The following is a 57,671-nucleotide window of genomic DNA, read 5'->3' as shown; positions in this document are numbered from 1 at the left end:
GCACTGCTCGCCGGCGTGCTCTTCTATCAGAAAATTCTGAGAGGGCAGATTCTGGAAAAAGACGTTGATCAGGATGCGATTGACGACTGCATTCAGCATCATCTGCCGCCGGTTCTGAGCTACCTGGAAGAACAAGTGCCGGCTGAAGGTTATATTACGACCCGTTTTTCGATGGCCGAAATTACGCTCTGGAGTATTTTCCGCAGTGGCTGGATGGCTGGCTTAAGATTGCAACCTCACTATCCCAAACTGGCCATGTATCTGGAAGGTATTGAGCAAGAGCCCTGGGTCTCGAGTCTGGTGACGCAGGAAGATCATGAACTGAGTGGGTTTTACTGTGACCCTGTGCCTTTCACTGTGCCCAGGCAGTGATAACCGCCGACGAGCGCACCAGCCTTTACAGGGTCACAGGTATCAGTTTTGCTGCAAAGAGAAACGGGCAATATCTGCCACAGGGGTTTCACTGTCTTCTATGGCAAAATCACGCTTGAGCTCAGATTTAGACTTAAACCGAATCTCACCGCCGGCTGCCACTGTCATATGCTCGGCCTCGGTATTATGACGAGACTGATACAGCATCACGGCCTGCATGGTGGACTCTTTCTGAGTCTCGGTTAACGGGGTGCCATCAGCCCATTTACCCGTTTCTGCCGCCGCCAGTAACTTTTGGTACACCTCTGGGGTCATGGCAGCCAGAATCTGTTGTACATCCATCCCATCTACTCCTCTTATGCCCGATTATTTCAGGCCACTTGCAATGGTAGGCTACGATAATGACCTGAGTTTGCCAGTCAAGTAGCGTCTTGGTTTTAGTTTTCTTTTGTTTTCGTGATCACACTGCAGCAATGTCACATTATTCTTTCTCTCAGGTCAGTTTCTGCCGATAGGTATTAAGGTATTCTTGATTGTAGTGAACCCACCTATGAGTAACGCACCGCACATGACTTCTTCTGGCAAAAAAACACGCAACATTTTGTTTTTTTTATCTGCTGTCGCCTTTCTGCCAGCCTGCCAGGGTGAGTTTAAAACAACCGACAGTCTTTGCGCGGCACATCCCGAGCTGTGTGAAGGACTGAATAACAATGACGGTCAGTGCCGTATCCAGCGGACAGATCTCATTTGGCAACGCTATAAACAGCTGAAAACGCCGACCGACATTGAAAAACTGCATACCCTTGAGTTCACCCGCAGCTACCAGTATTGCCTGGAGTATGCCGCAGAAATTGAGCCAACCCGCTATAAAGAACGTAAATCAGTACGGACTGCTGCGCTCATTCACAGTTATGAGGTCATTGAACAGCTGAGCGAAGAGCTGGCTGACTCCAAAGAACCCGAAGTCATTTATGACCGCTGGAGCCAGGGCGAGCACCAGGCTAAGGAAGAATTTCTGAAATTAGAGGGGACAGGCCAGCTTCAGACACCTGAATTACAGCTGGCACTGGCCTCTTTTTATACTGGTATTGATAAAGCCAAAACCCGTCAGCTTCTGTTAAGAGCTCTGGAGCTTTATCATGGCAAGGTCAAAGTGAAACCAGACATTATTCTGACCCTGGCGACACAGGCCCACCAGGAAAACAACAAAACTGAAGCCTATTTATGGTCAAGAGTGGGTAGCCTGATGGGACTGCCCGTTGCCAATTCTGAGACCTTATCGCGCCTGTATCCAATGCCGCAACAAGATAAAAGTCATCTGGATTCCTTAGCAGACAGCATCATCCAGAGCATCAGTGCCGGCCATTTTAACCGTGTCTATGTAGAAAAAAATCTGACCGCCCTGCCAAGTCAGCAGCCCGACCAGCCACAGTCCTGACAACGCCATCACGGGCAGCACTGCCGTTACTCCACTTCACTAAATTGCAGTGAGACCGAATTGACGCAGTACCGCTGCCCGGTAGAAACCGGCCCGTCATCAAATACATGCCCTAAATGGCTGTCACACTCAGCACAGCGAATTTCCGTTCGCTTCATCCCATGACTGGTATCGCTTAAATATCGAATTGAATCAGAATGAACAGGTGCATCAAAACTCGGCCAGCCACATCCCGAATCGTATTTTTGCTCAGAATGAAATAAGGCAATTTGACAACAAGTGCAGTGATATATTCCTGTTTTCTTATTATGCAATAACGTGCCTGAGAACGGGGCTTCTGTGCCGCCTTCCCGACAGACATAATATTGTTCATCTGATAACAGTTCTTTCCAGTAAGAATTTGTTTTAAAAGCCATTTACCTGCCTGTAAACACAGTTTTCCAAACCCGTACGACTTAAAATTTGCCAATTTTTGCATATATGGCACATACTTTTTCTCGAAAGGTTTTTACATCGAATCAGTGCATTTAAGCATATTCCCCTGTATTTCGGGTACTGAATTAAAACTGAGCTACATCGTTGATTACTTTGCCAGCATTTATAGGTGAACTATTCATCTTTCGGCCAGGATTGTAATAAAAATCCGAAACTTTTTTGATTAAAGACAATTTGAGGTCTGTTTTTGCTTGCAGACCAGCGTTAGATTATGTAATTTTACTACCAGTTATCTTTCATTAGAAATTAAGTTGTGGAGCAACATAATGACTATCAAAGTAGGTATTAACGGTTTTGGCCGCATCGGTCGTTTCGTTTTCCGTGCTTCTGTAGAACGTGATGATATTGAAGTTGTCGGTATCAACGACCTGATCGACGTCGAGTACATGGCTTACATGCTGAAGTACGATTCAACTCACGGCCGTTTCAAAGGCACAGTTGAAGTTAAAGACGGTAACCTGATCGTTAACGGCAAGACTGTACGTGTTACCGCTGAACGCGATCCAGCAAGTCTGAACTGGGGTGCAATCGGTGTTGATGTTGTTGCAGAAGCAACGGGTATCTTCCTGACTGACGAGACTGCACGTAAGCACATCGAAGCCGGTGCGAAGAAAGTGGTTCTGACTGGTCCGTCTAAAGACGACACTCCTATGTTCGTAATGGGTGTGAACCACGAAACTTACCAGGGTCAGGAAATCGTTTCTAACGCGTCTTGTACTACTAACTGTCTGGCACCTATCGCTAAGGTTCTGAACGACAAGTGGGGCATCAAAGACGGTCTGATGACGACTGTTCACGCAACAACTGCGACTCAGAAAACGGTTGACGGTCCTTCTGCGAAAGACTGGCGCGGTGGCCGTGGTGCTTCTCAGAACATCATCCCATCTTCAACAGGTGCTGCTAAAGCTGTAGGTAAAGTGATTCCTGAGCTGAACGGCAAACTGACTGGTATGGCATTCCGCGTTCCAACTGCAGACGTTTCTGTTGTTGACCTGACTGTTAACCTGGAAAAACCTGCTACTTACGAAGAAATCAAAGCTGAAATGAAGCGTGCTTCTGAAGCTGAGATGTCTGGCGTACTGGGTTACACAGAAGATGCCGTTGTTTCTCAGGACTTCATCGGTGAAGTACGTACTTCTGTATTCGACGCTGACGCAGGTATCGCTCTGACCGATACTTTCGTTAAGGTTGTTTCCTGGTATGACAACGAGATCGGTTACTCTAATAAAGTACTGGATCTGGTTGCTCACATCTCTAAGTAATACTTAGACGATGATTGAAAAGGCGGCTGATGGCCGCCTTTTTGCTATCTGTCATCCCGGATAGAGTCTCGACGGGCAGAAGTGTCGCCCGCTCCTTCATTGGCTTTTAAAGGAATCACTATGGACTTACGTCAACTCCCGACCTCAACAGTGCTTTCAGAACATATCAGCCTGTGCCGTCTTGATGGTGTGGATATCATTCGAATTCTTCACCCTGAATGCCAGGCAGCGATCTCATTATTTGGTGGTCATCTGCTCAGTTTCCAGCCTCGGGGACACAAAGATCTGATTTGGATGAGTGAAGCCGCCGACTTCTCGGGGAAGTCAGCTATTCGTGGCGGCATTCCAGTTTGCTGGCCATGGTTCGGTAAAGTGGCCAGTCCATCGCACGGTTTTGCGCGTTCCAGTGTATGGGAGCTGGAAAGTTTCAACGATCAGAAAAGCCATGTCACTGTCACGCTCACCCTGCATGACTCCCCCACGTCGCGGGCTATTTGGCCCTACCGCTTCCACAACCGGCTCCACTTTGAGTTCGATAAAACCCTCAAAGTCCAGCTGACCAGCACCAATACCGACCAGCGCCCCTGGCGTATGTCCGGCGCGCTTCATACCTATCTGGCCGTTGGAGACATAATGCAAACGAAGTTGTCCGGGTTGGGTAATGAATACCTCGACGGTCTGGCCGATCAGCAGCGGCTTCCGACCAATGGTATCTTACAATTCGATGACGCCGTCGACAGAGTTTACAGCCGGGCTGAAGACACGATTTATCTGGATGATCCTGCTCTGTTTCGCCGTCTGCGCATGCATAACCATGGCCATGACAGCGCCGTGGTCTGGAACCCATGGCAGTCAGGTGCGGCAGGCATGGCTGACATGACACCGGAGGGTTACACCACTATGCTGTGTGTGGAATCAGCGCTAGCGGGTCAGGGTATTGTGCTGGAACCCGGCCAATCGCACCATCTCAGCACAGAAATCGGCGCCGAGTAACTGCCAGGCTCAGGAAAACCTGAGCCTGATTTGCCCGCTGATTCAGCCTCTGATCTCAGGCCTGCTCTGATCTCAGGCCTGCATGGTAATGTCCGCTTCAATCAGCACCCAGCCGTTACCATCCGGATCATTGAAAGTCGCGAAACGCCCTCCCATTAAGGTCACAATCTCTGACAGACTGACACCCCGGTTGGTGAGCTCATCGTATGTCGAGGTAATATCGTCAGTATGTACCACCAACCCCTGGACAGAACCTGCCCGCATTCCCCCAAATGGCATTACCAGACTAATGGTCGTCTCTGCGCCCTTAGGTGCCAGCTGTATCCAACGTTTATGGCTATCTGCCTTGTGATCCCTGATCAGCTCAAATCCCAGTGCATCTCGGTAAAATAAAAGAGCCTGGCTTTGGTCCGATACAGGAATCGACACAGTATCAACCCGCGAAATCGGCATGTATCTCCTCCCCCTCAAGCTACACTTTTCTAGCTTAAATCAGAGCTGTTGATTTAGCTCAAAAAATAAGCACACCGTTTGATGGCGTACTCCGACTCTGAACCGGTTTCCCAATGCTGAGACATGGCAGATAGCTGACTGCCTTCGGTGCCTACCCCTAAAAAAACCATCTTCCGCTGACTTTCCCATTACCCGCATCATTTAACGCCAACCCGCACAGCCGATACCAGATTTCACACCAGTTCCTACCGTTTGCCCGCTTCAACTCACTTCCCTGAAATAACGCCGCTTCAGGCTGGATCCCGGCCCAATTGAAGTGGCGTTTTTTTGAACAAGATGGCTTGCAGATCCCTGTTGATAGGAGGATAGTACCTCTATGGATAGGTTGTTTTTTGCCCACCCTAGTTTGATGTGTCAGCTAAATTTTTCAGCAAAACCAACCACTCACTAAAGCAAATTAATTAGTTAGGTCTAGTCTTAGTTATGAGGGATGTGAAAGATTATTGATTTCGTCCTTTCTAAATGATTGAAGAACGATTCAGGGGGCATACCATGAGTATTTTTGACCACTATCGTCATCGCTATGAAGAAGCCAAGGATGAAGAGCTTTCATTGCAAGAATTCCTTGAGATTTGCCGTAACGATCGCAGTGCTTACGTAAACGCCGCAGAACGTCTTCTGATGGCCATTGGTGAACCGGAAATGGTAGATACCGCGAAAGACCCGCGTCTGAGCCGGATCTTTTCCAACCGTGTCATGTCGCGCTATCCAACGTTTGAAGACTTCTATGGCATGGAAGAGGCCATTGAACAGATTGTTTCTTACCTGAAACATGCCGCTCAGGGCCTGGAAGAACGTAAACAAATCCTCTATCTGCTGGGTCCGGTAGGTGGCGGTAAATCCTCACTGGCTGAAAAATTAAAAAGTCTGATGCAAAAAGTGCCCATTTATGTGCTGACTGCTAACGGTGAACGCAGTCCGGTAAATGATCACCCATTCTGCCTGTTCGACCCGCTTGAAGACGGCGAAATTCTGAATAAAGAATTTGGCATCCCTCATCGCTATCTGAATAACATCATGTCGCCATGGGCAGCGAAACGTTTGAAAGAATTCGGTGGTGATATCACCAAATTCAAAGTGGTAAAAGTGCGTCCATCCATTCTGCATCAGGTGGGTATCGCGAAAACAGAACCTGGTGATGAGAACAATCAGGATATTTCGTCCCTGGTGGGTAAAGTGGATATCCGTCAGCTTGAGCATTTTGCCCAGGACGACCCGGATGCTTACAGCTACTCCGGTGCGCTGTGTAAAGCCAATCAGGGTATGATGGAATTCGTGGAGATGTTCAAAGCACCGCTGAAAGTGCTGCACCCATTGCTGACCGCCACCCAGGAAGGCAACTATAACGGTACAGAAGGTCTGTCCGCCCTGCCTTTCGATGGCATTATTCTGGCTCACTCCAACGAATCAGAATGGCAGACATTCCGAAACAACAAAAATAACGAGGCGTTTCTCGACCGTGTTTACATAGTCAAAGTGCCTTATTGCCTGCGTGTATCGGAAGAAATCAAGATTTACGAAAAACTGCTGATGAACAGTGAACTGGCTAACTCGCCATGTTCTCCGAGTACGCTGGATATCCTGGCCCGCTTCTCAGTGCTGTCGCGCCTGAAAGAGCCGGAGAACTCAAGCATGTACTCAAAAATGCGGGTGTATGACGGTGAAACCCTCAAAGACACGGATCCAAAGGCCAAGTCTTATCAGGAATACCGCGATTACGCCGGTGTGGATGAAGGCATGTCCGGCCTGTCGACCCGCTTCGCGTTCAAAATCCTGTCCCGGGTGTTCAACTTCGATCATTCTGAAGTCGCCGCGAACCCGGTTCATCTGTTCTATGTTCTGGAACAGCAGATCGAACGTGAACAGTTCCCGCAGGAAAATGCCGAGAAATACCTGGAGCACCTGAAAGGCTATCTGATTCCCAAATATGTCGAATTCATCGGCAAGGAAATTCAGACCGCTTATCTGGAGTCCTATTCTGAGTACGGCCAGAACATTTTCGACCGCTATGTCAGTTATGCGGACTTCTGGATTCAGGATCAGGAATATCGCGATCCGGAGACAGGTCAACTGTTCGACCGCGCTGCATTGAACAACGAGCTTGAGAAAATCGAGAAGCCTGCCGGTATCAGTAATCCGAAAGACTTCCGTAACGAGATCGTTAACTTTGTATTGCGTGCACGTGCCAGCAATGCCGGTAAAAATCCAAACTGGACCAGCTACGAGAAACTGCGCACGGTTATTGAGAAGAAAATGTTCTCCAATACCGAAGAGCTGCTGCCGGTTATCTCGTTCAATGCCAAAACCTCTACGGAGGAGCAGAAGAAGCACGACGATTTTGTCGCCCGTATGATGGAAAAAGGCTATACCCGCAAGCAAGTACGTCTGTTGTCTGAATGGTATCTGCGCGTACGTAAATCATCGTAATTGATGGATGATGATCAAGGGGGAGGGCTTATGGCGCACTTTATCGACCGCAGGCTCAACGGCAAAAATAAGAGCACAGTGAACCGGCAGCGTTTTTTACGTCGGCACAAGCAACAGATCAAAGATTCTATTGCGGATGCCGTCAATAAACGCTCCATCACTGACGTGGAAAGCGGAGAAAGCATTACTATCCCTTCCCGCGACATACGTGAACCCTCGTTCCATCAGGGACGAGGTGGGCAGCGAGAAATCGTCCACCCTGGTAACGATCAGTTCAGCCCTGGCGACCGCATCGAGCGGCCCCAGGGGGGAGCCGGTTCCGGTGGTGCCGGCGAAGGCCAGGCCAGCCCTGATGGCGAGGGACAGGATGACTTTGTCTTTCAAATCTCCAAAGACGAGTATCTGGATCTGTTGTTTGAAGATCTTGAACTCCCGAATCTGAAGAAAAATCAGTTCAACAAACTGGTTGAGTGGAAAACCTTCCGCTCAGGGTTTAAATCTACCGGGGTGCCGGCCAATATCGCCATTGTCCGGTCCCTGCGGAATTCACTCGCCCGTCGTACCGCGATGACGGCAGCAAAACGTCGCCAGTTACGAGAGCTGGAACTTGAACTCGACAGACTACAAAACACAGAACCGGCACAGCCGTTTGATGAGCAGCGTGTGAAAGAAGAAATCCAGACACTGCGCGATCGCATCAGCAAAGTGCCATTTATCGATACCTTTGACCTGAGATACAAAAACTACGAACGTCGCCCTATGCCCAGTAGCCAGGCAGTGATGTTTTGTCTGATGGACGTATCAGGTTCCATGGATCAGGCCACCAAGGATATGGCGAAACGCTTCTATATCCTGCTTTACCTGTTCCTGACACGCACCTATAAAAATGTGGAGGTGGTCTTTATTCGCCACCATACACAAGCCAAGGAAGTGGACGAACACGAGTTTTTCTATTCCCAGGAAACCGGGGGCACCATAGTATCCAGCGCATTGCGGCTGATGGATGAAATCATTAAGAAGCGGTACTCCCCTTCAGAATGGAACATCTATGCCGCGCAGGCTTCAGATGGCGACAACTGGGCGGATGATTCCCCTGGCTGCCGTGAGTTGCTCGACAAGCATATTCTGCCGGTTTCGCGTTATTACTCATACATTGAGATCACCCGCCGGGCTCATCAGACGCTGTGGCGTGAATATGAGTCCCTGCTGGGCAACCATGAAAACTTTGCCATGCAGAACATTCGCAGCGTAGAAGACATCTTCCCGGTATTCCGAGAACTGTTCAAAAAACAAGTCCATTAATCCTAAGGCGCAGGGCGACTTAAAAACTCGCCCATCTGCAATCTACACTTAAGGGACAGCGCTGATTATTGGCCGACGCGCATCAGGGGAGTGGGTTATGGAAACAGAGATCAAACAAAAGGCACTCAGTGATGGTCCAGACTGGACATTTGAACTGCTTGATCAATACCACATGGAAATCAAGCGGGTGGCCAACCATTACCGGTTAGACGCCTACCCCAACCAAATAGAGATCATTACTGCCGAACAAATGATGGATGCCTATTCCAGCATCGGCATGCCAATTAACTACAATCACTGGTCATTCGGAAAGCGCTTTATTGAAACCGAGCGTGGCTACAAGCATGGCCAGATGGGACTGGCGTATGAAATAGTGATCAACTCAGATCCCTGTATCGCCTACCTGATGGAAGAGAACACTATCACCATGCAGGCCCTGGTCATGGCCCATGCCAGCTACGGCCATAATTCATTCTTTAAAGGCAACTACCTGTTCAAAACCTGGACGGATGCCAGCTCAATTATTGATTACCTGCTGTTTGCTAAGAAATACATCTCTGAATGCGAGGAAAAATACGGTGATGTGGAGGTCGAAAAATTACTCGACTCCTGCCATGCACTGATGAACTATGGCGTCGATCGCTACAAGCGGCCGCAAAAAATCTCGCTGGTTGAAGAAACCGCCCGTCAGAAAGCACGGGAAGACTACCTGCAAACGCAAGTGAATGCTCTGTGGCGCACGATTCCCGCGCAAGCGGAAAAGGATTTCCATGACGAAGAAATCCGTTTTCCTGCCGATCCCCAGGAGAACATTCTGTACTTCATTGAAAAACATGCCCCGCTCCTTGAGCCCTGGCAGAGAGAAATTGTGCGGATTGTGCGCAAGATCAGCCAATATTTTTATCCGCAGAAACAGACCCAGGTCATGAATGAAGGCTGGGCGACGTTCTGGCACTACACCATTCTGAACCACCTCTATGATGAAGGGCTGGTGACTGATCGCTTTATGCTTGAGTTTCTGCACAGTCACACCAATGTGATTGCACAGCCAACCTACAACAGTCCGTACTACAGCGGCATCAACCCTTATGCCCTCGGGTTTGCCATGTTCCAGGACATACGCCGGATCTGTGAACACCCCACCGAGGAAGATAAATACTGGTTTCCTGATATTGCCGGTAAAGACTGGCTGGATACTGTGCATTTTGCGATGGAGAACTTTAAAGACGAAAGTTTCATCAGCCAGTTTTTATCACCCAAACTGATCCGTGATTTTAAATTCTTTGCCGTGGATGACGATGACAGAAACAACTATGTGGAAGTCAATGCTATTCACAATGAAGAAGGGTATAGAGCCATTCGGGAAAAACTGTCGTCACAGTACAATCTGAGTAACAACGAGCCGAACTTGCAGGTATGGAACGTGGCATTGCGTGGTGACAGGTCACTCACGCTGAGGTACGTGCCGCATAACCGGATACCTTTGTCAGACAGTTATAACGAGGTGCTGAAACATCTACACCGTCTGTGGGGGTTTGATGTCATTCTCGAAGAAGAACTGAGTGACGGCAGAAGCCATATTCTGTCGACCTGCCCTAACAGAAGCAGCAGCTACTCGTCAGAGCTCTGAATTAAAATCTTGCGCAAAAAAAGAGAGGCATTACGCCTCTCTTTTTCATTCACATTGAGGTGAAAAGCCGATTACTGCTCTTCTTCGTGCAGATAACGTGCAATTTCGATACGGTGACTGTACCAGATAGCTCCACTGTCGCGACCGTATTTTCGAATACGATCTGCTACCAGCTCTGACTGATGATTATCACAGTACGACTTCAGATCGCGATAATATGCCAACGCCAGTTCACACGCTTCACGGTTCATGAAGTAATATCCACCCACTCGGGTGTAAATCTTACGCAGACCATTAATCGTCAGTACATACAGAATGTTACCTGAGTGGGTAGCCATTCCCTGGAACATGCGGTAATCAAAATAATTGAAGGCACGGGCACGGCAAATCTGCTCACACAGCTCCGGCTGTTCCTTACCGTATTTATCCACAATTTTTCTGACTTCCAGTAGCAGCTCAGGCTTTGCCTCACAGCTTTCCACGAAAGACTCGAAGCTGCTCGCAGCCAGGAGAGATTCACAGGAATGGATAACATAATCCAGCAACTGGCTGACTTTTTCGCTGTTAGATTTCACCGCATAGCGCATGTAAACGGTGCTGATATCGGTACGGGCAGCCAGCAGATCTTCCAGAACGCGCTGAACATCCTGGCCATCCAGTGTAATAAGGGTATCCAGGATGCTCAGTCCTGAAGTATCCATATAATTATTTACCCGGGTCGGCTTACCGTGCTGAATGGTCAACCATCCATCACGTGCCAAACGCTGCAGCACTTCCCGTAAAGTTGTACGTGTCACACCAATCAGCTCTGATAATTCACGCTCTGCAGGTAAGATTGAGCCCTGCGGAAAGTGATTATTCCAGATACTCTCAATGATGTATTTCTCAGCAAATGTTGCTGGGCTATCAGCCTTTATAACCATCAGTTAGTATTCCAAACTTGCTTCTTGCTTATCTTTTATAAACTCATCATACCACTAGTTATCGCTGAGTAGAAACCTTGCCTCCGGGAGTTTTGAAGTAAGTTAACAAAGGTGCAATATCCTGCAATCAAACCCTCATCCCAACTTATTGTTCTGGCAGATATATTTATAATTATTTCTGATACAATCCCTAAGTCGTAGTCCACGGTTTGGAATTACGCCCTATTTTTGTGTTACGAAATATTAACACCTTAACAAACAATTCATACAATCGGTTAAAATTGCGACCCGTAATAAGGGGAGTCAGCAATGACAATTCCCCGGAAAGGAAGCGATTTGTCATCAAAATCTCAGGACTTTCAATGACTCGGAAACATTCTGAGCCAGGGCTGAGGTACGCCTGTTGTTTTGGTGACGCCCATAAATAACACAGAGATCAAAAAAATGGCTATCACGCTAGGGAACGCGTTTATTAAGAATTTTCTGGGTAAAGCGCCCGACTGGTATAAACTCACGATCATTGCCTTCTTGGTGATCAACCCCATCGTTTTTTTCTTCATCGACCCTTTTGTCGCTGGCTGGCTACTGGTTGTTGAGTTTATCTTCACTCTGGCAATGGCACTGAAATGCTACCCGCTCCAGCCCGGTGGTCTGCTGGCCATTGAGGCTGTCGCCATCGGCATGACGACGCCTGAACTGGTCAAGCATGAACTGGTCGCCAATATTGAAGTCTTGCTGCTGCTTATCTTCATGGTGGCGGGCATTTACTTTATGAAGCAACTGCTGCTGTTCATTTTCACCAAGATATTGATAGGCATCCGCTCAAAAATTCTGCTGTCACTGTCTTTCTGTGTCATGGCAGCCTTTCTGTCGGCATTTTTGGATGCCCTGACTGTGATAGCCGTTGTGATCAGTGTGACCACAGGTTTCTACAGCATCTACCATAAAGTCGCCTCCGGTCAGGAGCCACACGCGTCTCACGACCACACTTCCGATCATGCCATTCAGGAGCTGAGCCGCGACGATCTGGAAAACTACCGGGCCTTCCTGCGCAGCCTGCTGATGCATGCGGGCGTGGGTACCGCACTGGGTGGCGTCATGACTATGGTCGGCGAACCGCAAAACCTGATCATTGCCAATCAGGCGGGCTGGCAGTTTGGCGAATTCTTCCTGCGCATGGCGCCTGTGACCGTGCCGGTTTTCTTTTGCGGCCTTATCACTTGTGCTCTGGTCGAAAAGTTTGGTTTGTGCGGCTACGGCGCCAAGCTTCCTGAAAACGTACGCAACATTCTGATCGACTACGATAACGAAGAACGTAAGCGTCGTACCAATCTGGATATCGCTAAACTCTGGGTTCAAGTCATCATAGCCGTCTGGCTGATTGCCGGTCTGGCCCTGCATTTGGCTGCTGTCGGCCTGATTGGTCTGACCGTGATCATCCTGGCTACCGCGTTTACCGGTATCATTGAAGAGCACTCTCTGGGTAAAGCCTTTGAAGAAGCTCTGCCATTTACTGCTCTGCTGGCGGTTTTCTTCTCAGTCGTGGCAGTGATCATTGAACAAAAACTGTTCAGCCCTATTATTACCGCCGTACTGGAAATGGATGGCAGCGCGCAAATGGGGATGTTCTACATTGCCAACGGACTGTTATCCATGGTGTCGGATAACGTTTTTGTCGGTACTGTCTATATCAATGAAGTGAAATCAGCGCTGATCGACGGCATGATTGACCGCGAACGCTTCGACATGCTGGCCGTGGCCATCAACACAGGCACCAACCTGCCATCGGTTGCAACACCAAACGGTCAGGCTGCTTTCCTGTTTGCACTGACATCGGCATTGGCACCGCTGATCCGACTGTCATACGGACGCATGGTCTATATGGCACTGCCATATACACTGGTCCTGTCGCTGGTTGGCCTTGCAGGTATTGAGCTGACGCTGCTCCCTATGACGGAGTGGTTCTATCAAAACGGTTGGTTGTCCGCCGCCAGCGAAGCCATTCCACAATTGGCACCGGTAACTGGACACTAACGGGAATTTCTGGTTCTCTAGGTTGTCATAGCTTAAGCAAAGCACTGAGTAAGAAGGGGTTGTCGACTTTTGCGTTTACAACCCCTTCGCTGTATCTGACCGAGAGAATTTCATGCAGATGTTAAAAACCTTCAGCCAACGCCGTCTGTCGTGGCTACTGTTGTTACTTTTCGCCGTCTTCTTCGAAGGCTGTGCCCTGTTTTTCCAGCACGCGATGAATCTGGCGCCCTGTGTCATGTGTATCTATGAGCGCATTGCGATGTTTGGGATTGGTATTGCGGCTCTGGTTGGCCTGATCGCGCCTGAGGTGAGTGTTGTTCGCTGGTCCGGTCTGGCGTTATGGGGATACAGCGCCTGGCGTGGTCTGTCTCTGGCGCAAGAACATGTCGGCTATCAGTTTAATCCCTCCCCATTTGCCACCTGCGATCTGTTTGTCAAACTGCCTGACTGGGCGCCACTGAATCAATGGGCGCCCTGGCTATTCGAAGCGTACGGCGATTGCAGTAAAGTGGTATGGCAATTTCTGGGACAATCCATGCCGCAATGGCTGGTCATCATTTTCGCGGCTAACCTGATTGTCTGGGCTGTCATCGTGCTATCTCAGTTTGTTAAATCCACCTCAAGCCGATACTGACAACACAGGAGGCGCTATGCCTCCTGTTTTCTGTCACTGATTTCGGCCACAACACTGCTTAAACTTTTTCCCGCTGCCGCACGGACAAGGGTCATTGCGGCCAACCCCTTTATAAGGGTTGATCGACTGCGCTGAGCTGCCACCCTGCTGCAACTCATCAGCGGCCATCACTACCTCTGAAATCATAAAAGGCAGATTGGCATACAATGCACTGGGTTCTGGCATACCACCGACGCCGTCATCTGCCATTTGAGTCAGCGTACCGGCCTCATCAAGAATCAACATGCAGGTCGTCAACAAGGCCGACAGCATTCTGCCGGTGCCATCGGAAATGGTTTTATTTTCCCAGTGCACTGCCACATGCGGCCAAACGGCCAGAAAGCCTTCGGCAAAATGCCCCATGGCCTCTGATACCCCCTGCGCTTCCTGCCACTGCAGATCCACAGGAAGGCTGTATTCGCCCGATTTAATGGCCAGGTATTGGTGCTCAAAATGGGCCAGTATGCTGGCCCTGTCTTGCTGGCTGATGGTCACTGGCTCATCTTCTGTCAGGCCGCCGTTAACCAGCGCGGGCAACCAGTTATCCGGCTCCATTGCAGCTGGGTTAGCATTTGCAGCAAGTAAGGCGCCTTCAATAAAGGCCGGCGGCATGCCTGCCCAGTCATCAGAGAGCGTGATCAATGTGGTCATGATGTTTTCCTGTTTGTTGTTACCGGCGAGTATAACGCAAACGGAAAAGGCCGCAAATGTGACGATTTGTTGTTGAAATTTCACTCAAAACAGCGCAAAAATGGCCTTAACGCTAACAGCTGTGGATAACAAAGATGCAAAGAGAGGTCAGCGCTATTATTGCAGGAGCTACCGGCCTGGTGGGCAACGAGCTTCTGCACCTGCTGCTCGGTAACGGCACCATGGAAAAGGTATACGCCCTGACCCGTGTCGCATTGCCGTATCGCAGTAAAAACCTGGTGCAGATAGTGCATCCTGAATTACGTATCACAGAATGGGAAGATAGCGATCCCGTCCCTGAGCTTGGCTTTATTTGCCTGGGCACCACCAAAAAGTCTGCCGGCAGCAAAGCCGGACTTGAAGCCGTGGATGTCGAGCTGGTCAAATCAGTGGCGCGCAGTATGTTACAGCTGGGCGTACAACACCTGGTTGTCATCTCCAGTCTGGGCGCCACGCCCTACTCCCCTTCTTTTTATCTGCGTTGCAAAGCGAAAATGGAGCAGGCACTGAGTGACATGGGCTTCAGCCACTGCATTTTCGTGCGTCCGGGGCCGCTGAGCGGTGAGCGCTCGGAGTCACGGCAAGATGAAGTGCTGCTGCAAAAGGGTCTGGAACTCGCGCAGCCTTTGCTCATCGGCCCGCTTTCACACCTGGTCCCCATTCCGGCCGAGGACGTTGCCCTGACCATGCTGAATCTGGCAATCAAGGCGTTAGAGCTACCGCCCACCGCTGCAGAAATTCACAGCGGCAATGCACTAAGACGACACGCTGCAGATACCCAACGCCCTCAGGCCTGACAGACAACTGAGCAAAAGGTGACAAGCCCGCCTAACCACACTACAATCTCGCCTCTTTATTTGAACAGCAGTAATCTGAGGCTATGAGACTGATACTTGGCCCGATGGAAGGTGTGCTTGACCACCTGATGCGGGAAATGCTCACTGAAATCAATGACTACGATCTGTGCGTGACTGAATTTGTCCGCGTGATCGACCAGCGCCTGCCCAAAAGTGTCTTCTATCGTCTGTGCCCGGAATTACTGCAAGGTGGAAAAACCCTGTCTGGCACACCTGTTCGTGTTCAGTTACTCGGGCAAGATCCGGACTGGATGGCCGAAAACGCCCATCTCGCGGCTTCGCTGGGTTCTCCCGGTATTGATATCAATTTTGGCTGCCCGGCGAAGTCAGTCAATAAAAGCCGGGGAGGCGCGGTATTGCTGCAAGAACCCGAGCTGATGTATCAGATTGTCAAGGCCGTCCGCGATGCGGTTGACCCGCGAGTGCCTGTCTCGGCCAAAGTCCGTTTAGGCTGGGATGATCCGGGTCGCTGCTTTGAGATCACCGATGCGGTTTCGCAGGCCAAAGCAGATGAAATCACCATTCATGCCCGCACCAAAACCGATGGCTATAAAGCTGAGGCGATAAAGTGGGATTACATACGCCAGGTAAAACAGACAGCACAGCTTTCAATCGTAGCGAACGGTGAAGTCTGGAACTATGCCGACGGACAAGAGTGTATGGAGACCACGCAGGCCGATGCTCTGATGGTGTGTCGCGGTGCGCTCAACCTGCCTAACCTGGGCAATGTGGTTAAATATAATCACCCCCACATGGGATGGGAGACGGTGCTGGATCTGCTGCTGAAATATTCCGGTTACGAGATCAAAGGGGATAAAGGCCTGTATTACCCAAACCGTGTCAAACAGTGGTTTGCTTACCTTCGCCACGAATACCCGCAAGCCAAAGCCCTGTTTGCCGATGTCCGCCGCCATAATAAGGCCGACCCTATTGTCGAAGTGCTGCAATCTGCAAAAGCGCAATTGTTACGGCAAGCCAGCTAGTTGCGGCGTAACTGACACAAAAACGTCATAAACAACACTTAGGCTTGAAACATCAAGAGCCTTGAATAAGTGGGACTTACAATGAAAGTGTTGTTTATCAGCCGTCACAATACTTGCCGAAGTATCCTGGCGGAAGCTGTCGCCAAACGTTTTTTACCTGCTCATTTTCACATCGCCAGTGCAGGCTCCGACCCTGAAGGTGAGCTGCCTGCGATAATGCAGACTTACCTCAGCGCAATGGGCCTGAATCCGGCCGATTACCGAAGCAAGTCGTGGGAAGAGTTTTCACGGTTCCATCCTGATATTGTGATTTCTGTCGGCGATAGCCAGCATGGCGAACCTTGTCCCGACTGGCTGGCAGACGGCATACGGGTGAGCTGGGATTTACCCAATCCCTTGACGCTCAGCCAAGACCCTAATGAGCAGGAAAAAGCCTGTGAGCAAACCGTACTGCTGCTGAAACATCACATCGATACACTGAGCACACTAGCGATAGACAGTCTCAGTGCGGAAGAGATAAAGACAAAGCTCAGCCAAATTGCCTTGTAGTGCGCCCGAATCTCATTTCAGCCAGCTAAGCCGGCTTCAAGCTGCGGGCAGCGGACACTAGCGATTGGGGTGATTCAGGATATGATCTTCCCAGTCAATCACATCAATTTCATACACGACTGTATTGCGGACCGACTGATTTGCCGCATGCATGGCGTCTTTGGAGCCGGTAATTAGCGGGTGCCACTCAGGCAAGGACTGACCTTCGGCCAGCAGGCGATAGGCACAGGTGTCCGGCAGCCAGCTGAACTCATCAATGCGCTCACGGGTAAGCTTGAGGCACTCTTCTCCCGACTCAAACCGATTGGCATAGTCTTTACATGAACAGGTTTGGTCATCGAGCAAACTGCAGGCAACATTGGTGTAATAAATCTCATCGGTGTCATCGTCGATGAGTTTATGCAGGCAACACTTACCGCAGCCGTCACACAGCGATTCCCACTCTGTATCTGTCATTGCTGTCAGGTCTTTCTCTTGCCAAAATGCTGCCATCACTGTGCCCCAATATCATGCGTTATTCGCCCTCTTATTGTAGGGATAAGAGGAAACAAGGCGGTGTTATAGCTGTCTGCCCGGCAAAGTGCAAGCCTCAGTCCGGATTTCCCTCTCTCAGGCAGGTATACAACAGCCGCAAAGCTTGATTCCCGATACTATGGGTGATAGTTTGCGCCACCAGCGTGAGCGGCCAGTGATACTGGCCGGAATCACGAACGTGTTCACGGACGTGTACACGAAGCGTCACTGTTGAATAAGACTGCCAGATAAGTATAGAAGGTTGGAATGGATTGTCGTTTAGGCTGCGGAGCCTGTTGTATTGCCCCGAGTATTTCTTCCCCCATTCCGGGTATGCCTGATGGCAAACCTGCCGGGGTGCGCTGTATTCAGCTAAACGACAATAATCTGTGCAAGCTTTTTGGCAAGCCGGAAAGACCGGCAGTATGCCATCACTTCAAACCCTGTCCGGATCTCTGCAGCACCACCAATCAGCAGGCGCTGTTCAACCTGACAGAGCTGGAGCAGATCTCAGACGTTCACTTTGCCGGATAATATTCGCAAGGCTGATTTGGCATGCTCTAATGCCTGATGGCCCGAACTGGTCAGATAGCCGCCATCGGGCTGAGTGACGAGCCCTTTATCATACAAACGCTGTGCAGCAGAGATCATCTCAGAACTCGCTTCATGATTAACCTTGATCCCCTCCATATCACTGTGCATCGGGAACTTAACCAGCAGATTCAATTCTTGTACTAACTCTGGTGTCAGGGGCATAGCGACCTCTCCTCTTAAGAACTTATCTCCAAGCATAGTGAGAGAAACCTAAAATCGCTGCGGTTTAGATCAAAACAACAGTAATTATCTGAAAAAAAAGAAAACCGCTTACCCCTGTTCGGGATAAGCGGTTTATGAAACGCTGAGTTTCTAAGGGTCTTTGTACCCTGTCTGTCAGGCTTGAATACCGACAATCAGCCAAGGCGCATTCGGTACGCTCAGATCACGCTCCAAATGCCAGATATCAGAGATATCTTCTTCTACCCCTTCATGGCTATCTTTGTAGCGCCCTGCAAACTTCACGCTCAGGTGAGCGGTATTGGCATTGTAATCAGCACGAACCAGCTCTGCATCAACGTACATCACCTCGGTGTGCTGCTCGCCATCCAGCTTGTCACGCTCTGCTTTTAAGTCTTCAAACAGTGCCGGGCTGACATACTCACGGATGGTTTCCAGCTCATTGTGATTCCAGGCACCTTGCAGTGTGCGGTAATGCTCACGTGCACCTTGCAAAAAGGCATTCATATCAAAGCCAGGAGGCAGATTGAACGGTACATCACTGTCAGTTGCACGATACTCAGGCTGTGCCGTCGCCGCGCCGGTAAATGCATCCGCTTGCTGACGGTGCTGTGCCTGAGGTGAGTCGCCGGCATACGCCTGCTGATGCCCCATTGCCGTCGGCTTGGCTTTGCGCATGCCTTTGAGGAACTTGAAGATCAGAAAAGCGATCAGGCCAAAAATCAGGATATCCATAAACTGAATACCTTCAAAAGCCCCACCGAAGAATGCTGCCAGCAGTCCACCGGCAAGTAATCCGCCCAGCAGTCCGCCCATCAAGCCTTTTTTGCCGGCTGATGCCGTTGGGTTCTGTTTACTGATCGTATCTGTTTGCTGCGGTTGCTGTTTTTGCGCCGGAGCTGTTTTATAGCTCTTGCCCAATGATTTACTGCCGCCAAACTTTTTCGCTTCTGCGTGCGGAGCAGTGAAAGACACAGCCACCAGTAACGCGAACATGGTTATATAGCGTTTCATCAATCCTTTACCTTTGCCTATAAAATGCAATCCTTATGCATCCTAGCTGGGGGGATGGTAAAGTCAATCAGGTCCGACGGCCAAATTGTTACCAAATTTAGCAGGCTCGCCGGTTATGCTCCCTGCAAACCGTTACACTTATCAGCATCAAGCTGACATCACTTCATTGTCAACTATGCGATCTTCTACGGCTAAGCTAATGAAATGGCTTGTTACTTCGTGTACATCCCACCTAGTATTAGGCAGGACCTGTTTATCTCAATTCGCATACAGTGAGGCAATCACCATGCATGAAGCGACGCATCAGAACACACACAGTAAACTGATAGGTTATTTGCTTTGGATTTTTGGCTTTACCGGTGCCCACCGCTTTTATTACGGCAAACCTGTGACCGGCACGCTGTGGTTCTTCACTCTGGGTCTGTTGGGCATTGGCTGGCTGATCGATCTGTTCCTGATCCCCGGCATGGACAAAGAAGCGGATCTTCGTTTTCAAAGTGGTGAACTGGACTATAACATTGCCTGGCTGCTGCTCACTTTTCTGGGTGTCTTCGGCGTGCACCGTATGTATATGGGAAAATGGATCAGCGGACTCTTGTATTTACTGACGTTTGGCTTTTTCCTGATTGGTGTTTTGATTGATTTCTGGACCCTGAATGAGCAGGTGTCGGTCAAAAATGCCGAACGCCGATAATACCGGTAAATAAGAGACAATCTTGACCCGGAAGTTTTGTTGCCCATAGAATATTGAACATTGTTCTATATTCTATACTTTTTATAGCACACCCAGCCTGTGCTAAGGCAGTCAGCAAACTGTCCGGCCTTTTATTTGTGCTTAGCGCACCATGTAGGGAAGATCATGGCAAGACGAAACGATCACACGCGGGAAGAGCTCATCAGCATGACACTTGAGCAAGTCAAAAAGTTTCTCAGCGAGCACCCCCATCACGAACTCAGCTTACGTAAAGTCGCCGCAATGATTGGCTATGTGCCCAGCACCTTAGTCAATGTGTTTGGCAACTATAACCTGCTGTTACTCCATGCTGTAGCCCAAACCATGGATGAACTGTTTGCGGAAGCTGAAAAACAGTTGCAGCAGTCAGAGTCTACAACTGACGCACTGCGCAAACTTGCCTACTGCTATCTCAATTTTGCGGTGGATAATCCTTACCGCTGGCAGCTGATTTTCCAGCACACCATGAATGGCGAGGAACTGCCTGAGTGGCAGAATGAACGCATCAACAACATGATTAACATGCTGGAAAGCCTTATCCGCCAGCTCATCCCCGACCAATCCGAAACCGCGGTGATGGAAGCCAGTCGCGTCCTGTGGGCTGGCGTGCATGGCATTACCCTGCTGACCGTTGACGATAAGCTGTTCACCTCAACGCCCGTTGACGGAAAAGCGCTGATCGACAACCTGCTGGACACTTACCTGAAAAATTGGCAGGTATGAAGGAGCCCAGCCAGATGAGTCATTCACAATCCGCTTTACTGACCCAACGCCGTTTTCTCCCTTACTTTATTACCCAGGCGCTGGGTGCGTTTAACGACAACATTTATAAAAATGTTCTGCTCATTCTGATCGCTTTTGCGGCGCCGGGCACTTTGCCCTTTGAGTCCGATTTCATTATCAACCTGGCCGCCGGTATCTTTATTTTACCGTTCTTTTTGTTCTCGGCGTCTGCCGGTGTGCTGGCAGATTCCTATGACAAAGCCAGCATCATGCGAAAAGTGAAAATGGCTGAAATCATCATCATGGCCATGGCAGCCGTGGCTTTTGTGGCAGAGAATTATACCGCCTTACTGCTGCTGCTGTTTCTGATGGGCTCGCAATCTGCCTTCTTTGGCCCGGCCAAGTATGCCTTACTGCCACAGCACCTGAAAAAGGAAGAGCTGGTTTCCGGCAACGCGTTGGTTGAAACAGGGACATTCCTGGCCATACTGATCGGTACCCTGCTTGCGGGGATCATTGCCGATCAGCAAGCAGCGAGAACCATAGCGGCAGTGGCTGTGGTGTCGTTCGCCGTGTTAGGCTATGCCAGCTCGCGTTATATCCCTGCAGCCAAGCCCTGCGGGGCTGGTCAGCGGTTTCGCTGGCAGCCAATCAGACAAACCCGCAAAACGCTGTCTATTGCTGCGAAAGATAAAGTGGTGTTGCAATGCGTGCTGGGGATCAGCTGGTTCTGGTTTCTGGGGGCAAGTTATCTGACCCAGTTTCCCAACTTTGCCAAGTTATACCTTGGCGGTAATGCCGCTTCGGTTTCAGTCCTGCTGACCCTGTTTTCCATCGGTATTGCTATCGGCTCACTGCTGTGCGACCGCCTGTCTGGCCATCGCATCGAGCCGGGCATCGTTCCGCTGGGCTCACTCGGCATCACGCTGTTTGGTGCAGACCTGATGTTCGCGACCCCGGATATCACGCCGGTGTCAGACTCACTGTGGGCCTTTCTGACCCAACCGGATCTGATTCGGGTGTTCTTCTCACTGACCATGCTGGGTGTGTCTGGTGGTATCTATATCGTGCCACTGTATGCCATGATGCAAAACCGCGCCGAGCCGTCGGAGCGGGCGCAGGTGATTGCTGCGAACAATATCTGGAATGCCATTTTCATGGTCGTCAGCTCAGTGACAGCGATCGTTTTCCTGTCAGTGCTGTCTTTGTCGATACCGCAGTTCTTCCTCTCCCTGGCGGTTCTCAATCTGCTGGTGCTGGGGTATATCTATCTGCAGGCGCCCGATTTTTTTTGGCGATTTCTCATCTGGATTGTCAGTCACACCTTGTACCGGGTAAGCCACCAGCAGTTGGAGAACATCCCCAAACAAGGCGGGGCTTTAATTGTCTGCAACCATGTCAGCTATATGGATGCCCTGCTGCTGGCCGGTGCCTGTCCTCGTCCGATCCGCTTCATCATGGACGAGGACATCTTCAAGCTGCCACTGATTAAAACCTTCTGCAGCGCCTGCAAAGTCATACCGATTGCCGCAAAAGACAGGCGATCCATTCAAAAAGCTTTCGAGGAAGTGGAATACTATCTGTCTCAAGGCGAACTGGTGTGTATCTTCCCTGAAGGCAAACTCACCCATGACGGGGAAGTCGGACCTTTCATGCGGGGCGTGGACCTGATTCTGAAACGCTCCCCTGCGCCTGTCATTCCAATGGCGCTGCAAGGCCTGTGGGGCAGCTACTTCAGCCGTGAAGGCGGTAAAGCCTTGCTGAAATGGCCAAAACGTTTCTGGTCGCGCGTGACTATTGTTGCCGGGACCCCGGTTAATGCGCAATCGGCCAATAGCGCGGCTTTACGTGAAACCGTTATTGCCCTGCGAGGCGAATCTCGCTAATACGCTGACAAAACGGAAAGTGCGTGGTTTTGCGCTTTCCGTTTTTATCCTGCTTTAAAAATTTATGCAGAATAATCTACCGATATATAAATCAATATCAATCATTAAAACCAGTCATTATCCAGTGAAGCCGAGAGATCATCGGCTTCACACCCCACAGACCACTTTTCACTCTTTTAGTTTATTATTCTGATAAACTTTAAAATTACGCCCCTTCACATAATTTTTTCCTGCAAACCCTTTATCAAAAGGTGGCATTTAGTGTAATTTGTGGGAAATGTTCACTTTTTCGCAGGATGACCACATGCACAACATCGGGATGTCTACCAAGCTCAACAATGTTTGTTATGACATAAGGGGACCCGTTCTTAAACATGCCAAGCGCATGGAAGAAGAAGGCCACAAAATTCTTAAGCTCAACATTGGCAACCCCGCCCCATTCGGTTTTGATGCGCCGGATGAGATCCTGGTGGACGTGATCCGCAATCTGCCAACCTCACAGGGTTACTGCGATTCGAAAGGCATTTACTCGGCGCGTAAAGCCGTGGTCCAGCATTACCAGAAACGCGGTCTGCTGGATTTGGATGTCGAAGACGTGTATATCGGCAATGGCGTATCCGAACTGATCGTCATGGCGATGCAGGCACTGCTGGATAACACGGATGAAATTCTGGTTCCTGCACCCGATTACCCGCTGTGGACGGCGGCTATCTCCTTGTCTGGCGGCAATCCGGTGCACTATATCTGTGATGAAGAATCAGACTGGTATCCGGACCTTGACGACATTCGCAGTAAAATCACCCCGAAAACGCGCGGGATTGTGTTGATCAACCCGAACAATCCGACCGGTGCTGTCTACAGCCGTGACTTTTTGCTGGAAGTGATTGAAATCGCCCGTCAGCACAAACTGATTATCTTTGCCGACGAAATTTACGACAAAATTCTCTATGACGGCGCCCAGCACACTTCTATTGCACCACTGGCGGAAGACGTGTTCTGTGTCACCTTCAATGGCTTGTCTAAGTCTTACCGTGTCTGCGGCTTCCGCGCTGGCTGGATGTTACTCTCAGGGCCACGCCACGTCGCCAAACGCTACATCGAAGGCCTGGATATGCTGGCCTCAATGCGCCTGTGTGCCAACGTGCCGATGCAGCATGCGGTACAGACAGCCTTAGGCGGCTACCAGAGCATTAACGAGCTTATCCTGCCTGGCGGTCGCTTGTTAGAGCAAAGAAACAAGGCCTACGACATGATTACGCAAATTCCCGGCGTGTCATGCGTGAAACCTAAAGGTGCCTTGTACCTATTCCCTAAACTGGATCAGAAGAAGTTCAACATTGTCGATGATCAGAAAATGGCACTGGACTTCCTGCAGCAAGAGAAAGTACTGATAGTCCACGGCACAGGTTTTAACTGGAAAAAGCCGGATCACTTCCGCATAGTGACATTACCCAGGGTTGATGACCTGGAAATGGCCATCGGTCGTTTGGAGCGATTTCTTCACGGTTACCGCCAATAACTGGTTATCGCCAATAAATAGTTACCGCCAATAACTGGTTATTGGCAATAAACCCTTCAGTATGTATCGCAAAGCCCCGGTTCTCGGGGCTTTTGTTGTTTCCTAGGCTGCAAAAAATCTGTTAGGTTTAAATAGCAGTCTGATCAATGTGGAAACATCATGAAAACCAGCCATTTTTTTGCTCATCTCGCTCGTATGAAACTGATTCAGCGCTGGCCGCTTATGCGCTGCGTGGCAACTGAGAATGTCTCAGAACACAGCCTTCAGGTGGCTTTTGTGGCCCACGCTCTGGCATTGATCAAAAACCGCCACTTCGGTGGGCAGCTAAACCCTGAACGTATCGCCCTGCTGGCCATGTTTCATGATGCCAGTGAAGTGCTGACAGGCGACATGCCAACACCGATCAAATACTTCAACCCGACTATTGCAGAAGAGTACAAAAAGATTGAACTGGCCGCCGAGCAAAGGCTGCTTTCTATGCTCCCCGACGAGTTTCAGGCCGACTACGCCCCTTTGCTGGTCAGTGATGCCATCGACCAGCAGGACTACCACATAGTCAAGCAGGCCGATACCTTGTGTGCTTACCTGAAATGTCTGGAAGAGCTCAGTGCCGGCAATCACGAATTCACACAGGCCAAGAAACGTCTCGAAGAAACGCTGGAAGAGCGAAAGACACAGGAAATGAGCTATTTCCTGAAAACCTTCGCCACCAGTTTCAACCTAACTTTGGATGAGATCAGTTAATGCCCTTACCCAGTGACCCAAGCACCGCTCTGTGGCAAGCAAGAAAGAGTCAGGAGCACAAGGAAAGACGCGATGATCACCGTACTGCCTATCAGCGTGATCGCGCCAGAATTCTTCATTCAGCGGCCTTTCGCCGCTTACAGGCCAAAACCCAGGTCCATGGCGCCGGTCACCACGACTTTTACCGCACCCGACTGACCCACTCGCTGGAAGCTTCCCAAATCGGCACCGGCATAGTGGCCCAGCTGAAAATCAAGCAGCCCGAATTTCGCTCGCTCTTACCCTCAAACAGCCTGATGGAAAGCCTGTGTCTGGCGCATGACATAGGGCATCCGCCGTTTGGTCATGGTGGTGAGGTAGCGCTCAATTATATGATGCGTGATCATGGTGGCTTTGAAGGCAATGCGCAAACTTTCAGAATTGTCACATTACTTGAGCCCTATACCGAAAAGTTTGGTATGAATTTGTCGCGCCGCACTTTGCTCGGGCTGCTGAAATACCCGGCTTTTATCCGCGATACAAGAGCCACAGAGCAGCCTCCTGAAGTCAGCGCCTTCCGCCATTTGCGTGCCAAAGACTGGCAGCCGGCCAAAGGCATTTACCGCGACGACAAGGAGACCTTTGAGTGGGTGCTGTCTGGCCTGCCTGAGCACGACAGGGAACTGTTCGGTATGATGCGCAGCGAGCGGCACTCCCCCACTCAGCACCTCAAAACACGCTTTAAGTCTCTGGACTGCTCCATCATGGAGCTTGCCGACGACATTGCGTATGGCGTGCACGATTTGGAAGATGCCATCGTCATGGGCATAGTGACACAGAAACAATGGGAAGAGGCTGCGGCCAGCCAGTTACTGCACTGTGGGGAACCCTGGCTGGCCACTCGGACGGAGTGGCTGAGCCAGCAGCTGTTTGCCGATCACCATCAGCGCAAAGATGCGATTGGCGCTTTAGTGAATGCCCTTATCACAGCGATTGAGATCGGCCCGACAACCGCTGAAAGTGCCCCGGCATTCAGCGAACCACTGCTAAAATGGAACGCCTACCTGTCGGCGCCGATGGAAAATGCCCTGACAGTACTGAAGCAATTTGTCAGCGAGTACGTGGTCCATAAACCGGAAATTCAGCTGCTTGAGTACAAAGGGCAGCAGATTATCATGGAAATGTTCGAGGCTTTCACCTCAGATCCCGAGCGGTTGCTGCCGGCCAGTACCCGAGATCGCTGGCGCACAGCCATCCATCATAGTGACAATGAACAGCGGATCATTGCCGATTACATAGCAGGGATGACTGACGGGTTCGCCCAACGTCTTTACAGTAACCTGTTTCAGCCTGCCAGCGAATGGAAAATAGGGCCTATCGTTTAAGGCTGCTTGCCATAATGCCGTTCGAACAGTCCGGGCGGCATCTGGCTGATCTGAAAATCAATCATCTTTTCAAACGCCGTCACTAATGGCAAAAAACACCGGCTTTCGCCTTCAAGCTGACTCAAGGCGTGAAAGGCGGCTTCAACGGTTGATAATCCTGATTGTTTGGGCGATTTTCGAATCCGGTAGTTCCCCGCAGGTACATCATCAAGGCACACGCACGGTAAGGCTTGCAGGTTAGCTGACAAGCGCCACATTTTATACGCCTTCTTCCAAGTACCATCCAGCAGTATTAATGTCGTCAGAGGGGACGGCGAATTCGCTGCAGCCCGGCGGGAAAGCGGCACAGCCTGCTCGTGCGGATAGAGTACCGCAGCATGGCGATCAGGATCAGCCAGCAGGTTATTGATTTCCTCGTGCCGGCTGAAATCTTCACCTACCCATAAACGCGCGTTTGGCAGTGATAGAGTCAGAATACGGGCCGTACCAAGCGGCCGGCTGACCTCAGACGGGTGTTGCAATATCCAGAGTTCAGTTCTAGCATCAATTTTTTCAATCCATTGGCAAATGCAGGCATTGCCTGCTTTACCGCAATCTACACAGTATCGGCTCATTGAGGTGCCCTTGTTATCACGATCTCTGCTCCTGTCCCTGCTGGCAATCTGTCTGTTTTGTGTCGCGGCACAGCTTGCACCGCTGCACGCTCTGCTGGAATGGCAGCGACCATTTATTGAAGCCGGGCAATGGTGGCGGATCCTAACAGGAAATTTCACCCATACCAATTGGGCCCATCTCGGCATGAATGTGTCAGGTCTGCTGATAATCAGTTATCTGTTCCGGTTTTATCTGACTGCTGGGCGCTTCGGGCTGCTATTAGCCTCGTTAAGCCTGATTGTAGGTCTGTCCCTGTTTCTTACCAAGCTGGACGGTTACTCAGGGTTGTCCGGCCTGTTACATGGGATTTTCATTTGGGGAGCCTGTCAGGATATCCGCACCCAACGTGCAGGGGGACGGTTAATGCTGATAGCCGGTATCTTAAAAATCAGCTGGGATTTGTATAGCGGAGGGTCCGCTGAAACCGCATCCATGATTCATGCACAGATTGCAGTAGAAGCGCATCTTGCAGGGGCTGTCGGCGGCTTCCTGTTAGCCATGCTGCCACCGGCTTTCCGGTTATCAGCATCGCCTGTTAAATAATGCAGGTTGCAAGGGGCGCATGGCACCCCTTACAAGATAGTGGCGTTTCAGTCTTCAGCTCATCAGAGCTGAATGCGATCGCGGTTTTTGTCTACAGTAGAGGCGCCAATGCCTTTGACCTTACTCAGATCCTCGATAGTGGCAAATTTCCCATTCTGCTCCCGGTATTCAATAATGTTCTGAGCTTTATCCGGACCAACGCCTAATAGCAGCTTATCCAGTTCCTCAGCATTGGCACTATTGATATTAATTGTTATTTCAATCCCTTCATGCTTATCGGCCGCATCCACCACTCCAGGTAAGACAACGCTCGATGCCAGCAAAATTAATGCAAATGTGTTTTTCATTTTTTCTCCTTCGTGTTAATTCAGCACAAGGATAATCATTTTTAATCACACAATAATGCTCGCCAGAATATGACAAGATAAAAAAACGACGGGCCGCACAAAGCGGCCCGTCTATTATAAATATCAATTACATTTAGTTTGCAGATGCATCCAATACCGGATAGGTCACTTCTGCATCGGCGCGCAGCACATCAAGTAAAGCGGCCACATCCTGCTGAGCATTCATCTGAGCAACCTGCTCGGCCAGTTGCCCATTCACGCTGGCCGAGTCAATCTCAGGCTCAATCACTTTATCCAGCGCAATCACAACAACATTGCCCTGCTGGTCATGAGTCACACCGTAGACCGACTTACCCGCTTCAGGTTTTGCCATCGCAAATGCTTCTTGTGCAATCACAGGATCGCTGCCACGACGACTGATAGTCTGAGGTTCAGAGAAGCTCAGTTCATGCTGCTCCAAAATGGCGTTATCACCATCACGCAATGCAGCAAGAATCTCATCAGCCTGCTTCTCAGCCGCTTCTTCACCACGCTGGGCTGCCATGATCTCATGCACCTGATCAGCAACCTCTTCAAAGGGTAGCAGTTGCTCAGGGCGAGACTCATCAACACGCACAACGATAATATGCTCTGAACCCAATTCAATGACTTCAGAATTCAAACCATCTTCACGTACTTCCGCACTGCTTAACGCCTGGACAACAGCAGGTGAAGCCAACACGCCCTGGGCATTGTTGAGTGCGAAGAAGTCAGTCTTCTGTACTTTAGCGTTGACCGCTTTAGCCGCATCATCCAGCGAATCCGGCATCTCGAAAGCAGATTCCGCCAGTTTGGTCTGCAGCTGATAAAACGCTTCAGCCGCTTTTTGCTCACGCAGATCCGCTAACAGGTCACTGCGAACCTCGGCAAGAGGCTTGGCCGTAGGCGCTTTGACCGCTTCCAGCTGAATGATGTGATAGCCAAATGAAGATTTCACTACGCCAGACAGATCGCCTTGGTTTTCCAGAGCAAAAGCCGCTTCTTCAAACGCAGGGTCCATCACACCACGCTCAAACCAGTCCAGCTCACCACCCTGTTTCGCACTAAAAGTGTCATCCGATTTCGACTTTGCCAGCTCGGAAAAATCCGCACCCTGGTTCAGCTCGGCAAGAATCGCCTCCGCCTTTGACTGGGCCTCAGCATCGTCACCCTGAATCAGAATGTGGCGAACATGGCGCTGTTCAGGCGTCGAAAACTTAGCCAGATTATCCTGATAATACGCATCGAGCTCATCATCACTGACATCCATGGTATTTTTCAGCGTATCGCCAGACAGCTCAATATAAGCAACTTTCACTTGCTCCGGACGTGTAAAGGCTTCCGGATGCTGCTCATAGTAATCTTTGCTGTCGCTTTCTGAGATCTCAACAGTTGCCTTAAACGTATCAAGGTTCAGGGTCAGACTGCGCACTTCACGCTGTTGTTGCTCCAGCTGCTGCAACTGAGTCAATTCATTGCTCAGCGCAAAATCACTGCCCTGAATAGCGCTCAGCAGCTGCTGACGCAGCATGTCGGTACGCATGTACTCGGCAAATTGATCAGGCGTGAAACGCGAGCGGCGAAGCAAAGAAGCATACACTTCGTTGTCAAACTTACCGTCACGCTGAAACTCAGGCATTGAACGGATAGCTTGCTTCACCTGATCATCACTGATACGTAAGCCCAGCTCGTTAGCACGTTGCTCAATCAGCGCATCGTTCACCAAACGATCTAACACACTGCGACGAAACTGCTGAACATAGCCAGGGTCACCCATCAGCGTAGAGAAATACTCTCCCAGCTGCGACTGCATACGGTTACGTTCGTTCTGGTATGCCTGCTCGAACTGATTCTGGCTGATTTCCTCGCCGTCAATCTTTGCCGCTACAGGCTGATTAGAATTTGCCAGATAACTGCCTACACCGGCAAAGACAAAAGAAAATATGATTAGGGAGAGAATAATCTTCACCCAAATGCTGCTAACGCCTTCGCGCATCCGCTCCATCATAACGTGCCGTATCTCCTAGTTGTTCGAGCTGGCAATAATTGTTGATTACGACTCTGAAGAATCACAATCTGTTCACCCTGATACAATGTAAAAAAAGCGCATCAGATATGATGCGCTCTCGTGTTACGCAATAATGCCACTATATGACAAGAAGCGTAAGGTTTTGTTCATTTCAACTTACTGGCAAAGCCAGAATCAGTTGACAGAATCTTTCAGCGCTTTACCTGGTTTGAAACCTGGTACACGTGCTGCTGCGATTTGGATTTCTTCACCAGTTTGTGGGTTACGGCCGGTACGGGCAGCGCGCTCACGAACAGAGAATGTACCAAAACCAACCAGCGCAACCTGGTCACCTTCCTTCAGAGACTCAGAAACTGCCTCAATGAAAGCGTCCAGCGCACGGCCAGCAGATGCTTTAGAAATATCAGCACCTTCGGCGATTTTATCAACCAATTGAGTTTTGTTCACGATTTCTTCCCCTCTATGAACATTGTCTTCCTGACAACAGCATAATCTATGTTTACGCTGTGACGACAAAGGACAATCAAAAACTTGTATCAGGTCTAATTTATCAGCTCATTGTGACACTGAACAGGCTGTAAGCCTTGTTATTATTGAGCTTACAGCAAATTAGACCCCACTTATAGCCAGACAGAAAAAGGCTGACAAGCGATTTCCATCGCAGTCAGCCCCTTACATCTGTTAATTTTGCTGCATATCACTGTTTTGAGCGTTTACCAGCTCGATCCCAGTCGGATTATTTTCCAGGGCGATGCGTAACACATCATCAATCCAGCGAACCGGGCGGACTTCCAAATCAGCAATAACGTTGTCCGGGATCTCTTCCAGATCACGTTCATTCTCTTTCGGAATCAGCACAGTTTTAATGCCGCCACGGTGTGCTGCCAGCAGTTTTTCTTTTAAACCACCGATAGGCAGAACTTCACCACGCAGGGTAATCTCACCTGTCATCGCGACATCGCTGCGCACAGGGTTCCCTGTCAGACTCGACACCAGTGCCGTACACATTGCAATACCCGCACTTGGGCCGTCTTTAGGCGTCGCCCCTTCAGGAACATGAACATGGATATCACGCTTCTCATAGAAGTCGTTATTAATACCCAGTTTCTCTGCACGCGTACGCACCACAGTCATTGCTGCCTGGATAGACTCCTGCATCACATCGCCGAGAGACCCGGTGTAAGACAGCTTGCCTTTGCCCGGCATAGACTCAGTTTCAATGGTCAGCAAATCGCCGCCCACCTCGGTCCACGCCAGCCCGGTGACTTGTCCAATACGGTTGCTTTCTTCTGCTTTTCCGTAGTCAAAGCGCTGCACTCCCAGATACTGCTTCAGGTTCGCCTGATTAATGGTGACCTTCTTCACTTCCGGGTTCAGCAGGATCTCTTTCACCGCTTTACGGCACAGCTTGGAAATTTCACGCTCGAGATTACGCACGCCAGCTTCACGGGTGTAGTAGCGGATAATGCCGATGATGGCAGAATCTTCTATCTCCACTTCGCCTTTTTTCAGGCCGTTACGCTGAATCTGTTTTTCCAGCAAGTGGCGTTTGGCGATATTAAGTTTTTCGTCCTCGGTATAACCAGACAGACGAATCACTTCCATACGGTCCAGTAACGGGCCAGGAATATTCATTGAGTTCGATGTCGCCACAAACATCACGTCGGACAAATCGTAATCCACTTCCAGATAATGGTCGTTAAACGCATTGTTCTGTTCCGGATCCAGGACTTCCAGCAAGGCTGAGGCAGGATCGCCACGCATGTCGGAAGACATCTTGTCGATCTCATCCAGCAGGAACAGTGGATTTTTCACGCCAACTTTGGCCATTTTCTGGATCAGCTTGCCCGGCATTGAGCCGATGTAAGTCCGGCGGTGACCACGGATTTCCGCTTCATCACGCACCCCACCCAGCGCCATACGCACGTATTTACGGCCAGTGGCTGCAGCAATCGACTGCCCCAGAGACGTTTTGCCGACACCAGGAGGGCCAACCAGACACAGGATCGGGCCTTTCAGCTTATTGATACGGCTCTGGACGGCTAAGTACTCAAGAATGCGGTCTTTGACGCGTTCCAGACCATAGTGATCGGCGTTGAGGATCTCTTCCGCTTTAGCCAGATCTTTTTTGACCTTGGTACGCTTGTGCCAGGGCACACTCAGCATCCAGTCAATATAACCACGAACCACAGTCGCTTCAGCTGACATCGGCGACATCATTTTCAGCTTTTGCAATTCCTGCTCAGTTTTTTCACGCGCTTCGGCTGGCATCTTCGACTCGTCGATTTTTTTCTTCAACGATTCGAATTCATCCGGCGCATCGTCCAGCTCACCCAATTCTTTCTGGATGGCTTTCATCTGCTCATTCAGATAGTACTCGCGCTGGCTCTTTTCCATCTGTTTCTTGACGCGGCCACGGATACGTTTCTCGACCTGCAGCAGATCAATTTCAGATTCCATCATGGCCATCAGGAACTCAAGACGTTCCGTGATATCCACGATTTCGAGCACTTTCTGCTTATCTGCCAATTTCAGTGGCATGTGCGCAGCAATGGTATCAGCAAGGCGAGCGGCCTCATCAATACCATTCAGTGACGTTAACACTTCAGGCGGGATCTTTTTGTTCAGCTTGATAAAGCCTTCAAACTGATTGATCGCAGTGCGAACCAGCACTTCCTGCTCGCGTTCGTCCATTTCCGGCGTGACCAGAAATTCCGCTTCCGCACTGAAAAATTCGTCGTCAGTCAACTTCTTAACGTTTGCACGCTGCTGACCTTCTACCAACACCTTCACTGTGCCATCAGGCAATTTCAGGAGCTGCAGTATGGTCGCCACTGTGCCGACATCATAGAGATCGTCAACGGTTGGTTCGTCAGTTGCCGCTTCTTTTTGGGCAACCAACAAAATTTGTTTATCGTTATCCATTGCGGTTTCAAGGCAACGAATGGATTTATCCCGGCCTACAAACAATGGAATAACCATATGAGGGTAGACCACCACGTCACGCAGTGGCAGAACGGGAATGGCAAGGCGTTCCGAACGCTCCAGGTTCATATTGTTCTCTCTTTCCGTTCAGTCTCTTTTAGTGAGTATATGGGGGCAGACTGACAAGATTCAACGGTCGATTTGCCAGAAAATCAAAAAGGAGGCCAAAGCCTCCTTTATTTACTCAAACTGTACGTTTTGCAACCACTTACTCGCCGCCTGCAACTTGATTTTCAGTGTTTTCATAAATCAGCAAAGGTTCAGATTCCCCTTTAATGACTGATTCATCAATCACTACTTTACTCACGCCTTCGGCAGAAGGTAGCTCATACATGGTATCCAGCAGCACCGCCTCTACGATAGAGCGAAGGCCACGTGCACCGGTTTTACGTTCCATGGCTTTACGGGCAATTGCCTGCAGCGCATCGTCACGAAATTCCAGTTCAACGTTTTCCAGCTCCAGTAATGCAGCATACTGTTTTGTCAGCGCATTTTTCGGTTCACGCAGAATCTGCACCAGAGCAGATTCATCCAGCTCACTCAAAATCGCAGTGACTGGCAGACGACCGATAAACTCAGGGATCAAGCCGTATTTCACCAGATCTTCCGGTTCGACTTTCTCGAACAAATCGCTGAGTGTGTTGCGCTGGTCTTTAGAGCGGACTTCCGCACCAAAACCAATACCTGAACTGGTTGCCACACGCTGCTCTACCACTTTATCCAGGCCTGCAAACGCACCACCACAAATAAAGAGTATTTTCGATGTATCAACCTGCAGGAACTCCTGCTGAGGATGTTTACGACCGCCCTGTGGAGGCACAGAGGCAACCGTACCCTCGATCAATTTCAGCAGCGCCTGCTGCACACCTTCGCCTGACACGTCACGGGTAATTGATGGGTTGTCAGATTTACGGGAAATCTTGTCAATCTCATCAATATAAACGATTCCGCGCTCAGCTTTGGCGACATCGTAATCACATTTCTGCAGCAACTTCTGGATGATGTTTTCTACATCTTCACCGACATAACCGGCTTCGGTCAGGGTCGTTGCATCCGCCATAGTGAAAGGTACATCCAGCATACGCGCCAGCGTTTCTGCAAGCAGTGTTTTACCACTACCCGTCGGACCTATCAGCAGGATGTTACTTTTACCCAACTCGACACCATCACTTGTGGTGTCGCCATTCCGCAAACGCTTGTAATGGTTGTAGACAGCTACAGCCAGTACTTTCTTCGCGTGATCCTGGCCGATGACATAATCATCTAAGTGCGTGCGGATCTCCCTTGGCGTTGGCAGTTCATTACCATCGCGCTTTGGCATAACTTCTTTGATTTCTTCGCGAATGATGTCGTTACACAGATCGACGCACTCATCGCAAATATACACAGAAGGGCCAGCAATCAGCTTGCGAACTTCATGCTGACTTTTACCGCAGAAAGAGCAGTACAGCAGTTTTCCACTACCACTCTCTTTTCGCTTATCTGTCATTCGCTAACCTCATATTGGGTTTCACCCATCCTTGCCTTGTTTTGAGTGTATAACATCTCTCGTCACTTTGCTGTCACCTTGCGCCTTCAGAGCACTGTGCACCATAATGACAGGTTAGTCACGCTTATTCAAAACGGCATCGACCAGTCCATACTCCGCAGCCTGCTCAGCAGACATGAAGTTGTCACGGTCTGTATCTTTTTCAACGATTTCCAATGGTTGGCCAGTATGATCAGCCAGCAGATTGTTCAATCGCTTCTTAATTGTCAGAATTTCCTGAGCATGAATCTGAATATCAGAAGCCTGTCCCTGGAAACCGCCTAATGGTTGATGAATCATTACACGGGAATTAGGCAGACAAAAACGTTTACCTTTCGCTCCACCTGCCAGCAGGAATGCACCCATTGAACATGCTTGTCCCATACAGAAGGTACTCACATCCGGTTTGATGTGTTGCATAGTGTCATAGATAGACATACCTGCAGTGACTGAGCCACCAGGAGAGTTAATATACAGGAAAATATCTTTGTCAGGGTTCTCTGACTCCAGGAACAACAGCTGTGCCACAACCAGGTTCGCCATCTGATCTTCAACCTGGCCGGTCAGGAAGATCACACGCTCCTTCAATAGTCGGGAATAGATGTCGTAGGAACGCTCGCCACGAGAGGTCTGCTCGACCACCATAGGAACCAGCGCATTCATAATTGGCGACATGGCGTTATTATCTTGGTAGCTCATAACCTTATTTCCCCAAAAAAATTAATGGCCCGAATGATTGACTCATACGGACCATTGTTAGCAGAAGATTTGAAATGAAGTCAAATCTTTACAGTCATTTCAGTCAATTAAGCTGCTGGTTGCTGATTCATCAGCTCATTGAAGCTTACTTGTTTTTCTGAAACCTGTGCTTTAGCCAGTAGAGCATCAATCGCTTGTTCTTCCAGAGCAACATTACGCATGTTGTTCATCAGTTGCTCATTCTTTTCGTAGTATGCAACAACTTCCGTTGGATCTTCATAAGCAGATGCCATTTCAGTGATCAGCGCCTTAACTCGCTCGTCATCCGCTTTCAGTTCTTCAGCCTTGATCACTTCACCCAGCAGCAGACCAACCACTACACGACGCTTAGCCTGCTCTTCGAACAGCTCACGTGGCAGCTCTGGTGCATTATCCGCATTACCGCCGAAACGCTGAACAGCTTGCTGACGCAGAGCGTTAACTTCCTGGTCAATCAGGGCAGAAGGAACAGCAATGTCGTTTTGCTCAATCAGACCATTCAGAACCTGATCCTTGATACGGCCTTTAACCGCTTGCTTGAGCTCGCGCTCCATGTTCTTGCGCACTTCAGCTTTCAGGCCGTCAACAGAACCGTCTTCAACACCAAACTTCTTCACAAATTCTTCGTTCAGCTCTGGCAGCTCCTGAGCTTCTACTTTGTGCAGTTTGATAGCGAACACAGCCGCTTTACCTTTCAGGTTCTCGGCGTGATAGTCTTCAGGGAAAGTGACTTCAATGTTGAACTCTTCACCCGCTTTCTTACCAACGATACCTTCTTCGAAGCCCGGAATCATACGGCCCTGGCCCATTGCCAGAGGGAAAGCTTCTGCTTTACCGCCGTCGAATTCTTCACCGTCAATAGAGCCAGTGAAATCGATAGTAACACGGCTATTTGCGTCAGCAGCGGCATCGACTTCTGCCCAGTTAGCTTGCTGCTTGCGCAGCGTTTCCAGCATCTGAGCAACGTCTTCTTCTTTCACTTCAGCCGCTGGCTTCTCGATAGCAATCTTGTCCAGACCTGTCAGTTCAATTTCAGGGAACACTTCGAAGGTGGCTTTGAAAACCAGATCTTTACCTTCAGCCATGTCGACTGGCGTGAACGTTGGTGCGCCGGCTGGGTTAATTTTCTCTTTAACGATAGCTTCAATGTAGTGACGCTGCATCACTTCACCCAGCACGTCCTGGCGTACAGATGCGCCGAACATACGTGCAACCATCTTGATTGGTGCTTTACCAGGACGGAAACCGTCAAAACGACGGGTTTTGGCAATTTTCCGCAGTTGAGCAGTTACTGCATCTTCGATGTTTGCAGCAGGTACAGTAATCGTAATTTGGCGTTCTAGGCCTTCAGTGGTTTCAACGGTAACTTGCATTTTCTTAAACCTCAAAACTGACTCAGGTTGACTGAGTTATCTTGCCCGTCAGATCTCTGCTGACGCTGGCATCCTTTCGTGTTACGGCTTGAACACCATAACGCCTGAATTCGGTCAATTTCTGTATCACTAGCCAATGCCACTGAAACAAAAATTAAAGCGCGGTATTATAACGACCCAGCCCTCTTTCGTCGAGGCATCTGGTGTCACACCAAGTGTAAACCTTCGGACAAGATAGGGGCTGAATTCGCATTTTCAAGAGAAAACACGAAAAAATTGCAGTTTAGCCTCGCTTTTTTGTTCAAATGTCGATTCAGTGCAGGAATTTTAATCAATGCTACACGCTGCTTCGCGCACTGCAACCTAAGATGAAAAATGACTAAGCGGGTAAAAAAAGAGGAGTACAAGGGAGAAAAGTGGCGCGCCCTGCAGGATTCGAACCTGCGACCACATGCTTAGAAGGCACGTGCTCTATCCAACTGAGCTAAGGGCGCATTGTCTGAGAGTTAACAACCAGGTGCGTTAACTAACGGGGGTGAATTATACGTCGCTTGAGATCAAGGTCAACGATAAAACGTTAAAATACCTCGCCAAATGCACCAAGCGGTTAAACTTACGGCAAACATCCCCCTTTGTTGTCTCAGCGAGGCGCATCCTTTCTCCAGGGTGCCAGGCGCTTATTGTTTGAAAGTCTTTAGATTGCAGCATTTTAGCCAGCGATCACCTCTTTATTAACGCAGGGATTTTATCTGAAGACCGCAAAAAGCAAACGTTTGCGCTATAGATTTCCCCCTTTATCTCTGCGACAATAAGCCTGCTCAGTTCATTTCTGTACGAAGGAAAATCATGGCCGCTCAAATCATTGATGGAAAACTTATCTCACAAACTGTCAGACAAGAAGTTGCTGCACGTGTTAAGGCTCGCACTGACGCGGGGTTACGTGCACCTGGGTTAGCCGTCATTCTGGTAGGTCAAGATCCTGCCTCACAGATTTATGTCGGCAGCAAGCGCAAAGCTTGTGAAGAAGTGGGCTTTCTTTCCCGCTCGTTCGACCTTCCTGCTGATACTGCAGAAGTCGAACTGCTGGCGCTGATTGATGAACTGAATGCGGATCAGTCCATAGACGGGATACTGGTACAGCTGCCTCTGCCTGCAGGCATTGATTCTACCAAAGTGCTTGAACATATTAATCCCGAGAAAGATGTCGACGGCTTCCATCCTTATAACGTCGGCCGTCTGTGCCAGCGCATCCCTAAGCTGCGTTCATGCACCCCAAAGGGGATTATCACTCTGCTGGAGCGTTATAACATCCAGGCACGTGGCAAACATGCGGTTATTGTAGGGGCTTCTAATATCGTTGGCCGTCCTATGACCCTTGAACTGCTGCTGGCCGGCGCTACGACCACGACGTGCCACCGATTCACCCAGGATCTGGAAAGCCATGTTCGTCAGGCCGATATCCTGGTTGTCGCGGTAGGAAAGCCTAACTTTATTCCGGGTAGCTGGATTAAAGAAGGCGCGACTATCATAGATGTCGGTATCAATCGCCTGGACAACGGCACCCTAGTGGGTGATGTGGAATACGATGTCGCGCGCCAAAAGGCCAAACACATTACTCCCGTCCCTGGTGGTGTTGGCCCAATGACGGTTGCCACACTGATCGAAAATACCCTGCTGGCCTGCGAACAATTCCACGAAAGCTAACAGGTATTAGGTTATTCCAAAGACAAAAAGCGAGGTAATCAACCTCGCTTTTTGTTATTCATCAGTACCGGCCTGCTTTTGTAACCCGCAATAACCCGCGTTATTTTTGCAGCGTTTTCAGATAAGCCGCGAAATCTTTCCCGAGCACAGGGTGGCGTAAGCCGTATTCGACGAATGCCTGCATATAACCCAGCTTACTGCCGCAATCATGACTCTTACCTGTCATGTGGAACGCATTAACCTGCTGCTTTTCCATCAGCATATCAATGGCGTCTGTCAGCTGAATTTCATCCCCTGCACCAATCGGAGTCTTGGCAATAATTTCCCAGATTTCGGCAGGCAGGATATAACGTCCCACGATAGCCAGGTTAGACGGTGCCTGATCAACCGCAGGTTTCTCAACAACCTTGGCCATAGCAGCTGAATTGCCTGGCGCAATTTGCTCGCCATTCACATCAGCCACACCATAGTTAGACACTTCCGACATTGGCACCGGCTCTACCATGACCTGACTAACGCCTGTTTCATTGAACAGCCTGACCATAGCAGCCATGTTCTCACTGCGCAAATCGCTGGCGGCATCATCCAGAATCACATCTGGCAGGACGACGGCAAACGGCTCATTGCCGACCAGAGGACGGGCACAAAGCACCGCATGGCCCAAGCCTTTTGCCTGGCCCTGACGCACATGCATTATGGTCACATCACTTGGGCAGATATTTTGTACTTCGTCCAGCAACTGACGCTTAACCCGCTTCTCCAGCGTCGCTTCCAGCTCAAAAGAAGTATCAAAGTGGTTTTCAATAGAATTTTTGGACGAATGGGTAACCAGCACGATTTCTTTAATACCGGCCGCAACACATTCATTCACAACATATTGAATCAGAGGTTTATCCACAATAGGCAGCATCTCTTTGGGAATGGCCTTGGTGGCTGGTAACATCCTGGTCCCTAAACCGGCTACCGGAATGACCGCTTTACGAACTGGGGAAGACTTTTGCATTGCTTTTTCCATGTACGTTGTCATTGTCAGTCGCAATATAACAAACTTGCCTTTATGCAGCGAGAGATCTGAGCAATAAGCGTGAGCTGGTGTCCTCGACGGCAAAAAGACAAGTTGCACAGACAGACATGACGGAGTGGTTAAGCCGTGGCCAGGTTATCCACGGCGGACGATATCGGCGTTATCTATACTGATTTTTACCGGTTTGCCGAGCAGGTTTATCAACATGAATGAGCGCTTTTCACCGTCAGGTTCCTGATAGATGGCTTCAAGGCCCTTGAACTGGCCTTGTTTGAGCTCGAGGCACTCGCCGGGTTTGGGCAGGTTAGACAACAGGCTTCGGTGTTCTTCGCAATTTTCATTCGTCATTAACTCAAGCAGCAATTCAGGCTGAACTTTTTGCGGGTATGCCCCCTGACGGATAAAGTCAGCCACACCGCGCGTCGAACGGACTGTGGTATAGCTGACATATTCAGGATCAAAACAGACAAACATATAATTAGGGAACAGTGGTTCATTCACAGTGACGCGTTTTCCGCGCACCACTTTCTCGACGAGTACCTGAGGGTAATAGCACTCCACGCCCTGACGATCCAGATTGACCACGGCCCGCTCCTGCTCGCTTCGCTTGCAATAAAGTAGGTACCAATCTTTCATATCGTCTCTGCCCGGAAAATGTCTGTCTGAAAGTGATTATATGGTGGGAGGTATAAACCTCAATAGTTTCCCTGTACATTGACGCTAAGCGTTTACTTTTCCAACGTTTTCCCGTTTATTCCTGAAGATGATGATTTATTGATTACCCGCTAAACTTTCGTTTTTGCTTTCACTGCCTGATGGATTTCGTGCTCTTTCATGGCGTCCAGTCGCTGAATCGTAATACTGAAATTGGCGGCGCCAATTTTGCTCAATGACAAACGTGCGCCAGAATGCGGCAGAACATAGGAAGAGGTGAGGTTTTTTCGTGCCCCGTCTCCCAGACTGGTACCAGCCGGTATTATCATTTCTCCATCACTGGTTCTCAGCATCGCTTCCGATCCGGTTGACACCACCACCAGGCTTCTGTCACACGCATCAAAAATACCAAACAACCCCTTGATAGGCACAGCGTACCCCGACTGCTTCATCCCGTTTTCAATGGTTTGCAGCATACTGGAAATGTCATTTTCGCTTGCCATACGTTTGCGCAGATAGTCATTGAACAATGCCCGTATCAGCAGCACAGTGGCCGCCCCCTGCCGCCCTCCTGACTCGGCATCAAGCAGATAGAAAGCCAGACGACCGTCCATCAACCAAGTGTAGTCGAGCAACACAGGTTGCACATCGGCAGACTGCAAAACACAATAGCTCATCTGCCAGTCTCCCTGACGGGACAAGGTGTCCGGCATCAGCCCCACCAGCAGCTCGCGTGCAATCTCCGGGTTTGATTCCAGCTCATTGATATGCCACTGCAGTTCTTCATCTACCGTCGAGTCATGCTGCAATAGCTGGCTGGAAAAGTCTGTGTATTCGGTTGTGTTTTCCTGGGCTTTGAGTACCGACATCAGTGCAGCTTTCAGCACCATGATGTTATCCAGCGGTTTGACCAGAAAATCTTTGACGCCATGCCTGAGCGCGGCTGCGACATCGGCCATTTCACCGGTACCGGAAATGACAATGACAGGAATCATAGGGTAATGCAGTGAAACTTCTTCAACAAACTCCATGCCTGTCAATACAGGCATAGCCAGATCGCACAAAAGCACATCAGGGATACCGTCGCGCAGGGCCCGCAGTCCCTGCAAACCGTCTTCAGCTTCCCTGACCTCGCATCCTTGCGATAGCAAAAAGCCTGTTATCATCCGGCGAAACACCGGATCGTCCTCCACAATGAGGATATCTTTACCTTCTAGCAACGATTGTGCCCTCCATGAAACAAGGGGCCAAGAGCACAGAATAATATTCTGCTGAACAGGCACATCCTTCTAATCGAATCTGTGCGAAGCTGGGTAGTCGCGATGAATGTTCTCATTTAGGATAGGCGTAAAACCGCGCTACGTCAGGGCGTCTGCCTGTTCATGAACTTTAGTTTTAGTATTCTGTAAGCCAGTTCAAAATCTTGCCCATTGCGAAACTCGTTTTCGTCCCTGAAGTTCCTATTTTAATAACACTCAATGTTAACCTCTTCACATTGAGTGTTTTGTTATACAATTCCCACTTTCTCATATCCGATCACGACACGCCTATGAAGCTTGATGATTTAAATTTATTTCGCATTGTGGTTGAGGAAGGCAGCTATACCGCCGCCTCTCGCAAGCATCAGGTGCCTGTTGCCACACTGACCCGCCGGATACAGGCTCTGGAAGACAGCCTGAATCTTCGCCTGCTAAACCGCCATGCTCGCAAGCTGTCGCTGACTGAAGCTGGCCAGCAGTATTACCAGCTGTGTACCCCCTTGCTTCAACAGTTACTGGATACCGCAGAAAACATTCGGGAAGAGTCCAGAGGGGCGAGTGGACGGCTCAAAATAGCGGCCCCGACCAATCTGAGCAAAGTCATGCTGCAACCTATGCTCAACGCCTTCATGCTTGAACAGCCGGCAATCAGCATTGAGCTGTTTCTGAGCAACGAACCCGAGCAGCTAGACCCAACCGACTGGGATGTTATCTTCCGTGTCGGTCCGCAGCGTGATTCGGCACTGATTGCCCGTAAAATTAACGCGGTGGAAGATATACTGGTTGCCAGCCCAGATTATCTGCAACGTCACCCAACGCTCACTCATGCACAAGATCTGTCCAAGCACTCCCTGCTCAAAGGCTCTCCCCTGCTGCGCTGGCGGCTCAGCAACAAAGACGGAGAAAGCATCACGGTTAATGAGAAAGGACGCTTCGAGTCCAATCAGCTGAATGTGGTCAGAAAAGCCTGTGTGGCCGGGCTGGGAATTACATTAATGCCAGATGCCATGCTGAAAAAATACATTCACAGCGGTGAGCTGGTGCGAGTGCTGGATAACTGGTCGGCCAACCCGCGCAATGTCTACCTTCTCTATAATCACAAAGATCACCAGCCAGAGAAGCTGAGGCTGTTTATTGAGTTCGCAAGTCACTTCTTCAGCACATCCTGAGCCTGCTATCCTTGCCAAGCGGCAGAAGCCCGTCTAAATGTTATATGACAAAGAACACAAAAAGTGCCCGGATATGCACTGACAGTGTTCTGAACAACAACCTGTAATACGTTGTGCGATTTGCACCCTAGATAACGAGGATAGGTTATGATTCTGGGACATTTATTCGGGCTTTACACTCATCCCAAAAAAGAGTGGCACAACATTGATGAGCAGCATGAGGGGATGCAAAGCAGCCTGAGCCACATTATGCTGATCGCCTTGCTTCCACCGATTTTTGCCTACATTTCCAGTGTGTTTATTGGCTGGCGTGTCGGGGCTGTTGACCCGATTTACCTGACGCCGTCCAGTGCGCTGTTCATGTCTGTTGCCATGTACTTTGCCCTGATTGGCGGGGTATTTGCACTTGCCTACCTGACATACTGGATGAGCCATACCTTTGGCTCAACGCCGACCTATACCCAAGCGCTTGAATTGGCGGCTTACACAGCAACGCCGCTGTTTATGATCAGCATCGCCGCCTTGTACCCTCAGTTGTGGTTTCTGATGATGGCCGGACTGGTCGGCATCACCTACTCAGTGTACCTGCTATACACAGGTGTCCCTATTCTGATGCACATTCCGGAAGAGCGCGGCTTTATCTATGCCAGCTCGATTGTGACCTGTGGCCTGGTGCTGCTGGTTTCCATCATTGCCGGCTCTGTCATCCTGTGGAACATGGGATTAGGCCCACAGTTCAGTCACTAACCTGTCCCGACTTCCACGCACTAAACACGCATTAAAAAGGCAAGCTCAATGAGCTTGCCTTTTTGTGTTCAGACGCTCTGGTACTGACAATGAATGACGTTACACGCCTTCATTATACAGTTCCAGGTTTGCCAGCTCCTGCTGAATTTCACGCTGCGTTTTGGCATCTTCGCTGCGCAGCGTTTCCAGGTACTCTAAATACTGCTGGTTCACATCGCCCGTGACATAGTTGCCATTAAAGACGGAGGTTTCAAACAGTTTAATGTCAGGGTTGCCTTCTGCAACCGCGTCCACCAGATCCTGCAAGTCCTGGAAAATCAGACCGTCTGCACCGATCATCTTGCAGATTTCATCCACTTCACGACCATGAGCAATCAGTTCATTCGCGCTTGGCATATCAATGCCGTATACGTTAGGGAAGCGAATTTCCGGCGCCGCAGAAGCCAGATAGACTTTTTTGGCACCCGCTTCGCGCGCCATTTCAATGATTTGCTCAGAGGTGGTGCCGCGTACAATCGAATCATCAATCAGGAGGACACTTTTACCCTTGAATTCTGAGCTGATCGCATTCAGTTTACGGCGTACCGACTTACGGCGCAGCTGCTGACCCGGCATGATAAAGGTACGGCCGACATAGCGGTTCTTCACGAAGCCCTGACGGTAAGGTTTATCCAGCGTACGGGCAATTTCCAGCGCACTGTCGCAAGAGGTTTCCGGAATCGGGATAACCACATCAATATCCAGATCATCCCACTCGCGCTTGATCTTCTCACCCAGCTTCTTACCCATATTCAGGCGAGCGCTGTACACTGAAATCTTATCAATGAAAGAGTCAGGACGGGCAAAATACACGAACTCGAACACACATGGGTTCAGAGCCGGATTCTCCGCACACTGCTCAGTGAACAGCTGACCGTCAAAAGTGATATAGACAGCTTCACCCGGTGCAACATCACGCATGAAATCAAAGCCCACTGCGTCCAGTGCCACCGATTCAGAGGCAACCATGTACTCGACTTTCCCTTCCACTTCGCGCTTACCCAGGCACAGAGGGCGAATGCCGTGCGGGTCGCGGAATGCCATCAGGCCATGTCCGATGACCATAGCCACAACGGCATAGGCACCGCGCACTGCTTTATGCACAGCGCGAATTGCCGCAAAGATGTCATTGGAAGTCAGTGGGTAGTTGGTTGCACCTTCCAGCTGATGGGCCAGAACGTTCAACAGAATTTCCGAGTCGGAAGAGGTGTTAACATGACGGCGAGCCTGCTCAAAGAGCGAATCTCTGATATCCGCGGCGTTGGTCAGGTTACCATTGTGCGCCAGTGAAATACCGTAAGGGGAGTTCACATAAAAAGGCTGAGCTTCTGAAGCACTAGAGCTGCCCGCGGTAGGGTAGCGAACGTGCCCAAGCCCGACAGTCCCCTGCAGACGCTGCATGTGTTTTGCTTCGAATACGTCACGCACCAGACCATTGGCCTTGCGCAGACGGAAACGATTGCTTTCCAGGGTAACAATACCGGCAGCATCCTGGCCACGGTGCTGCAGCACGGTCAGTGCATCATAAATAGACTGGTTAACCGGGGTGTTTCCCACGATTCCGACAATACCACACATGTCCTAAATCCTCGTCATGGATCATCAATAATTGCATTGAGTAACAATACGTTAGTTTGTTGTACCCATACGGTTACTCAATGCAATTAATATAAATCCGGCGCTATAACGCGCCGGGAAGAAAACTGGAACTCTCTTTCAGGTAAGAGAAAAACCACTCAATTACCACGCCAAACTGCGGGATTAACTGCGACGCCTGCCACCATTCTGCGTCAGCAAAACCGGTAAAGGCATCCAGAAAAAACAGCACAGCGGCAATGATAAGCACACCGCGAAGGGCACCAAATACGATACCCAGCACCCTATCGGTACCGGACAAACCGGTTTTTTGCACCAGTTGTCCGATCACGTAATTCACTACCGCTCCCACAATCAGTGTGGCAATAAACAATACCGCGATAGCACTGCCATTTCGTATGAGCTCATCCTGAATATTGGTGAAATACACCGCCAGTTCTTTGTAAAAATTGCTGGCGACAAAAAATGCCGCAAACCAAATCACCAGCGACAGCGCTTCCTTCACAAAACCACGGATCAAACTGACCAGTGAAGAAAAGGCAATCACCCCTAAAATGACATAATCAATCCAGATCATCTTCTACTTAATTCTTGTTGTTGGCGCGTATTCTAACAGAAAAAATCAGAACGCAAACGTTTACCTAAGGGTTGAGTGGGTTAAATCTGAGCAATTGCCCGTTCAGCCCGGTAAGTTTACGCAAATCGTCTGCTTTCCCTGACAGTTTATCTTTGTCGATCTCGGGTCCGACGACAACACGGGCCAAATCACCTGGTTTCAGCTGTTTTGGCAGAACGTGCGCCTGATAGCCTTTGCTTCTGAGTTTCTCAACCAGCTGATGCGCATTCTCAAAATTACGGAATACCCCCAGCTGTATCACCCAGCCACTGTCCGTGTTGCCAGGCTGCGGTTCACCGGCAGGTTGCGGCTTGACGTTAACAGGCTCGGATACCGACTCGGGTAATGCCGGTTCTCCGGCAATTTGCTCAGTCACTGGCATAGGCGGTAATTCGGTTTCCGCATCCACGGGTTGCGGAATGGCAGTCACGCTGCCTTCATTCCCGGTCTGAGGCTGCAAAGGAATACTGGCAAACTGCTCCTGAAAGTGCTGCTTTTTGCCATCAAAAAAATCGGGCAGGAAAATCACACCGATTGCGACCAGTACGATAGTTCCGACCAGGCGACTCTGAAATTTACTCGCCACACTTACTCCTGTGTCTTAATGTAGCTGGACACTTCGCCCACTGTGTAAAACGAACCAAAGACAATCACGACATCTTCAGGTTGCGCCATCATTAATGCCGCCTGATACGCGAGCTCAGGTGCAGTATACAGCTCGCCCTGAAACGTCAGATGCTCAGCAATTTCCCGGGCAGACGCGGCGCGAGGCCCCTTGAGTGAGGCCGGATACCAGGCATCCACGACCGTCTTCATTTCAATCAGGGTTGATGGGATATCTTTATCACGCAGCATACCCACCACGCCGTGAATCTTGCCCACCGGGCGGATATTCTTCAGTGCCTTAAGCTGACGGGCCAGATAATTTGCCGAATGCGGATTATGGGCCACATCAAGCAAGATCAGCGGATTATCCGCTACCGTTTCCATCCGGCCGGCAAGGCGCACTTTGGCTAAACCGGACACTATGTGCTGATCACTGATCTCCAGATCAGCGACGCCGAGTGCCATCAGCGCAGTGGCCGCATTCGGCAAAGGTAAAGCAGGCAGAGGCAGCTGTTCCATGTCGAATGCGCCGCACTTCCAGTTCCAGGTCTCTCCTGTCTGCTCGTAGGTATACTGATAACCCACCTGATACAACTCAGCACCAATACTGTCAGCATGCGCGGCCACCGAAGCCGGCGGATTGGGCTGGCCACAGACAGCTGGCTTCTCGGCACGGAAAATACCGGCTTTCTCATAGCCAATCACTTCAATGTCGCTGCCCAGCCAGTCCACATGATCAATGGCCAGACTGGTGATAACCGAGACATCGTGATCCACGATATTGGTCGCATCCAGACGGCCACCCAGTCCCACTTCCAACACCACAACGTCCACCTGATGGGTTTTAAAGAGGTTGAGCGCAGCCAGTGTACCGAATTCAAACAGGCTCAGGCTGGTGTCCTGCCGGTATGATTCTACCGCCGCAAACGCCTGGCTGTGTTCGCTGTCATCCAGCTCCTGACCATTAATGCGCACCCGCTCGTTATAGCGCACCAAATGCGGTGAGCTGTACACACCCACGCTGTATCCCGCCTGCAGCAGGATGGCTTCAAGAATGGCGCAGGTCGACCCTTTACCATTGGTACCCGCAACAGTAATCACAGTCGGTGCCGGTTTGCGTAATCCGGCCCGCTCACCCACGGCCTGCACACGATCCAGCCCCAGATCGATGGCACTGGTGTGAAGATTTTCCAGATAAAGCAGCCAGTCATTTAGCGGTGAAGTAGCCGAAGGAACAGATTGCGGCGTTGCAGAGGTATCAGACATGTAACAGTACTAACTAATGTAATTAAGATGATGTCGCTTAATGTAGCATGAAGTACGCAGAATTTAACGGTTGAGAGCCAAACGAAGAAAGGAAATGTGGAACAATAACGATATTTGCCTGACTGGCAGACCGATTTTCACTTTAGCCTGACATTTGTCTGCGCCAAAAAAACGCCCGGTATTCAACCAGGCGTTTTTCGCTTTAAGCTTTGTCTTGCGCAGACTCGGTATCGCTGTCAGCTTCTACGTCCGCCGATACCTGAGGTTCCCTTTCGACAGGCACCACAAGCGGGGACTCGGCATTCATCATCTTGGCCAGCAGGCCGCCAATACGCTGACGCATTTCGCGGCGGTCAACAATCATATCAATCGCGCCATGCTCCAGCAGAAACTCACTGCGCTGGAACCCTTCAGGTAATTTCTCGCGCACGGTCTGCTCAATCACCCGCTGTCCGGCAAAGCCAATCAGCGCTTTAGGCTCACCGATGTTGATATCACCCAACATGGCCAGACTGGCAGAGACACCGCCCATAGTCGGGTCTGTCAGCACAGAGAAGAAAGGCAGGCCTTTCGCCGACAAACGCTCCAGCGCCGCACTGGTTTTCGCCATTTGCATCAGAGACATCAGTGCTTCCTGCATACGGGCACCGCCGCTGGCCGAGAAACACACCAGACCGCAGTTATTGGCAATGGCTTCATCAACCGCGCGCACAAACTTGGCACCGACAACCGAACCCATAGAGCCGCCCATGAAGGAGAATTCAAAGGCACAGGCAACCACAGGCTGCTGCAACAGTGTTCCTTTCATGGCTACCAGCGCATCTTTCTCACCGCTGGCTTTCTGGGCTGCCGCGATACGGTCTTTGTATTTTTTCGAGTCACGGAATTTGAGGTGATCTTTAGGCTCCAGCTCCGCAGCAATCTCCACCTGGCCTTCTTCATCGAGGAAGGTTTCCAGGCGGCGACGGGCTTTCATTCGCATGTGGTGATCACACTTTGGGCAAACTTCCAGATTGCGCTCAAGATCAGCGTAATAAAGTACCTGTTCACAAGAGGTACATTTCGTCCATACCCCTTCAGGGATAGATGCTTTACGAGACGTTACAATGTTGCTTTTTGTGAGGATCTTTTCAAGCCAGCTCATGAATGACCTTTCATTTACATCTCCCCCGCCCTGTGGCAAGGGATAATCAATTCGATAATTTCAAGTCCGGAATTAAAACACAAACTCGTCTAAGTGTAGATAAAAAACTGGTTGTACCTTGAGGAAATAGCGTGTTAACGGGATCTTAGCTCAAGAAACTTGACCGACCAGTTAACGCACGACTGAACCGTTACCGCTCAGATTTCACTCAACTTCTGCAGACCTTGCCTGCAAGGCAACCAGCCCGGCATGCAATAGCCTGTCAAAACAGGCCGCCCGCTTACAAAAAGAGCGGTCCAGCCGGAACATCTGGCAAATCATAGACCTCAGGATAATCCACTTCAACCAGATACAAACCTTCCGCTTTTGCGGTCGCGCCAGCTAAAGTACGATCTTTCTTTGCCAGTAGCCACTGAATCCATTCAGGTTTTTCTTCGCCCCGCCCCACTTTAATCAGGCTGCCTGTGATATTACGCACCATATGATGAACAAAGGCATTGGCCTTGATATCTATGATGACGTAATGACCCTGCCGGGTGACATTCAGGTGCATCACATTACGCCACGGGCTGCGGGACTGGCAAAACACCGCCCGGAATGAGGTAAAGTCATTCTCGCCCAGCAGGTACTGTCCGGCCTGATGCATTTTTTCAGCGTCCAGTTCACCGTGATAATGGCTGATACCCGAACCAAGGATAGCAGGCCGCAGCGCATGATTGTAAATGACATAGCGATAACGTCTGGCGGTGGCGCTGAAACGGGCATGGAACTCATCCGGCACTTCCTTTGCCCAGCGTACTGCGATGTCTTTGGGCAAATGGGCGTTGGTTCCCATCGTCCAGGCCACCAGCTTGCGCGGGGTATCACAATCAAAGTGCACCACTTGCCCGGTACCGTGCACACCGGCATCGGTACGACCGGCGCATTGTACCTCTATGGTCTGGTTGGCAATCTTGCTCAGCGCTTTTTCCAGCCTGCCCTGCACACTGTCCACTTCACGCTGACGCTGCCAACCAAAATAGCGGCTCCCGTCGTACTCAATTCCTAAGGCAATTCGCATGTCTGCACTCTTACTTATCTGAAAACCCTGCCAGCGCATTCGCCAGCAAAGCGAAAGCAGGGATTATAAAAAAAGCGCCAAAAGAAAAGAAGTCCGCATAAGCGGACTTCCTGTTCAGTCTGATGAAATGATCAGCGATCCATCTTTAATAACAGATTCGCGGCTTCACGGCTGACATCGCCATCACCGTTTTCAGCCACATCGTCCAGCAAAAAGTATGCCCCGTCAGTGTCATTCATTTCCAGATAGGCTTTGGCCAAATCGAGTTTGCTGGCGTACTCACCCGCACCGTCGACATCAATATCGCCTATGCCAGCTAACACATCCGGGAACTCATCCAGCCCCACATCCAGCTTGAGCGGTGCTGAATCCAGTTCAGGATCCGATTCCCCTTCCAGCTCTTTCATCAGTTCATCAATGCTGATGTAAGGCTCGTTATCACTTGCCGAGGCAATCAGCTGGCTGTCGGCCTGAGTATCTGCGCCGTCCACAGGATCGTCAGCCTGTTCAGATAACGGCGGTTGCTCACCCCAGTCCTCACTTTCCAGTTCAGGTTCAGGGTTATCCGCTCCCCAGATGGCGCTTTCCTCCGGGGAAAGCTCCTGATCATCCAGCTCGGACAGCGGCACACTTTCATGTAACAGCCACTGCTCATGCTCGAACTCGTCGGGATTGCCTTGTTCTGCTCTGAGTTCAGGTTCTGACTCTGGCAAGGATTCAGGCTCAGCCGGAACGTCGGCATCAGGCAACACATGATCAGAGAGTGCAAGATCAGTCAGCTCAACCCCATGCTCACCGGCTGGCGGGCTGCTGTCTGACGGGATATTGCCATTGTCTGACCGATCATTGTCTGTGTGGCTATTCTCTGTCTGGCGATTGTCGCCCGTCAGCTCAGGCCATTCAGAATGCGCCGCCGGCTCAGTTTCCGCACTGTCTTCGGTGTGCATTGAAGGCAGTGTTTCATCGGATTGAAACGCATCAAACGCCTGCATCGTTGGCAGTTCAAGTTCAGGTTCTGCCAGCAGCGCCGCCATATCCAAGCCTGCGGAGTCGATCAGTTCATCGCTCCAGGGCTCATTCAGCTCAGGTCCTGGCTGCGACGGTGCCTGTGGTTGTGGTTGTGGTTGTGGTTGTGGTTGTGGTTGGGCAGTCGGTATGTCATCGCCGTGCTTCAGTTCCTGCTCATACTGCTCCAGCTCCATCTGCTCTTCAAACGAGGCATTCAATGCATCATCTTCATCAAACTCAGGCAAGCTCGCCGGATCAATCACCGCATATTCGTACTGAGGTTTGCCATGCATAGGCACGGCTTGCCCGGCAGTCTCATGCCCGGAAGAAGCCTGTTGCGAAGAAGAAACATCTTGCAATGAAGGCGCATCTTGTCCCGCTACTGCCTGCGCCGGTTCTGATTCTGTCTCAGTCAGCTCACCGTGACGCTCAGCAGCCTGCGCAGCCAGCTGTAGCTGCTCCGATACTCTGTTGAGTGCAGCCTGGGCATCGTCATCAGACCAATCTTTGTCATCCTCATCGTCTTCCCACGAGACAGCTTCCGGGTCGAGCAGCGCAGCTTCTTCGTCGAACTCCGGAAATTCCTCCAGGTTGAACACAGGTTCCTGACGTCCGGCAACGGCCTCATCCCAGGCAGGATCGAGTGTTGCTTCGGGCTGTTCCACCGCTGCATCCGGCGTCGGGGCAGGCGCTTGCGCCAGTTCGCTTGCCGCAGACAGAGGTTCAGCGGCCTGATCTTGTGTCTTAACCTGCTCCTGTGTCTTAACCGGCGCTTCATCGGCCGCATTCTCAGCCAGCTCCGATTTCAGATACCGGTTCTGCTCGATCAACTGGCAGGCTTCATCACTGTCGTGATGCCATTGCACGGATTCGGTATCGTGATCTTCAGCCGGCTCAGTGTCGGGTAACGCCTGAGCAGACTCAGCCGCCGCAATCTGGGCAGCAGGCGCAGCGTGTTCCGCAACGTCCTGCTCACTCGCTTCTGCATCTGCATCTTGCTCAGCAGACAGGCTTTTCTCCGGATCAGCTTCTGGTTGTGGTTGTGCTTCAGCTTCTGCTTCAGTATCGTCAAACTCAGTTGCCGGCGCTTCGCTGTATGAAACCGGTGCATCCACAGCGTCTGAATCCTCGGCCTCGATATTATCGTCCGGGGCCGAATCCGCGCTGTCAGATCCCATCACGACTGAGTCATCATTCTGAATGTCACTCAGCAGGCTATCAATATCATCCTGCTGCGGATCCGCTGGAGCGGACATCGCATCCTGGCTGGCTGTCGTTTCCGGCTCAGGTACTGGCTCCGATACCGGCTCTGACTCAGATTGAGCGACTGCTTCTGGTTCATCAGCTGCTGTCTGGGCTGCAGCAGATGACGCTGCGGCGATCGCTTTCTCAGCTTCGGACTTATCAGCTTCAGAAAAATCAGCATCAGAAATTCCAGCGTCTGCATCATCAAGATCAGCATCTTGGGTCTCAGTGCTATCTGAAACTGAGTCACCAACATCGGCCATGCCCAGAGGGTATTCCTCTGACGGCTCGCTCTGTGCCTCAGTGTCATCCAGCTCACTTAAGTGCTCATCGACGGTTTTTTTTTCAGAAAAAATCAGATCGTCGATGTCATCCGCGCTGACTGTGTCCTCTTCCTGAGGATCTTCCTCATCCAGTGTCAGCAGCTCATCGAAAACATCTTTGTCTTCTTCTGTGTTTTCTTCAGCATCCAGCTCAGGATCGATCTGCTCGTTGGGGTTATCTTCATCCAGCAGCTCGTCCAGCAGGGCCGTACTGTTTTCATCCAGTTCAAAGTCGCTGTCAGCATCACTGTCCTGATCATCAATCAGCTCGTCCAGCAATTCTGTGCTGCTGGCATCCAGGTTAAAGTCGGTATTGAGATCGTCCAGTCCCCAATCCTCTTCCGCACTGTCATCCTGCGCACTGTCATCACGGTTGCTGTCATCACGGTTGCTGTCAGCCTGGACATTGTTAACCGCAGGGCTGGCGGGCTCATTTTGCACATCACCTTCACGTTCAAAATCCTGCATCAGTTCATTCAGGATATCCTGATCCAGCATGCCAAGCTCAATACTGTCGGCTTTATTACCTGTCAGTTCACTGTCGGCAAAGGCATCGAACAGATCGTCATCGCGCTTGTCCTCAACGGGCTTTGCCGGCAACGCGTCCTCGTCATCGAGTAAACCAACAGCAAGATCAAAGTCCGTTTCTTCATTATCCTGGGCGCTGAAAGGCTTGTCCCAAATGCCACTGAGGCTGTCTTCTTTCTCCTGCGGCGGCGCCTGATCAATCTGGTCCAGTGCGCGCTCCATATCCTGGAGACCTATGGCCTGATCCTTGTTCTTAACCGAGATATCACTCTTTGGCAATTCATTGCCAAAGGCGTCATCCAGCCCGTCCGTCAGATCCAGCTCATCAAGCTCTGCATCGTTATCATCAAACAGATTGTCCGAGAAGATCGGATTATCCTGCGGCGTCTTATCATCAAACAGATCATCAAGACTGCTGTCTTCACTGTCCAGCCCCAGATGCGGCTCATCATCGTCCAAATCAGCAACAATTGGCTGAGGCGCTTCTTTGCTTACCTCGGCAACAGGGGGAGCGGTATCTTCCTCTTTACGGCGCCGGCCAACGAAAAAGGCCAGTAAGCCTGCAATCAGACTGCCGGGAATCAAAGCGGCACCGGCCAGTGCCCACGGGTTTGCAACCAGTTTATCCAGCCAGTGGACTGGCGGTTGTTCGGCCAGCGGCGCGTCAAGCTGGCCTTGCTGCGCCTTTTGCTGGGCAATGAAGGACTGAATTTCCCCACGCAGCTCTTCGTCGCCCGCCAGTTGTTCTTTCAGCGCACCAATTTCATGCTGCATTTCAGACAGACGCACGCGAAGCAGCTGATTGCTTTCGCGTAATTTGGTCAGCTCTTCATCTGAGATGCCAAGCTGCTCCTGAAGCGCAGGCGAAAGCTCACCATTCGCCGTACTGGCAGCAGCGGCAACCCCCGCAGCTGGCGCGGCGGGTGACACGGGAGATGCGGCTGGACGCACTGGCGTGCTGGCAGCCACTGAAGGAGCCTGAACCTGTGGCGCAGGTACGGCCGGTTTCGGTGCTGGCGCCGATCTGGGTGCAGAAGCCGAGCCTGTCCCCGGAGTCCCTGCTGATGCAGAGGCCGGACGGCTATTATTACTTCCGGGCGTACTGCCCGTACGCGCACGCGACTGCTCACGGCGCTGAAGATCAGTTTCTACGCGATTGCGTATCTGATCGGCATTTTCCGCCTGAATCTGAGCCATGGTCGGCATTCTCAGGCGGCTGCCCGGGATCAGGCCATGAATGTTGCTGTCGGTGAAGGCATTGGGATTAGCACGGAAAATTGCCCCGAGGACCTGATAAATAGAAACGCTGTCATTGGGCTTATACCGTGACGCAATGGACCATAAGGTTTCGTTTTCGCCTGTCGGGCCGTAAATACCCACTGTACGGTTACCGGGAGACGTTGCCGGACGCGGTGTGGCCGCGCGAGGCTGAGTCACAGCGGGTCGGGGCGATGGCGCGGGTGACACCGCAGGCGCCGGCGGTTGTGCGGGCTCAGCAACCTGGTCAGTCGGCCCCATGATTCGAACAGTGTTCGCTTGTACGGCGACAGGGAGCTGCAAAGCCGCCGATGCGATGACGACCGGTAAGATGGCACGTTTCATTTTATTTGATGAGTCAGACACTGCCTGCTGTCCTCTCTGGCAGAGATAGTAAACTAGGAATTCTTCGGCCTGTAGCCAGAATACTTGAGCGTAAATGCAAAACGACAGGCGTTTGTGAACATTAAAAGTGATTGTTGCCTGCCATGGCTTGATGTCAATCACCATGCCCGGCTTTTACTGTGAAGATCAAGAAATTGGCTAAAGGAATTCAAAGGCGTGCCCATTCGCACGCCTTTGAATCGTCGGGTGTATCCGGCCGCTTGGTGGCCGGAACAACTCGCTTTGTGTCTTACAGGTATTCCTGGATCAGTTTCTCTGCAATCTGCACGCTGTTGGTCGCCGCGCCTTTACGGACGTTATCCGCCACCACCCACATATTCAGACCACAAGGGTGACTGATGTCTTCCCGGATACGGCCGACCATGACATGGTTTTTGCCGATAGCGTCCACCACCTGAGTCGGGTACTCGCTGCCGTGGAACACTTCGATGCCATCGGCATTTTCCAGCAGGCTGATCACTTCTTCCATGATCACAGGCTGGCAGGTTTCCACATGCACAGCTTCCGCATGACCGTAGAAGACCGGCACACGAACACAAGTCGGGTTCACGCGGATATTGGCATCCCCCAGAATTTTCTGGGTTTCCCACACCATTTTCATTTCTTCTTTGGTGTAGCCGTTATCCATGAACTCATCGATTTGCGGCAGGCAGTTAAAGGCAATCTGCTTAGAGTAGACTTTGTTTTCCACCGGCAAACCGTTCAGCAGCTTGGACGTCTGGCCCGCCAGTTCATTCACGCCACTCTTACCCGAGCCTGAAACAGACTGGTAAGTCGCCACGTTAATCCGGTCGATGCCATAAGCATCATGAATCGGCTTCAGGGCCACCAGCATCTGAATCGTCGAACAGTTCGGGTTAGCCACTATGTTGCGATTACGAAAATCGGCCAGCGCTTCCGGGTTCACTTCCGGCACAACCAGTGGGATTTCAGGGTCGTAGCGGAAGCATGAGGTATTATCAATCACCACCACACCCGCGTCGGCGGCAATCGGCGCCCAATGTTCAGAGGCCTCAGAACCGGCAGAAAACAACGCCAGCTGCACCTGCGTCCAGTCGAAGTCTTCGACATTGGTCACGCGGGCACTTTTACCCTTGAATCGCAGCGTCTTGCCCGCACCGCGCTCGGAGGCGAGCAGATACAGGTTACGGACAGGAAAATTACGCTCCTCCAGCACCTCAACCATGGCTTCCCCAACGGCACCGGTGGCTCCGAGAATGGCAATATCAAATTCCTGACTCATGGTGTTTCCTCAACAGTAAAACCTAATTTAGCCAGCGACTCTAACCCAAAATGCCCCTGACCTTCTACTGTGACCGCACTGTATTCGCGTCGATCCCAGTAATTTTTTCGCATCTTATCGAATTCTGACGCCATAGCGGCATCATCGACCGCCTGCATCTTACGGCGAAAGAGGGCGTCATCCTTTCTGACATCATAGATTAACTGAATCAAGGTGAAGAGCGTGTCTTCATCCCACTCCCTGCTCAGTTGTACCAAAGGCACAGGCGCAACCGGTAACAATTCTGCCGCTTCTACTCTGTCGTCGCGGCCAAGAAATTCGCAGAAGCTATTGAAAATCATAGTCGTGCCGCGGGCTTTGCCTTCCAGGCCGTAACCTGCCACATGGGGGGTGGCAAATGCCAGCAAAGGCAATAGCTCGCGATCAACCAAAGGCTCATGCTCAAACACATCCAGTACCGCCGTCAGTGCTTTACCCTGGCCGGATTGCGACTGCTGCAGGGCATGTTTCAGTGCCTGACTGTCAACAATGGGGCCCCGGGCGGCATTGATCAAAATCGCCCCGTCTTTCAGGCGGGAAAGAAACGCCTGATCCGCCAGATGATGGGTCGGGTAATCCCCCTGCTTTGTCAGCGGTGTGTGCAGGGTAATGACATCGCACTCCTTAATCAGAGTGTCCAGTGAAGCAAACTGCCGCGGATCACCTTGCGCTTCTTTAATGGGATCATTGAGCAAATAGCGGATACCTAAGGCATCCAGACAACCTGCCAGGTACGAGCCGACATTGCCGGCCCCGACAATCCCTACCGTTTTGTCGAAAACCGAAAATCCCTGCTGCTGGCCCAGCACCATCAGGCTGCTTAGCACATATTCAGCCACCCCGACCTTGTTACAGCCCGGCGCGGCTGTGTAGGCAATCCCCTTCGCTTCTACCGCGGCCTGATCAATATGGTCCTGACCGGCGGTTGCCGTGCCAACGAAACGCAGCTTGTCGGCTTTTGCCAGTAAATCGGCATTCACTTTGGTGACTGAACGTATCATGAGGCCATCAATATCAACCAGATCATCGGCTGTCAGTGTGCGGCCTGGTTTGGCGATAACCTCACCTAAACGACCGAACAGTTCAACCGCATAGGGCATGTTTTCATCTACAAGGATTTTCATTGGGGCTCCGAAAAAGTAGCGCGAATCAATTGCGGACTAGCATGGGAAAAATTCGGCTGATGTCAAGAAAAGCTCAGACCAACTGGCCATTCTGCAGCAACAAAAAAACCCGGTATCAATACCGGGTTAAACATCCAGGATGGGGAAGAACACTTGATAAGTGCCGCGTCTGAATACTGGCGCGATACAGGAAACCCCGAGTATCGCGCCGGCCTGGAAATCAGGGGCTACAGACTCTGCATGGAGCATCATCTGTATGCCGGCTTATCAAGCTTCGTATTTCTTGATCACCAGCGTCGCGTTGGTGCCGCCGAAACCAAACGAGTTCGACATCACTGTCTTCAGCTTGGCTTCACGGGTTTCACGCACAATGTCCAGACCTTCAGCAGCCGGGTCCAGATTATCAATGTTAATGCTCGGGGCAATGAAGTCATTGTCCAGCATCAGCGTGGAGTAAATGGCTTCGTGAACACCGGCAGCACCCAGGGCGTGACCTGTCATGGCTTTGGTGGCCGAAATCGCCGGGCTGTTCTGACCGAACAGCTCCTGAATGGCACCCAGTTCTTTCACATCACCCACAGGCGTTGAGGTGCCGTGTGTATTGATGTAGTCGATAGGTGCATCCAGATCCTGCATTGCCATCTTCATACAACGCACTGCGCCTTCACCAGAAGGGGCAACCATGTCGTAGCCATCTGATGTCGCGCCATAACCGACGATTTCACCGTAAATTTTCGCGCCGCGTGCCAGAGCATGCTCCAGCTCTTCCACGACAACCATGCCGCCGCCGCCGGAAATCACAAAACCGTCACGGTCGGCATCATAGGTACGTGATGCTTTTGATGGATCGTCATTGTACTTGGTCGACAGCGCGCCCATGGCATCGAACATCATGGTCAGTGACCAGTCCAGTTCTTCACCGCCAGACGGCTGGCACGCAACGGAGAAGATGCATGAAAAGCCTGATACTTGTGCTGAGTCTGCTGTTC

At 50.6% G+C, this 57,671-nt stretch carries 52 protein-coding genes and 1 tRNA gene (1 of these 53 running past the window's edge); 23 read left to right on the top strand and 30 right to left on the bottom strand.

Going from position 1 to position 57,671, the window contains the following annotated elements; all coding sequences use genetic code 11:
* On the top strand, positions 1–372 hold the 3' portion of the coding sequence (locus P0Y67_RS11590; protein WP_342391982.1) for a glutathione S-transferase family protein. The gene continues 303 nt to the left of window position 1, outside the view; the window shows 372 of its 675 coding nt (coding positions 304–675); the start codon falls outside the window, past its left edge; the stop codon is at positions 370–372.
* A 42-nt stretch (positions 373–414) separates the two neighbouring features.
* On the opposite strand, the gene P0Y67_RS11585 is transcribed toward P0Y67_RS11590, so the two are convergent.
* Positions 415–714: a YeaC family protein gene (locus P0Y67_RS11585; protein WP_342391981.1), complete on the bottom strand. Its 300-nt coding sequence runs from the start codon at positions 712–714 to the stop codon at positions 415–417.
* A 208-nt stretch (positions 715–922) separates the two neighbouring features.
* Here P0Y67_RS11585 and P0Y67_RS11580 point away from each other — a divergent pair, with 208 nt between their 5' ends.
* Complete coding sequence (locus tag P0Y67_RS11580) at positions 923–1,810, top strand: DUF2989 domain-containing protein (protein ID WP_342391980.1); 888 nt, start codon at positions 923–925, stop codon at positions 1,808–1,810.
* Between the two features lie 26 nt (positions 1,811–1,836).
* Here the strand turns inward: P0Y67_RS11580 and msrB are convergent, their stop codons facing one another.
* Positions 1,837–2,226, bottom strand: a complete 390-nt coding sequence (gene msrB / locus P0Y67_RS11575; RefSeq protein ID WP_337114021.1) for a peptide-methionine (R)-S-oxide reductase MsrB — start codon at positions 2,224–2,226, stop codon at positions 1,837–1,839.
* 345 nt (positions 2,227–2,571) lie between these two features.
* Between msrB and gap the strand changes: the two genes are divergently transcribed.
* Both gap and P0Y67_RS11565 read left to right on the top strand, forming a co-directional pair.
* Positions 2,572–3,567, top strand: coding sequence for a type I glyceraldehyde-3-phosphate dehydrogenase (gene gap / locus P0Y67_RS11570; RefSeq protein WP_027252825.1), 996 nt, complete (start codon positions 2,572–2,574; stop codon positions 3,565–3,567).
* A 120-nt stretch (positions 3,568–3,687) separates the two neighbouring features.
* On the top strand, positions 3,688–4,560 hold the full coding sequence (locus P0Y67_RS11565) for a D-hexose-6-phosphate mutarotase (protein WP_342391979.1): 873 nt from the start codon (positions 3,688–3,690) through the stop codon (positions 4,558–4,560).
* Between the two features lie 72 nt (positions 4,561–4,632).
* Here P0Y67_RS11565 and P0Y67_RS11560 read toward each other — a convergent pair whose 3' ends face one another.
* On the bottom strand, positions 4,633–5,013 hold the full coding sequence (locus P0Y67_RS11560; protein ID WP_027252827.1) for a VOC family protein: 381 nt from the start codon (positions 5,011–5,013) through the stop codon (positions 4,633–4,635).
* Between the two features lie 552 nt (positions 5,014–5,565).
* On the opposite strand from P0Y67_RS11560, the gene P0Y67_RS11555 reads away from it, so the two are divergent.
* From P0Y67_RS11555 to P0Y67_RS11545, 3 genes are all read left to right on the top strand, one after another.
* A complete protein-coding gene (locus tag P0Y67_RS11555; protein WP_337114025.1) occupies positions 5,566–7,500 on the top strand; it encodes a PrkA family serine protein kinase in 1,935 nt (644 codons plus the stop codon).
* Between the two features lie 30 nt (positions 7,501–7,530).
* Positions 7,531–8,802, top strand: coding sequence for a YeaH/YhbH family protein (locus P0Y67_RS11550; protein ID WP_342391978.1), 1,272 nt, complete (start codon positions 7,531–7,533; stop codon positions 8,800–8,802).
* Positions 8,803–8,899: 97 nt separating this feature from the next.
* Positions 8,900–10,432 carry a SpoVR family protein gene (locus tag P0Y67_RS11545; protein WP_342391977.1) on the top strand — a complete coding sequence of 511 codons (1,533 nt, stop codon included), beginning with the start codon at positions 8,900–8,902 and terminating at the stop codon, positions 10,430–10,432.
* Positions 10,433–10,503: 71 nt separating this feature from the next.
* Here P0Y67_RS11545 and fadR read toward each other — a convergent pair whose 3' ends face one another.
* Entirely contained in the window at positions 10,504–11,355 is an 852-nt protein-coding gene (fadR, locus tag P0Y67_RS11540) for a fatty acid metabolism transcriptional regulator FadR (RefSeq protein ID WP_027252831.1), read from the bottom strand.
* Positions 11,356–11,799: 444 nt separating this feature from the next.
* Here fadR and nhaB point away from each other — a divergent pair, with 444 nt between their 5' ends.
* Positions 11,800–13,389 carry a Na(+)/H(+) antiporter NhaB gene (gene nhaB / locus P0Y67_RS11535; RefSeq protein ID WP_342391976.1) on the top strand — a complete coding sequence of 530 codons (1,590 nt, stop codon included), beginning with the start codon at positions 11,800–11,802 and terminating at the stop codon, positions 13,387–13,389.
* Between the two features lie 112 nt (positions 13,390–13,501).
* Complete coding sequence (dsbB, locus tag P0Y67_RS11530; protein ID WP_342391975.1) at positions 13,502–14,023, top strand: disulfide bond formation protein DsbB; 522 nt, start codon at positions 13,502–13,504, stop codon at positions 14,021–14,023.
* Positions 14,024–14,056: 33 nt separating this feature from the next.
* Here the strand turns inward: dsbB and P0Y67_RS11525 are convergent, their stop codons facing one another.
* Positions 14,057–14,713 carry a YecA family protein gene (locus tag P0Y67_RS11525; RefSeq protein WP_342391974.1) on the bottom strand — a complete coding sequence of 219 codons (657 nt, stop codon included), beginning with the start codon at positions 14,711–14,713 and terminating at the stop codon, positions 14,057–14,059.
* Between the two features lie 134 nt (positions 14,714–14,847).
* Between P0Y67_RS11525 and P0Y67_RS11520 the strand changes: the two genes are divergently transcribed.
* The 3 genes from P0Y67_RS11520 (at position 14,848) to P0Y67_RS11510 (ending at position 17,141) form a co-directional block, all read left to right on the top strand.
* Positions 14,848–15,549 (top strand): NAD-dependent epimerase/dehydratase family protein, encoded by a 702-nt coding sequence (locus P0Y67_RS11520; RefSeq protein ID WP_342391973.1) that lies wholly within the window; start codon positions 14,848–14,850, stop codon positions 15,547–15,549.
* An 83-nt stretch (positions 15,550–15,632) separates the two neighbouring features.
* Positions 15,633–16,592 carry a tRNA dihydrouridine(16) synthase DusC gene (gene dusC / locus P0Y67_RS11515; protein ID WP_342391972.1) on the top strand — a complete coding sequence of 320 codons (960 nt, stop codon included), beginning with the start codon at positions 15,633–15,635 and terminating at the stop codon, positions 16,590–16,592.
* 81 nt (positions 16,593–16,673) lie between these two features.
* Positions 16,674–17,141, top strand: a complete 468-nt coding sequence (locus tag P0Y67_RS11510) for an arsenate-mycothiol transferase ArsC (protein WP_342391971.1) — start codon at positions 16,674–16,676, stop codon at positions 17,139–17,141.
* Positions 17,142–17,198: 57 nt separating this feature from the next.
* Here the strand turns inward: P0Y67_RS11510 and P0Y67_RS11505 are convergent, their stop codons facing one another.
* Positions 17,199–17,633, bottom strand: a complete 435-nt coding sequence (locus tag P0Y67_RS11505) for a YcgN family cysteine cluster protein (RefSeq protein WP_342391970.1) — start codon at positions 17,631–17,633, stop codon at positions 17,199–17,201.
* Positions 17,634–17,921: 288 nt separating this feature from the next.
* Between P0Y67_RS11505 and P0Y67_RS11500 the strand changes: the two genes are divergently transcribed.
* Positions 17,922–18,188 (top strand): YkgJ family cysteine cluster protein, encoded by a 267-nt coding sequence (locus P0Y67_RS11500; RefSeq protein WP_342391969.1) that lies wholly within the window; start codon positions 17,922–17,924, stop codon positions 18,186–18,188.
* Here the strand turns inward: P0Y67_RS11500 and P0Y67_RS11495 are convergent.
* Positions 18,165–18,410, bottom strand: coding sequence for a TIGR02647 family protein (locus P0Y67_RS11495; RefSeq protein ID WP_027252839.1), 246 nt, complete (start codon positions 18,408–18,410; stop codon positions 18,165–18,167). The two genes, P0Y67_RS11500 and P0Y67_RS11495, sit on opposite strands and share 24 nt — an antisense overlap.
* Positions 18,411–18,584: 174 nt before the next feature.
* Entirely contained in the window at positions 18,585–19,442 is an 858-nt protein-coding gene (locus P0Y67_RS11490; protein WP_342391968.1) for a Tim44 domain-containing protein, read from the bottom strand.
* A 286-nt stretch (positions 19,443–19,728) separates the two neighbouring features.
* Here P0Y67_RS11490 and P0Y67_RS11485 point away from each other — a divergent pair, with 286 nt between their 5' ends.
* The 6 genes from P0Y67_RS11485 to P0Y67_RS11460 all read left to right on the top strand — a co-directional run bounded on the left by P0Y67_RS11485 (position 19,729) and on the right by P0Y67_RS11460 (position 26,411).
* Entirely contained in the window at positions 19,729–20,136 is a 408-nt protein-coding gene (locus P0Y67_RS11485; protein ID WP_027252841.1) for an NINE protein, read from the top strand.
* Positions 20,137–20,301: 165 nt separating this feature from the next.
* The gene (locus tag P0Y67_RS11480; RefSeq protein WP_120511390.1) at positions 20,302–20,898 is read left to right on the top strand and encodes a TetR/AcrR family transcriptional regulator; all 597 of its coding nucleotides are present in this window, start codon (positions 20,302–20,304) and stop codon (positions 20,896–20,898) included.
* A gap of 14 nt (positions 20,899–20,912) precedes the next feature.
* A complete protein-coding gene (locus P0Y67_RS11475; RefSeq protein WP_342391967.1) occupies positions 20,913–22,784 on the top strand; it encodes an MFS transporter in 1,872 nt (623 codons plus the stop codon).
* Positions 22,785–23,088: 304 nt separating this feature from the next.
* Positions 23,089–24,303 (top strand): pyridoxal phosphate-dependent aminotransferase, encoded by a 1,215-nt coding sequence (locus P0Y67_RS11470; protein WP_120511392.1) that lies wholly within the window; start codon positions 23,089–23,091, stop codon positions 24,301–24,303.
* Between the two features lie 159 nt (positions 24,304–24,462).
* Complete coding sequence (yfbR, locus tag P0Y67_RS11465) at positions 24,463–25,047, top strand: 5'-deoxynucleotidase (protein WP_046218758.1); 585 nt, start codon at positions 24,463–24,465, stop codon at positions 25,045–25,047.
* Positions 25,047–26,411, top strand: a complete 1,365-nt coding sequence (locus P0Y67_RS11460; RefSeq protein WP_342391966.1) for an anti-phage deoxyguanosine triphosphatase — start codon at positions 25,047–25,049, stop codon at positions 26,409–26,411. The genes yfbR and P0Y67_RS11460 overlap by 1 nt, the downstream gene beginning before the upstream one ends.
* On the opposite strand, the gene P0Y67_RS11455 is transcribed toward P0Y67_RS11460, so the two are convergent.
* On the bottom strand, positions 26,408–27,025 hold the full coding sequence (locus tag P0Y67_RS11455; RefSeq protein ID WP_342391965.1) for a tRNA-uridine aminocarboxypropyltransferase: 618 nt from the start codon (positions 27,023–27,025) through the stop codon (positions 26,408–26,410). The two genes, P0Y67_RS11460 and P0Y67_RS11455, sit on opposite strands and share 4 nt — an antisense overlap.
* Positions 27,026–27,035: 10 nt before the next feature.
* Between P0Y67_RS11455 and rrtA the strand changes: the two genes are divergently transcribed.
* Complete coding sequence (rrtA, locus tag P0Y67_RS11450; RefSeq protein WP_342391964.1) at positions 27,036–27,608, top strand: rhombosortase; 573 nt, start codon at positions 27,036–27,038, stop codon at positions 27,606–27,608.
* Positions 27,609–27,670: 62 nt separating this feature from the next.
* Here rrtA and P0Y67_RS11445 read toward each other — a convergent pair whose 3' ends face one another.
* From P0Y67_RS11445 to P0Y67_RS11410, 8 genes are all read right to left on the bottom strand, one after another.
* Positions 27,671–27,955, bottom strand: a complete 285-nt coding sequence (locus tag P0Y67_RS11445) for a ComEA family DNA-binding protein (protein ID WP_342391963.1) — start codon at positions 27,953–27,955, stop codon at positions 27,671–27,673.
* A gap of 133 nt (positions 27,956–28,088) precedes the next feature.
* Positions 28,089–29,981, bottom strand: a complete 1,893-nt coding sequence (gene ppiD / locus P0Y67_RS11440) for a peptidylprolyl isomerase (protein WP_342391962.1) — start codon at positions 29,979–29,981, stop codon at positions 28,089–28,091.
* Positions 29,982–30,176: 195 nt separating this feature from the next.
* Positions 30,177–30,449 (bottom strand): nucleoid-associated protein HU-beta, encoded by a 273-nt coding sequence (hupB, locus tag P0Y67_RS11435; RefSeq protein ID WP_027252850.1) that lies wholly within the window; start codon positions 30,447–30,449, stop codon positions 30,177–30,179.
* Between the two features lie 234 nt (positions 30,450–30,683).
* Complete coding sequence (gene lon / locus P0Y67_RS11430; RefSeq protein ID WP_337114044.1) at positions 30,684–33,056, bottom strand: endopeptidase La; 2,373 nt, start codon at positions 33,054–33,056, stop codon at positions 30,684–30,686.
* A 139-nt stretch (positions 33,057–33,195) separates the two neighbouring features.
* The gene (gene clpX, locus P0Y67_RS11425; protein WP_342391961.1) at positions 33,196–34,476 is read right to left on the bottom strand and encodes an ATP-dependent protease ATP-binding subunit ClpX; all 1,281 of its coding nucleotides are present in this window, start codon (positions 34,474–34,476) and stop codon (positions 33,196–33,198) included.
* Between the two features lie 114 nt (positions 34,477–34,590).
* On the bottom strand, positions 34,591–35,214 hold the full coding sequence (clpP, locus tag P0Y67_RS11420) for an ATP-dependent Clp endopeptidase proteolytic subunit ClpP (protein WP_192015102.1): 624 nt from the start codon (positions 35,212–35,214) through the stop codon (positions 34,591–34,593).
* A gap of 107 nt (positions 35,215–35,321) precedes the next feature.
* On the bottom strand, positions 35,322–36,626 hold the full coding sequence (tig, locus tag P0Y67_RS11415) for a trigger factor (protein WP_337114045.1): 1,305 nt from the start codon (positions 36,624–36,626) through the stop codon (positions 35,322–35,324).
* 417 nt (positions 36,627–37,043) lie between these two features.
* Positions 37,044–37,120, bottom strand: a tRNA-Arg gene (locus P0Y67_RS11410).
* A 352-nt stretch (positions 37,121–37,472) separates the two neighbouring features.
* On the opposite strand from P0Y67_RS11410, the gene folD reads away from it, so the two are divergent.
* A complete protein-coding gene (gene folD / locus P0Y67_RS11405) occupies positions 37,473–38,330 on the top strand; it encodes a bifunctional methylenetetrahydrofolate dehydrogenase/methenyltetrahydrofolate cyclohydrolase FolD (protein ID WP_342391960.1) in 858 nt (285 codons plus the stop codon).
* Between the two features lie 100 nt (positions 38,331–38,430).
* Here the strand turns inward: folD and galU are convergent, their stop codons facing one another.
* The 3 genes from galU to P0Y67_RS11390 all read right to left on the bottom strand — a co-directional run bounded on the left by galU (position 38,431) and on the right by P0Y67_RS11390 (position 41,228).
* Complete coding sequence (gene galU / locus P0Y67_RS11400) at positions 38,431–39,333, bottom strand: UTP--glucose-1-phosphate uridylyltransferase GalU (protein ID WP_342391959.1); 903 nt, start codon at positions 39,331–39,333, stop codon at positions 38,431–38,433.
* Between the two features lie 156 nt (positions 39,334–39,489).
* The gene (gene rfaH / locus P0Y67_RS11395) at positions 39,490–39,990 is read right to left on the bottom strand and encodes a transcription/translation regulatory transformer protein RfaH (protein ID WP_342391958.1); all 501 of its coding nucleotides are present in this window, start codon (positions 39,988–39,990) and stop codon (positions 39,490–39,492) included.
* 149 nt (positions 39,991–40,139) lie between these two features.
* Positions 40,140–41,228: a response regulator gene (locus P0Y67_RS11390; RefSeq protein WP_342391957.1), complete on the bottom strand. Its 1,089-nt coding sequence runs from the start codon at positions 41,226–41,228 to the stop codon at positions 40,140–40,142.
* A 329-nt stretch (positions 41,229–41,557) separates the two neighbouring features.
* Here P0Y67_RS11390 and P0Y67_RS11385 point away from each other — a divergent pair, with 329 nt between their 5' ends.
* The gene (locus P0Y67_RS11385) at positions 41,558–42,436 is read left to right on the top strand and encodes a LysR family transcriptional regulator (RefSeq protein WP_027252858.1); all 879 of its coding nucleotides are present in this window, start codon (positions 41,558–41,560) and stop codon (positions 42,434–42,436) included.
* A 147-nt stretch (positions 42,437–42,583) separates the two neighbouring features.
* Positions 42,584–43,183, top strand: coding sequence for a Yip1 family protein (locus P0Y67_RS11380; RefSeq protein ID WP_161444961.1), 600 nt, complete (start codon positions 42,584–42,586; stop codon positions 43,181–43,183).
* A 99-nt stretch (positions 43,184–43,282) separates the two neighbouring features.
* Here P0Y67_RS11380 and purF read toward each other — a convergent pair whose 3' ends face one another.
* From purF to P0Y67_RS11330, 10 genes are all read right to left on the bottom strand, one after another.
* Positions 43,283–44,800: an amidophosphoribosyltransferase gene (purF, locus tag P0Y67_RS11375; protein WP_337114050.1), complete on the bottom strand. Its 1,518-nt coding sequence runs from the start codon at positions 44,798–44,800 to the stop codon at positions 43,283–43,285.
* Between the two features lie 103 nt (positions 44,801–44,903).
* Positions 44,904–45,395 (bottom strand): colicin V production protein, encoded by a 492-nt coding sequence (gene cvpA / locus P0Y67_RS11370; protein ID WP_027252861.1) that lies wholly within the window; start codon positions 45,393–45,395, stop codon positions 44,904–44,906.
* Positions 45,396–45,459: 64 nt separating this feature from the next.
* Positions 45,460–46,020, bottom strand: a complete 561-nt coding sequence (locus P0Y67_RS11365) for an SPOR domain-containing protein (protein ID WP_342391956.1) — start codon at positions 46,018–46,020, stop codon at positions 45,460–45,462.
* 2 nt (positions 46,021–46,022) lie between these two features.
* A complete protein-coding gene (gene folC / locus P0Y67_RS11360) occupies positions 46,023–47,306 on the bottom strand; it encodes a bifunctional tetrahydrofolate synthase/dihydrofolate synthase (RefSeq protein WP_342391955.1) in 1,284 nt (427 codons plus the stop codon).
* 202 nt (positions 47,307–47,508) lie between these two features.
* Positions 47,509–48,450, bottom strand: coding sequence for an acetyl-CoA carboxylase, carboxyltransferase subunit beta (gene accD / locus P0Y67_RS11355; RefSeq protein ID WP_342391954.1), 942 nt, complete (start codon positions 48,448–48,450; stop codon positions 47,509–47,511).
* Positions 48,451–48,730: 280 nt separating this feature from the next.
* Positions 48,731–49,510 carry a tRNA pseudouridine(38-40) synthase TruA gene (truA, locus tag P0Y67_RS11350; RefSeq protein WP_342391953.1) on the bottom strand — a complete coding sequence of 260 codons (780 nt, stop codon included), beginning with the start codon at positions 49,508–49,510 and terminating at the stop codon, positions 48,731–48,733.
* Between the two features lie 131 nt (positions 49,511–49,641).
* Positions 49,642–54,216, bottom strand: a complete 4,575-nt coding sequence (locus P0Y67_RS11345; RefSeq protein WP_342391952.1) for a FimV/HubP family polar landmark protein — start codon at positions 54,214–54,216, stop codon at positions 49,642–49,644.
* Between the two features lie 289 nt (positions 54,217–54,505).
* Positions 54,506–55,519 (bottom strand): aspartate-semialdehyde dehydrogenase, encoded by a 1,014-nt coding sequence (locus tag P0Y67_RS11340; RefSeq protein ID WP_342391951.1) that lies wholly within the window; start codon positions 55,517–55,519, stop codon positions 54,506–54,508.
* Entirely contained in the window at positions 55,516–56,682 is a 1,167-nt protein-coding gene (locus tag P0Y67_RS11335) for a 4-phosphoerythronate dehydrogenase (protein WP_342391950.1), read from the bottom strand. The genes P0Y67_RS11340 and P0Y67_RS11335 overlap by 4 nt, the downstream gene beginning before the upstream one ends.
* A 267-nt stretch (positions 56,683–56,949) precedes the next feature.
* Positions 56,950–57,671, bottom strand: a 722-nt coding sequence (locus P0Y67_RS11330; RefSeq protein ID WP_342391949.1) for a beta-ketoacyl synthase N-terminal-like domain-containing protein, incomplete at its 5' end; no start/stop codon positions are given.

It is taken from the genome of Photobacterium sp. SP02 (assembly GCF_038519165.1).
Classification (GTDB): domain Bacteria; phylum Pseudomonadota; class Gammaproteobacteria; order Enterobacterales; family Vibrionaceae; genus Photobacterium; species Photobacterium halotolerans.
Note: the sequence above shows the minus strand (reverse complement) of the source record. Positions and strands in the feature narration are given on the sequence as shown.

Coding starts and splice junctions, on each gene's coding strand:
- P0Y67_RS11475 (WP_342391967.1), top strand. CDS start 20,913: ATGAGTCATTCACAATCCGCTTTACTGACCCAACGCCGTTTTCTCCCT.
- P0Y67_RS11550 (WP_342391978.1), top strand. CDS start 7,531: ATGGCGCACTTTATCGACCGCAGGCTCAACGGCAAAAATAAGAGCACA.
- P0Y67_RS11470 (WP_120511392.1), top strand. CDS start 23,089: ATGCACAACATCGGGATGTCTACCAAGCTCAACAATGTTTGTTATGAC.
- P0Y67_RS11460 (WP_342391966.1), top strand. CDS start 25,047: ATGCCCTTACCCAGTGACCCAAGCACCGCTCTGTGGCAAGCAAGAAAG.
- P0Y67_RS11480 (WP_120511390.1), top strand. CDS start 20,302: ATGGCAAGACGAAACGATCACACGCGGGAAGAGCTCATCAGCATGACA.
- P0Y67_RS11345 (WP_342391952.1), bottom strand. CDS start 54,216: ATGAAACGTGCCATCTTACCGGTCGTCATCGCATCGGCGGCTTTGCAG.
- P0Y67_RS11555 (WP_337114025.1), top strand. CDS start 5,566: ATGAGTATTTTTGACCACTATCGTCATCGCTATGAAGAAGCCAAGGAT.
- P0Y67_RS11385 (WP_027252858.1), top strand. CDS start 41,558: ATGAAGCTTGATGATTTAAATTTATTTCGCATTGTGGTTGAGGAAGGC.
- P0Y67_RS11340 (WP_342391951.1), bottom strand. CDS start 55,519: ATGAGTCAGGAATTTGATATTGCCATTCTCGGAGCCACCGGTGCCGTT.
- P0Y67_RS11495 (WP_027252839.1), bottom strand. CDS start 18,410: ATGCCCCTGACACCAGAGTTAGTACAAGAATTGAATCTGCTGGTTAAG.
- P0Y67_RS11585 (WP_342391981.1), bottom strand. CDS start 714: ATGGATGTACAACAGATTCTGGCTGCCATGACCCCAGAGGTGTACCAA.
- P0Y67_RS11505 (WP_342391970.1), bottom strand. CDS start 17,633: ATGGCAGCATTTTGGCAAGAGAAAGACCTGACAGCAATGACAGATACA.
- P0Y67_RS11565 (WP_342391979.1), top strand. CDS start 3,688: ATGGACTTACGTCAACTCCCGACCTCAACAGTGCTTTCAGAACATATC.
- yfbR (WP_046218758.1), top strand. CDS start 24,463: ATGAAAACCAGCCATTTTTTTGCTCATCTCGCTCGTATGAAACTGATT.
- galU (WP_342391959.1), bottom strand. CDS start 39,333: ATGCAAAAGTCTTCCCCAGTTCGTAAAGCGGTCATTCCGGTAGCCGGT.
- clpP (WP_192015102.1), bottom strand. CDS start 35,214: ATGAGCTACCAAGATAATAACGCCATGTCGCCAATTATGAATGCGCTG.
- tig (WP_337114045.1), bottom strand. CDS start 36,626: ATGCAAGTTACCGTTGAAACCACTGAAGGCCTAGAACGCCAAATTACG.
- clpX (WP_342391961.1), bottom strand. CDS start 34,476: ATGACAGATAAGCGAAAAGAGAGTGGTAGTGGAAAACTGCTGTACTGC.
- P0Y67_RS11545 (WP_342391977.1), top strand. CDS start 8,900: ATGGAAACAGAGATCAAACAAAAGGCACTCAGTGATGGTCCAGACTGG.
- P0Y67_RS11445 (WP_342391963.1), bottom strand. CDS start 27,955: ATGAAAAACACATTTGCATTAATTTTGCTGGCATCGAGCGTTGTCTTA.
- rfaH (WP_342391958.1), bottom strand. CDS start 39,990: ATGAAAGATTGGTACCTACTTTATTGCAAGCGAAGCGAGCAGGAGCGG.
- accD (WP_342391954.1), bottom strand. CDS start 48,450: ATGAGCTGGCTTGAAAAGATCCTCACAAAAAGCAACATTGTAACGTCT.
- P0Y67_RS11500 (WP_342391969.1), top strand. CDS start 17,922: ATGGATTGTCGTTTAGGCTGCGGAGCCTGTTGTATTGCCCCGAGTATT.
- P0Y67_RS11490 (WP_342391968.1), bottom strand. CDS start 19,442: ATGAAACGCTATATAACCATGTTCGCGTTACTGGTGGCTGTGTCTTTC.
- msrB (WP_337114021.1), bottom strand. CDS start 2,226: ATGGCTTTTAAAACAAATTCTTACTGGAAAGAACTGTTATCAGATGAA.
- dsbB (WP_342391975.1), top strand. CDS start 13,502: ATGCAGATGTTAAAAACCTTCAGCCAACGCCGTCTGTCGTGGCTACTG.
- folC (WP_342391955.1), bottom strand. CDS start 47,306: ATGTCTGATACCTCTGCAACGCCGCAATCTGTTCCTTCGGCTACTTCA.
- P0Y67_RS11485 (WP_027252841.1), top strand. CDS start 19,729: ATGCATGAAGCGACGCATCAGAACACACACAGTAAACTGATAGGTTAT.
- fadR (WP_027252831.1), bottom strand. CDS start 11,355: ATGGTTATAAAGGCTGATAGCCCAGCAACATTTGCTGAGAAATACATC.
- nhaB (WP_342391976.1), top strand. CDS start 11,800: ATGGCTATCACGCTAGGGAACGCGTTTATTAAGAATTTTCTGGGTAAA.
- P0Y67_RS11335 (WP_342391950.1), bottom strand. CDS start 56,682: ATGAAAATCCTTGTAGATGAAAACATGCCCTATGCGGTTGAACTGTTC.
- P0Y67_RS11560 (WP_027252827.1), bottom strand. CDS start 5,013: ATGCCGATTTCGCGGGTTGATACTGTGTCGATTCCTGTATCGGACCAA.
- gap (WP_027252825.1), top strand. CDS start 2,572: ATGACTATCAAAGTAGGTATTAACGGTTTTGGCCGCATCGGTCGTTTC.
- dusC (WP_342391972.1), top strand. CDS start 15,633: ATGAGACTGATACTTGGCCCGATGGAAGGTGTGCTTGACCACCTGATG.
- folD (WP_342391960.1), top strand. CDS start 37,473: ATGGCCGCTCAAATCATTGATGGAAAACTTATCTCACAAACTGTCAGA.
- P0Y67_RS11510 (WP_342391971.1), top strand. CDS start 16,674: ATGAAAGTGTTGTTTATCAGCCGTCACAATACTTGCCGAAGTATCCTG.
- purF (WP_337114050.1), bottom strand. CDS start 44,800: ATGTGTGGTATTGTCGGAATCGTGGGAAACACCCCGGTTAACCAGTCT.
- lon (WP_337114044.1), bottom strand. CDS start 33,056: ATGAACCTGGAGCGTTCGGAACGCCTTGCCATTCCCGTTCTGCCACTG.
- P0Y67_RS11520 (WP_342391973.1), top strand. CDS start 14,848: ATGCAAAGAGAGGTCAGCGCTATTATTGCAGGAGCTACCGGCCTGGTG.
- P0Y67_RS11455 (WP_342391965.1), bottom strand. CDS start 27,025: ATGAGCCGATACTGTGTAGATTGCGGTAAAGCAGGCAATGCCTGCATT.
- P0Y67_RS11380 (WP_161444961.1), top strand. CDS start 42,584: ATGATTCTGGGACATTTATTCGGGCTTTACACTCATCCCAAAAAAGAG.
- truA (WP_342391953.1), bottom strand. CDS start 49,510: ATGCGAATTGCCTTAGGAATTGAGTACGACGGGAGCCGCTATTTTGGT.
- cvpA (WP_027252861.1), bottom strand. CDS start 45,395: ATGATCTGGATTGATTATGTCATTTTAGGGGTGATTGCCTTTTCTTCA.
- P0Y67_RS11525 (WP_342391974.1), bottom strand. CDS start 14,713: ATGACCACATTGATCACGCTCTCTGATGACTGGGCAGGCATGCCGCCG.
- P0Y67_RS11580 (WP_342391980.1), top strand. CDS start 923: ATGAGTAACGCACCGCACATGACTTCTTCTGGCAAAAAAACACGCAAC.
- ppiD (WP_342391962.1), bottom strand. CDS start 29,981: ATGATGGAGCGGATGCGCGAAGGCGTTAGCAGCATTTGGGTGAAGATT.